This is a genomic window from Vibrio agarivorans (assembly GCF_030409635.1).
Classification (GTDB): Bacteria; Pseudomonadota; Gammaproteobacteria; order Enterobacterales; family Vibrionaceae; genus Vibrio; species Vibrio agarivorans.
Genome location: NZ_JAUFQF010000004.1, coordinates 1,436,195 through 1,493,865, shown reverse-complemented (window position 1 = coordinate 1,493,865; position 57,671 = coordinate 1,436,195). Strand labels below are relative to the sequence as shown.

Here is a 57,671-nt window from a genome sequence, read left to right as displayed (position 1 = left end):
AAGAACCAATCTGGCGGCTGGCATTCAACGCTCGATTAAAACCATCATAGCCAGTGCGTTTTCCGCCCACCATAGCTCGAATCTCACCGGTTTGACGATCAACAGCAATCGCTGCGCCCTCGAGTCCTGCACCTGAGACGCGCTCGAGATCCGGGACTTTTTGTGTAATCGCCCTTTCTAACTTCGATTGAGAGACAGGATCTAATGAGGTAAATACTTTAAGACCGACGCCGGAACGGAATGCGCTACCAACTTTGTCCGACAGCTCTCGATTCACTTGTTGGAAATAAGCAGGCTGACGACTGGCAATGCGCGGGTTATCTTGAATATCGAGCCCACGGCTGGCCGCTTCATTAAACTCACTCGCCGTCAGCAACTCATTTTGCATCATCAGGCGTAGCACCAAGTCTCTACGCTCTTTTGCTCGTTGAGGGTGACGTATCGGGTTGTAATACGAAGGGCCTTTCACCATACCGACCAATAGTGCTAGCTGATCAATCCTCAACTCTTGGATCGGCTGACCAAAATAGAGTCTGGAAGCCAAGCCAAAACCATGAATCGCTTGCCCTGCGCTATGACCTAAATACACCTCATTGAGGTAGGCCTCAAGAATACGATCCTTGTCGTAGCGATAATCCAACAAGATCGCGATATAGGCTTCACGCACCTTACGCCACAGCGTTCGGTCACTGGACAAGAATAGGTTTTTAGCTAGCTGCTGCGTTAAGGTACTGCCCCCTTGCACTGTGCGCCCTGCCTTGATGTTCACCACCATAGCCCGGGCTATCGCAACAGGAGAAACGCCATCATGCTGGTAGAAGTTACGATCTTCGGTAACTAACAGGGCATCAACCATGATTTCAGGAAATTGATCGCGCTTGAGAAACAGGCGATGCTCACCCACGTTCTTTTCAAGCATGCCGAGCATTTTAGGGTCAATACGCAGATAGCCAAGGTCCCCACCACGATCGAGGGATTGAATACGATTAAGTTGACCATCCCCAAAATGAAGCATCACACGGCGATCACCCTCTGCACCATCCGTAAACTCAAAAGGTCGGCGTATTAACTCAATACGCGTCGATGATGATGAGTATTCACCGGGATATTTGGGCTGTGAGACTTTACGGTAGTTGAGCACATCAAGCTCGTTACGAACCTCTTGAATAGTGATGTCTTGGCCAGGCGTGAGAGTTAAGATTCGCGCATACACCACCGTTGGGAGATCAAACAGCTGCCCATCAAACTTCTGTCTCACCACGGTATCGAGATAGATCCCGACCACGACCAAAACAGCCAACAATGCCAACCCACATTTCCAAGTCAAAGACCAAAATCGTTTGATCCAGCTAGGTTTGTTAGCCGCCCCTTTGCCACCGCTCGTTTTTCGTTTAGCAGGCGCGCGCTTTTTTGCACTCGCCTTCTTCGTGGTAGACGCGCGTTTAGTTGCTGGCTTCTTTGCCGCCGGTTTCCTGGTTGGTTTTTTCTGTTCTGTCATGATCTTGTTCTTTATTTTCCGAGCTGGCGTTTGGTTTTGGTTGTCGCTTGATGCTGAGCGGGATCATCCGGCCAAACGTGCTTCGGGTAGCGTCCCTTCATCTCTTTTTGTACTTCACGGTACGAACCAGACCAAAAACCTGCGAGATCTTTCGTCACCTGCAGTGGGCGTTGAGCAGGCGATAACAATTCAATCACCACCGCCACTTTACCCAACGCAACTGTCGGCGATTGTGGCTCACCAAACATCTCTTGCAGTCGTACCGACAGCATTGGCTCCTTACCTTGCTGATAGTGTAAGCGCTGCGAGCGCCCCGTTGGCAATGTCAGCCCTTTAGGCACCCATTTATCAAGATGTTGATTCAAAGGCCACCCCAAACGAGCTAGTAGCGCCTGCGAAACATCGACTCGACTCAACTGCTTCACACTATTCACTTCATTAAGGTAGGGTAATAACCAGCTCTCAATGTCATCCGTGAGTGATTGTTTATCCATCAATGGCCAAGATTGCTCTGGCAGCCAATCAATAGCGCACAGAATTCTCTGGTAGAGCTGCTGTGCTGGCTCATCCCAATGCAAGATATCTAGCCCTTTACGTTGCACGTAGCTAAGCAGCGCTTGAGCCATTTGACTTTGGTCGGGCTCCGGTAGGGCCTCTCTCGCAATCACTAACTGACCAATCTTTATCTGTTTTTCAGCCAGCAAGCGCCCTTTCGAGTCGCTCCAGTCCACTTGCTCTCGCTGTTCAAATAACATTGGCGCATTTTGCTGTAAGGATTCAATATCTAGCGCACAAGCGGCTTGAATCACGCTCGGTTTACCCAAAGAGCGCAATACATCAATGGCTACGAGATAATCTTGGTGCTGAAACAGCGATTGGTCATAGACTTGCGCGCCATGACCATTCGCAAGGCGAAAATCTTGCGTCAGTTTTGAGCGGCGTTGAGCTATGCGATCAGGATAGCCAAGCGCGAGAACTTCACCGATACTCTCCTCAGCAATAAGCTTTATATCCACTTGCATCTTGAACTTACGTGCTAAGCCATCAATACGCTTGCGCACCAGCGCTTGACGATCATGCCGTCCTGATTGCAATCGGTGCAATGAGTATGCTAAATCCGTGACATTACGCTCTAGCTCTTCAATCAGTGCCGCCGCCACTATCGCTGCGGTTAGGTGTTTCGCTCCTAAGCGCTCAGATTGTAATAGCATGCTCGCCAAACGAGGCTCTAAACCCAATTGATAGGCACTTTTTCCCATGGTGGTTAAACGATGAGATGCATCTATCAAGCCTAAGGAACACAGTAGGCCAAAAGCTTGATTCATCGCCGCCGCCGGCGGTAAATCTAGCCACTGAAGATCTGCGGCGTCTTGTGTCCCCCAGTTGAGTAACTCCATCGCTAAAGGAGCAAGATCAGAGTGCAGAATATCTGGACTTGCCACCATAGGCTGCTGGTTGAGTTGCGATTCCGAGTAGAGGCGCAGACATAAGCCCGCCTCTAGGCGTCCTGCTCGACCACTGCGCTGCTGCGCCGAAGATTGCGCAATCCTTTGCTGCTCAAGACGTGTCATTCCGGTGGATAAGTCAAAACGAGCCACTCGCTCGAACCCAGAGTCCACCACCATGCGGATGCCTTCAATCGTCAGCGAGGTCTCAGCTATATTGGTGGCCAAGACTACTTTTCGCCGACCATTTTGACAGGGAGCAATCGCCGCTTGCTGCTGCTTAAAGTCCAGCGCGCCATGCAATGGAAATACGTCGATATTCTCATCGAGCGGCAGCCCATCTCTCAACAAACCCTCGACTTGCTTAATGGCGGCAACACCAGGCAGAAATGCCAAAAGAGATCCACTTTGGGTTGCCATAAGATGCTGAATTTGCGCACTCATCACCGCGGGAAGGCGTTCATTTTGTGATAAGGGGCGGTAGCTGTGGTCGACCGGGTATTGCCGACCTTGTGATTCAATATACTCCGCCTCTGGCAACAGCAGCTTCAGCGCTTGGTCATCCAATGTCGCTGACATCACCACCAGCGTTAAGTCATCACGCAGAGCCGCTTGTATCTCAAGACTCAACGCTAATGCCGTGTCAGCGTGAAGACTGCGTTCGTGAAACTCATCAAACAGAATAATATCCACATCCGTCAGCTCAGGATCAGACTGGATCATGCGGGTCAAAATCCCTTCGGTCACTATCTCGAGTTTTGTGCTGCTACTCGACTTACTCTCACCTTTGATTCGATAGCCCACACGATGCCCCACAGCTTCACCACATTGCTGGGCAATATAGTGAGCAATGCTTTTCGCTGCTAATCGACGAGGCTCAAGCATAATGATCTTGCCACTGCCTTGATGCTGCTCGAGGAGTTTTAACGGGAAGTAAGTGGATTTACCTGCGCCTGGCGCGGCTTTTAAGATCACTTGAGCGTGCTTTTCAACCGCTTGAAGTAGCTGAGGTAAAACCTGATTGATGGGTAGTTGTGACAAGTCACGAGTCCTGTGATGTAATGCTTTGCCAACATTCTAACGCCAAGCAAGCATATCCCCAAGCAACCATATCCCGAAAAAGCTTAACGGTCGCTTGATGATATCGAACAAAAACAATCAGCAACTTGGCCTCAATACGACTAAGCTCAATAGATTATGAAATTTGACCCAAAACTCGAATCAGCCACCTTGATAAAGCGCTACAAGCGTTTTCTCGCCAACATCACCCTGCCTGATGGCTCTATGCGTACGATACACTGTGCGAACACTGGGGCAATGACAGGGTGTGCCGATGAGGGTGACACCATCTGGTTCTCAACCTCAGACAACCCGAAGCGAAAATATCCAAATAGTTGGGAGCTAACACAAAAGCCCAATGGCAATGTCATTGCGATTAACACCATTCGCGCCAACCAACTGGCGGTTGAAGCGATAAACAATGGCGTCATTACTGAGCTGCAAGGTTATGAGACACTGCGAACAGAAGTAAAATATGGTCAAGAGAGTAGTAAAATTGACATATTACTCGAAGATAATCAGCGCCCTTCGTGCTATATCGAGGTCAAGAGTGTCACACTGCTCGACAGTGAACAGAACGGTCAAGGTTACTTCCCTGATGCCGTCACCACTCGTGGGCAAAAACACCTTCGAGAGCTTATTGAGGTCGCAAATTCAGGCCAAAGGGCAGTATTGTTGTTCACTATTTTGCATTCAGGTATTGAAAAAGTGTCTGCTGCCCACCATATAGACGCGAAATATGACCTTTTATTGAAACAAGCACAAGCCGCAGGCGTAGAAGTACTGTGCTACAAAGCACAACTTTCACCGCAGACGATTCAGTTACAAAAGGCAATAGAATTTATTAATTCTGAGCATTAAAAATGCTGCCGTGTTCACATTGATAAACTCTTTGTCAGGGAACGTTTGCCACACTTGTTGCTTTCTGCTATAGATACCCGCCTTATAACAACTGTAGGAAACAGTTGTCTAGGTGTTATTAGGAGATGCTGTATGCCAGAATCTAAGAAAAAAGCGCTAGGCATCCTAGCTATTGCTGGAGTTGAGCCGTACCAAGAAAAAGCAGGTGAAGAGTATATGTCACCTGAGCAGTTGGCTCACTTTGAAGTAATTTTGAAAGCTTGGCGCGACCAGTTACGTCATGAAGTTGACCGCACTGTTCACCACATGCAGGACGAAGCAGCAAACTTCCCAGATCCTGTTGACCGTGCTTCTCAGGAAGAAGAGTTCAGTCTTGAGCTTCGCAACCGAGATCGCGAACGTCGTCTAATCAAGAAAATTGAGAAGACACTCAACAAAATCGAAGAAGATGATTTCGGTTTCTGTGAGTCTTGCGGCATTGAGATCGGCATTCGCCGTCTTGAAGCACGCCCAACGGCTGATCTTTGTATCGACTGTAAAACACTTGCAGAGATCAAAGAGCGTCAAATGCAAGGTTAATCTTGCCTTTGTCAACGTCCATGAGGGAGCTTAGGCTCCCTTTTGTTGTTTTTGAACGCTAGGATAATTTGCAGATAACCATGACACAGTATATTGGTCGTTTCGCCCCCTCTCCGTCTGGCCCGCTCCACTTTGGCTCACTGATGGCTGCGCTGGGCAGTTACTTTCAAGCCAAGTCACAGCAAGGCCAGTGGCTGGTAAGAATAGAAGATCTCGACCCACCAAGAGAACAACTTGGTGCGGCAGACTCGATACTGCGAACGCTCGAGAACTATCAACTCCATTGGGATGGCAACGTGGTTTATCAAAGCCATCGCCATGACCTTTACCAGACGCAAATTGAACTGTGGTTATCAAGTGGTGAAGCTTACTATTGCCAATGTACACGCAAACAAATCAAAGCCATGGGTGGCTTTTACAACGGCCACTGCAAGCCACTTAACCACCAAGACCCAGCGGGGTGCGCAGTCCGTCTGCATATTGATCAACCTGTGACAGAGTTTACTGACCTTAAACATGGTCAAATTACGCTGCCGCAAGCATTGGCAGAAGAAGATTTTATCATCAAGCGCCGTGATGGCTTATACGCCTACAACCTAGCGGTCGTCCTTGATGATATCGACCAAGGCGTTACCGAAGTGGTTCGTGGTGCCGACCTGATTGAGCCTACGGGTCGACAAATGTCACTGTATCATCAATTAAAACAGCCGACCGTCAGCTATCTACACCTGCCGCTCGCCCTCGATGAAAATGGCAACAAACTGTCGAAACAAAACCACGCACCGGCGATTGATGAGCTTGATACACAAGCAACATTATTACGCGCAATGCACTGTTTGGGCTTTGCCATTGAACCGTCACTCAAGGATGGGACGATAGAAGAAATCATCCAATGGGGCGTTCAACATTGGACGATCTCACAGCTTCCAGAATCGACAGAAATCACACCAAGATTCTCAAATGGCTCGGTCTAGGCTATTATTAGCCGCAAATTGCGTGCTCAAGCGAATACGAGAGCACTAAAACGAATACAAAAATATCGAAACTTCATGAACATAAACGACCAAACATCGATGATATATCCAGAGCTGTCGCTAAATATTCTTGCTCGCGAGCAACACAATATTTCGCGCAAACAGATCAGTGATAACGCGCTTAAAGTCCTTTACCGACTAAATGGGGCTGGCTTTCAGGCCTTTCTCGTTGGTGGTGGCGTTCGCGATCTCCTGCTTGGCGGTCAACCTAAAGACTTCGATATTGCGACTAACGCAACGCCAGAGCAGATCAAAGGCCTGTTTAGAAACTGCCGCTTGATTGGCCGTCGTTTCCGTCTCGCCCATATCATGTTCGGCCGTGACATTATTGAAGTAGCCACTTTCCGTGGCCACCATCAAGAGACCACCAAAAACGTCTCACAAAAATCAGATGCAGGCCTATTGTTGCGTGACAATGTCTACGGCACTATCGACCAAGACGCAGAGCGTCGCGACTTCTCTATCAATGCGATGTACTACAGCATTGAAGACTACAGTATTCACGACTACGCTGGCGGTGTTGACGACTTAGAAGACAAACTGATTCGCCTGATTGGTGACCCTGAGACGCGTTACCGCGAAGACCCTGTGCGCATGCTGCGTGCTGTACGCTTTGCTGTGAAACTGGACTTCGACATCGAAGAAGACACTGCCGAGCCTATCGAGCACCTTGCTCCGCTACTGCGTGATATTCCCGCTGCGCGCCTGTATGAAGAGTCGTTAAAGATGCTGCAATCGGGCTATGGTCTTGAAACCTATCACCTGATGCGTGAATACAACCTATTCCAACAGCTCTTCCCTCGTGTTGCGGAGTTCTTCACTGAAGACTATGAATCACCGACTGAGCAAATGCTGGACCTTGCCTTAGATTCAACAGACCAGCGTCATGACGAAGGTAAGCGTATCAACCCTGCATTCATGTTTGCTGCTATCTTATGGTATCCAGTAAAGGCCCTAGCTGATCACTTCATGCAGTCACGTAAAATGACCGAATATGATGCGATCATGGAAGCCGGAAATGTCGTGCTTGATGAGCAAGTTCGTAGCACAGCTATTCCTCGACGTCATACCGCAACCATTCGTGAAATCTGGCAGTTACAACTGCGTCTACCTCGCAGAACAGGCAAGCGCGCCTTCCGCCTAATGGAGCTCAACAAGTTCCGTGCCGGCTTTGATTTCCTAGAGATGCGTGGCGAGATTGAACAAGGTGAAACGAAAGAGCTTGCAGAGTGGTGGTCAACCTTCCAAAATGCTGGCCGCAACATGCGCCAAGCGATGGTCGCAGATTTAGATGACACGAGCGGAAAGTCACCACGCCGCCGCAGAAGTCGCAGTAACCGACCAAAGAAGAGCAAGCCTAAGTCATGATCACTGTCTACATAGCGATTGGCAGTAACATGGCTACGCCAGTTGAACAAGCTCAACTGGCAATTGAAGCATTAAAGACTCTGCCAAAGTCACGCTTTATTGCTTGCTCCCAGCTTTACAGCAGTACTCCAATGGGTCCACAAGACCAACCGGATTACATCAATGCTGTGGCTGAAATTGAAACTGAATTAACGCCGATTGAACTACTCGATTGCACCCAAGCGATTGAGTTAGAGCAAGGGCGTGTCCGTAAAGAAGAGCGCTGGGGCCCGAGAACCCTCGACCTAGACCTCATCCTCTACGGCAATGAGGTGATAGACTCTGAGCGCCTGACCATTCCACACTATGGAATGAAAGTGAGAGAATTTGTCCTCTACCCGCTTGCAGAGATCGCACCAAATTTAACGCTCCCTGATGGGACTGAGCTCCAAGACCTCATTCAGAAGGTCGACAAAAATGGGCTCGACGTTTGGCAATCATAGCCAAATCCTAGTAAGGAAAAATCATGAAAAAAATCAATATCAACGACCTTATGAAGTGGAAACACGAAGGCCGTAAATTTGCTAGTTCAACTGCTTATGACGCTAGCTTTGCCCAACTTTTTGAAAGCCAAGAGATGCCTGTTCTGCTTGTAGGCGATTCTCTGGGTATGGTTCTACAGGGTAAAAACGATACGTTGCCAGTGACTGTAGACGATATCGCGTACCACACGCGCTGTGTACGTGCTGGCAGCCCAAGTAGCCTACTGATGGCTGATATGCCATTCATGAGCTACGCCACGCCTGAGCAAGCTTGTGAGAGCGCAGGGCAACTCATGCGTGCTGGTGCAAACATGGTTAAGCTCGAAGGCGGTGACTGGCTTGTTGATACCGTAAAAATGCTCACTGAACGCGCGGTACCTGTGTGTGCTCATTTAGGTCTTACACCTCAGTCAGTCAACATCTTTGGCGGCTACAAAGTTCAAGGTCGTGAGCAAGACAAGGCAGACCGTATGGTACGTGATGCATTAGCACTGCAAGAAGCAGGCGCACAAATTGTGTTACTTGAGTGTGTGCCAGCGGATCTCGCTACACGCATCACAGAAGTATTGGATGTTCCTGTTATCGGTATTGGTGCCGGTAATGGCACAGATGGTCAAATTCTCGTTATGCACGATATGTTTGGAATTTCAGCCAATTATATGCCGAAGTTCTCAAAGAACTACCTTGCAGAGACTGGCGATATGCGTAAAGCCGTTGCAAAATACATCGAAGAAGTGGAAGCAGGAAGCTTCCCTGATGCCGCGCATACCATAGCCTAGAGGAATCAGCATGCAATCATTTGATGATATTGCGTTACTACGTGAGCAAATCAAGCTCTATAAGCGTGAAGGTCGTAAAGTCGCTTTTGTTCCAACGATGGGCAACTTGCACGAAGGTCATTTAACTCTCGTTCGTAAAGCACGCGAGCACGCGGATGTCGTTGTAGTCAGCATCTTTGTTAACCCGATGCAGTTTGATCGTGCTGATGACTTGGCCAACTACCCGCGCACTATGGACGCTGACCTAGAAAAACTCTCAGCTGAAGCCGTCGACATAGTGTTTACACCAACGCCAGAGATGATGTATCCACAGGGTCTAGACTCGCATACTTCAGTTGAAGTTCCTGGCCTGTCAAATATCTTAGAAGGCGCTTCACGCCCAGGTCATTTCCGTGGTGTTGCCACGGTTGTAACAAAGCTGTTCAACATTGTTCAGCCTGATGTGGCTTGCTTTGGTAAGAAAGATTTTCAGCAACTTGCGGTGATCCGTAAGATGGTTGAAGACCTAGCAATGGACATCAAGATTGTTGGTGTCGCGACCGTTCGTGAAATGGATGGGTTAGCGATGAGTTCTCGCAATAACCTACTTACCATCGATGAGCGTCAACGCGCGCCAGTCTTGGCTCGTACTATGCGCTGGATCAGCAGTGCTATTCGTGGTGGTCGTGATGATTACGCCTCAGTGATTGAGGATGCGAACGATCAGCTACGTGCTGCGGGTCTAAACCCAGACGAAATCTTTATTCGCGACTCACGTACGCTTCAAGCGATCACGCCAGAGTCTAAGCAAGCGGTAATTCTGATGTCGGCTTTTCTTGGCAATGTGCGTTTGATTGATAATCAAACCCTTGATCTCGCGACAGAGAAAGAAGAGCCTGCTGCTGAAGAGAGTAACTCTGAAGCCAACTAAATGGCATGCTTGAACACAGTAAATACAGAAAGGGTCAGCACTTGCTGACCCTTCTTATATCTGCCTGACAACGCTTAACTACGCAAGCCAATACCTTTACTCACAAGGTGGTGAGCAATCGCATACAGCACGACAACAAAGATACTTAGCACACCAAAAGAGGTAACGATACCCACATCAGATACACCTAAGAAGCCGTATCGGAACGCGTTGACCATATACACAATCGGGTTGATCTTAGACACCCCTTGCCAAAAGTCTGGCAGTAAGCTGATTGAGTAAAACACACCACCGAGGTAAGTCAGAGGGGTTAGCACAAAGGTTGGAATAATCGAAATATCATCAAAGGTCTTTGCGAAAACGGCGTTAATCAAGCCTCCAAGAGAAAAGACTACCGAGGTCATAAAGACGGTCGCAACGATGATCCCCCAATGTTCAACCTGCAGATCAACAAACAACAGTGACACTGCGGTAACAATGGTTCCCACCAATAGACCACGAGTCACGCCTCCCATCACAAAGCCTGCGATAATCACGTAGTTCGGCACCGGGGCAACCAACAGTTCCTCAATGTTTTTCTGGAATTTTGCGCTGAAAAATGAAGAAGCCACATTCGAGTACGAGTTAGTGATCACTGACATCATGATCAAGCCTGGCACGATGTACTCCATGTAGCTAAAGCCACCCATTTCACCAATACGCGATCCGATCAGGCTGCCGAAGATGATGAAGTAGAGCGTCATGGTGATCGCAGGCGGTACTAGGGTTTGCACCCAAATACGGGTAAAGCGGTTTATCTCTTTGGTCAAAAGACTCTTAAATGCGGTCCAGTAGAGTTGATACATGTTCGCCTTATCCTCGTTTCGCTGGTTGAGATTGCTCACGCACGATGGTGACAAACAGCTCTTCCAAGCGGTTCGCTTTATTGCGCATCGATAGTACCTTGACACCCTGCTCTGTAAGCTGGGTAAAGATGGCATTGAGACCCTGAGTTTTCTCGATTTCAATTTCTAGCGAGCCATTGCTAAACATTTGACGGCTCACTCCAGTCAGTGTGGGCTTTGGTGATCCCTCTTCCAAATCAAGGATGAAGGTCTCAACTTTCAATTTGCCCAAAAGTGACTTCATGCTCGTGTTCTCAATCAGCTCACCACGATTGATGATGCCGATATTACGACACAGCATTTCTGCTTCTTCTAGGTAATGGGTCGTCAAGATGATCGTGATGCCTTGCTCACGGTTGATCTCTTGTAAAAACTCCCACATCGAGCGGCGCAACTCGATATCAACACCAGCTGTAGGCTCATCTAGGATCAGCAGCTTAGGCTCATGCATCAGTGCTCGTGCAATCATCAAGCGGCGTTTCATACCGCCAGACAAGTTACGTGCACGTTCATTACGCTTTTCCCAAAGATCAAGTTTGGTTAAATACTTCTCTGCACGCTCTTTAGCAAGACTGCGCGATACACCGTAATAACCCGCCTGCTGCAGCACAATCTGCTCAACGGTTTCAAATTGGTTGAAGTTAAATTCTTGAGGCACAAGCCCTAAGTTTTGTTTCGCTAGCTCTAAGTCACTGTCGATATCAAAGCCAAACACTTTTACCTGGCCTGAAGTCTTATTTACAAGAGAAGACACCACACCAATAGAGGTAGATTTACCTGCGCCATTTGGCCCAAGTAGCGCATAAAAGTCGCCTTTTTCGACGCTTAAACTGATGCCTTTTAGCGCTTCAAAGCCGCCGGCATAAGTCTTACGCAAGTTTTCTATTTCTAACGCATACATAATTTTTTTCGTCTTTGGTTAAATCGCAAGTCGACCAGCTGCCCATTAATGGTAAAGGGCAACCGTTTTCAATGGCACGTAGTCTAGCGCTGAACATCAGTGACTACAATTGATTATTCCATACTTATCGAAATGAATAGTGCAAACAAAAACTCATGCACAAGGCATGAGCTTTAAGATTGAATGAGTGCAAACCGTTAAGCGGTCAGTGGTTCGCCTGTATCTTGTTCGTGTGACACACTTTCAACAGCGGCATTGAGCGCATGAGAGCGGAAACTAAAGGTATTCTCATCAGGGACAAGATCCAATACATGAAACTTTTCTAGCTGTTGCTTGGTAGCTTCATTAGGGCATAGCAGGTACACCTGACATTTGGCATCAAGCGCATCTTTAATGGCATTTTCTAGGGCTAAACCCACAGTAACGTCAATCATCGGCACATCAGTGAGATCTAGAATCATTGCTTGATAGTCTGCAATACTGCTGTGTTGACGCGAGATCGCTTTCGAAACACTAAAGATCATTGGCCCTGATAAATAGAAGAACAGAACCTTACCATTCGCTTTATCTAGGATCGCCTTTTCACTGTCGGTCAATGGAACATCATCTTCATCAGCATCACTGATCGCTTTCACTTGGCGTGCTTGTTCACGGCTTAGGCGTTCAATAATAATGATGTTGGAGATAAAAACACCCAGGCCAACAGCAACAATCAAGTCAACAAACACCGTCAGCATCATCACACCATACATCACGGCCATGCCCGGAAAGCTGACTTTGTGAGCGCGTTGGATAAAACTCCAATCCAGGATATTAAAGCCGACATAGACCGCAATGCCGGCCAGTACCGCCATTGGAATCGGCTCAGTTAAACCACCGGCCACAAGCACAACCAAAGCCAACACTAGGGCGCGCGCAACGCCAGACAAAGGAGAGCGAGCTCCGACTTGGATATTCGTCACCGTCCCCATTGTTGCACCCGCCCCTGGCAATGCACCGAACAAACCCGAAATCATGTTGGCTAGGCCTTGCCCACGCAGCTCTTTGTCCGAGTCGTGCTCTTTACGCGTCAACGAGTCACCAATAACGGCAGTTAATAACGTATCGATGCAGCCTAACGTGCCAAGCACCAGCGCATCAATCACCATCTCGGTGAGCATTGCAGGATTGATATGGGGGATAACAAGAGAAGGAAGACCTGCCGGAATTTCACCAATACGGCGAATACTATCAGTGTCAAAAAGCATCACGGAAAGGAGTGTCACAGCAACCAGAGCCACCAATTGAGCCGGTACATACTTGCGATACTGTTTAGGAAAAAGAAACAGAATCGCTAGGGTCAATAGCCCAAGAAACAGCTCGCTAAACTTGAGGTTTTCAATGATGTCAGGCAGCGCAGAGAGTGTACCTAAAACGCCTCCTGCTGGCGCAGCATGACCCATAAGAGGCGAGAGCTGCAAGATAATCAGTATCACACCGATACCTGACATAAACCCAGATATCACACTGTAAGGCATCAAGGTGACATATTTACCGAGCTTTAACGTGCCAAGTAAGATCTGAAACGCCCCTGCCATCATGACCACGGTAAAGGTCATCGCCATGCCTGATTCTGGATATTTGGCCATCATACTAGTGAGTACTGCCGTCATAATCACCGTCATCGGGCCGGTAGGCTCTGAGATTAGAGTATTTGAACCACCAAAGAGTGAAGCAAACAAGCCTACGAGAATCGCCCCCCAAAGACCGGCTTCTGCGCCAGCTCCAGACGCAACACCAAAAGCGAGGGCTAGTGGCAGAGAGATGATGGCGGTTGTGACCCCACCAAAGAGATCACCTTTTAGGTTGATATCATTAAAACGACTTCCAAACACGTTACAGCTCCATCTATATCAACATTTTTCAAAGGGTTATAAGACCTTCTATTTGCGACAAGGATATTCCGATAAATGTAACAAAACATCAATAACGGAAAGTAAGGTTGCTAGGAAGGTTAGTTATAACCACTCAGCCCAGTACTGATAAGACGTCAGAGGAGTAAAACGCAAACGATTAAATGAGGAAGCGTTATTCAACATAGGGTATAGTGTGGACAGATTTTTGTTAGGGGTAGAGAAGCAAGATGCCTGAAATTAAACAGTTATTCGAGAACAACTCAAAGTGGTCTGAGTCATTAAAAGCAGAAACACCGGAGTACTTTGCCAAGCTAGAAGAAGGACAAAGCCCGGGTTTTCTATGGATTGGTTGTTCAGATAGTCGTGTACCCGCAGAGCGTTTGACGGGGTTGTACTCTGGTGAGCTGTTTGTACACCGAAATGTGGCAAACCAAGTGATCCACACCGACTTAAACTGCCTTTCGGTGGTGCAATACGCGGTCGACGTACTCAAGGTGAAACACATTATTGTCTGTGGTCACTACGGCTGTGGTGGCGTCAATGCTGCGATTGATAACCCACAACTGGGTCTTATCAACAACTGGTTACTGCATATTCGTGATCTTTACTTGAAACATCGCAACCTGCTTGAAAAGCTGCCACGCGAACAGTGGGGCGACAAGCTGTGTGAAATCAACGTTGCTGAACAAGTTTACAATTTGGGTAACTCTACGGTACTGCAATCTGCTTGGGAGCGTGGTCAAGAGATTGAAATTCACGGTGTCGTTTATGGTATCGGTGATGGTGTGCTGCAAGATCTCGGTGTCCGCTGCGATAACCGCGAAACTCTCGAGTCAAATTACCCAGTCGCAATGGATAAAATCCTCAACTCAGGGATTTTGAAATAACGCACTGTGACACAAAGCATGCGCAAAATTGAAACATGCGAAAAAATTAAAAAAGGAAGGCTTATAATGGCCTTCCTTTTTTATGGTTTGCAGATTGTCTTATCTAGAGTTTTCTTCTCAGCAGCATAATCGCAACTAGAAGGAACACTAAACTTGGTGCGACTGCCCCCAAAGCAGGAGGGAAACCATAAACCAGACTCAATGGACCAAAGAACTCACTAGAAATATAGAACGTAAAGCCCGCGATCACACCCGACAAGATACGTGCGCCCATGGTGACACTTCTCAACGGACCAAAGATAAACGACAACGCCATCAGCATCATGACCGCAATCGAAAACGGCTGGGTCACTTTACGCCATAACGCCAGTTCATAGCGTGAGGCGTCTTGCTCAGAGGCTTTCAAGAAACTGACGTAATCCCAAAGCCCGCTCAATGACAATTCTTCTGGTTTAACCGTCACCACGGCGAGTTTGTCTGGCTCGAGTGCGGTTTGCCAGCGGTAGCCAGGCAGCACATCTTTAGATATTTCAGCTCCTTGGCTATCAAAGCTCGTGATATGAGCGCCTTGCATCTGCCAAATATTATCTTGCGCAAAAATCGCTTCTTCCGTGGTGATGACCTGTTTCAGCTCTCGGTCTTGGTCAAAGCGCCAGATATTTACGCCATACAGGCGGTCATCATCCACTTTAGCGATGAAAATAAAATCGTTAGTATCACGTGCCCACACCCCGGTACGCACTGACAGAATCTGACCGCCTGAGGTTGAGATAGCGCGTAGATCACGGGCCATTTTTTGCGCTTGAGGTGCGCCCCACTCCCCGAGAAGCATAACAATAACCATCAAGGGCAGAGCCGTTTTCAATACCGACATACCGATATCAAGCTTGGAGAACCCCGCCGCTTGCATCACCACAAGCTCAGAGCTAGAAGCTAACATCCCCAAACCAATCAGCGCGCCAAGCAAAGCCGCCATCGGGAAGAACATTTCGACATCACGCGGAATACTCAGCAACACAAACAGCAATGCCTGCAGTAAATCATAACTGCCCTGCCCCACTTTACGAAGCTGCTCAACATATTTAATGATGCCGGACAAACCCACAAACGTGGCCAGTACTAGAGAAGAGGTCGCAATAATGGTGCGACCGATATACCAGTCTAATAACTTAAACACGGGCTTTAGCTATCCTTTTCTGTCTGAGTTTGTCTTTGAATTTACGTACTTGAATGCTATCCAAGCTATTGGCACCAATCGCCGTAAACAGCAAGGCGATATTGATCGGCCACATGCCAATGATGGTTGGAATCGTGCCATCTTCTAGTGCTGATTTTGTTGCACTAATCGAAAGGAAGTAAGCAAGATAAATTAATATTGCTGGCCCCATCTTAGCAAAGCGCCCCTGACGAGGGTTAACCGCAGACAAAGGCACAACCAACATAGTGAGCAATGGAATACACACCACCAACGAGATACGCCATTGCAGTTCAGCTTGTGCTCGGCGATCTTCCATCTTGGCCAGTTGCAGTGTTGGAATCGCTTCCCAGTCTCGGCCTTTGCGCTTGACCTCACGCTGACCAATCACCCCTTCATACTGTTCAAAGTTGGTAATTCGATAATCAACACGCGTAGGTAAACCTTCATAACGCGTTCCATCAAACATTTTGATCACTTGACGACCATCACTAGTCTCTTGCACAACACCCGACTTAGAAAACATCACACTAGGAAGCAGCGAATCACGCGGCTGCAACTGAGCAACGAAAACACTATCAAGCTGCTTACCCTTGATGTCATCGATGAATACCACTGAGGAGCCATCAGGCGTGCGTTGGAAGTGACCGGTTTTCAAAAGCTCTACGCTGTTTTCAGACGCAAACTCTTCGAGCAGCTGCGCTTCTTTGTCTTGAGCCCAAGGAGCAAGATAGAAGGCATTAAATGCCGCAACTGTGCCAGTGATAATGGCGAGGTAAAGTGACGCTCGCACCAAAAACTTATTACCAATGCCCGTTGCGTTCATTACGGTGATTTCACTTTCGGCGTATAGGCGACCATAAGTAAGCAAAATACCGATAAACAAACTGAGCGGCAGCATCAAAAGGCCCATTGCTGGCATGTTCAAACCAACAATAGACATGATCATTCGCGCTGGAATGTCACCGTCAGAGGCATCAGCCAAAACTCGGATGAATTTTTGGCTTAAAAACACTAAAAAAAGGACAAAGAAGATAGCAAATTGGCTCTTCAATGTTTCCCGGATCAAATATCGAACAATAATCACGCCGAAATTACCTATACAAAACTTGTTTTTTTGGTCGAATAACTATAATTTCTCGTTGAACCTTTTAATTTTATCTATTTTGTCTAACTGTGAGATACAAGGTTAACGTCGCCAAAGCAAGTACGATGGTGAGGAATATCTCTATTATCTAACATTTAGCACTATTTGTCTTTAGGATGTAGGAGTACGCATGGAGTTCAGTGTAAAAAGTGGCAGTCCGGAGAAGCAACGCAGCGCGTGTATCGTCGTTGGCGTCTTTGAACCACGCCGACTATCTCCAGTTGCAGAGCAACTTGATAAAATCAGTGATGGCTACATTAGTTCACTACTACGTCGCGGTGATCTAGAAGGAAAACCTGGCCAGATGCTGCTTTTGCATCAAGTACCAGGCGTGCTCTCAGAGCGTGTTCTTCTTGTTGGCTGTGGCAAAGAGCGTGAGCTTGGCGAGCGTCAATACAAAGAAATTATCCAAAAAACCATCAGCACGCTAAACGAAACAGGCTCAATGGAAGCGGTTTGCTTCCTGACAGAATTGCACGTTAAAGGCCGCGATACCTACTGGAAAGTACGTCAAGCGGTAGAAGCAACGAAAGATGGCCTATACACCTTTGACCAATTTAAGAGCAATAAGCCAGAGACTCGTCGTCCACTGCGCAAGCTGGTTTTCAACGTACCGACTCGTCGCGAGCTGAACCTAGGCGAAAAAGCGATTGCTCATGGTCTCGCGATTGCATCGGGTGTCAAAGCGTCAAAAGACCTTGGCAACATGCCGCCAAACATTGCTAACCCTGCCTACCTAGCTTCTCAAGCTCGCCGCCTAGCGGATGACTACGACACCGTTACAACAAAAATCATCGGTGAGCAGGAGATGGAAAAGCTGGGTATGACGTCATACCTTGCCGTTGGTCGTGGCTCTAAAAATGAGTCGATGATGTCTATCATGGAATACAAGGGCAACCCTGATTCAGAAGCCAAACCGATTGTTCTTATCGGTAAAGGCCTAACCTTCGATTCAGGCGGCATCTCACTCAAGCCAGGTGAAGGCATGGATGAGATGAAATACGACATGTGTGGCGCAGCATCAGTATTCGGTGCAATGAAAGCACTGGCGAAACTGAACTTGCCTATCAACGTCATTGGTATTCTTGCCGGTTGTGAGAACATGCCTGGCAGCAATGCTTACCGTCCTGGCGACATCCTTACAACCATGTCTGGCCAAACCGTTGAAGTATTAAATACGGATGCTGAAGGTCGTTTGGTGTTGTGTGATGCACTCACTTATGTAGAACGCTTTGAACCTGACTGTGTCGTTGATGTCGCGACTCTGACTGGCGCGTGTGTAATTGCACTTGGTCACCACATCAGTGGCGTACTGTCGAACCATAACCCACTTGCCCATGAGCTAGTGAACGCATCTGAGCAAGCAAGCGATCGTGCATGGCGTCTACCGATGGCAGACGAATACCACGAGCAACTAAAGAGCCCGTTTGCTGACATGCAAAATATTGGTGGTCGCCCTGCGGGCACTATCACTGCGGGTTGTTTCCTGTCTAAGTTTGCCAAAAAGTACAACTGGGCACACATCGACAGCGCAGGTACGGCATGGAAATCGGGGGCTGCTAAAGGCTCAACAGGTCGCCCTGTCTCAATGCTTGTCCAATTCCTGCTTAACCGCAGTGGCCAAGAAACAGAAGAGTAAAATTCTGATTATCAAAAGGGCCGCAAGGCCCTTTTTTCGTATCAAGGAGTCAACACTCTCGTTATGCCAAACGCCACTTTCTACCTTGCCCAAGAAGGCAGCCCACAAGCGACAGTGACAGGGCTTATCAAGTACACGGTTTTTCTTGCACAGCATTTTGCCAAACAAGGTGCTAAGGTCTATATCAACGCGAATGATAAAGATCAGGCTGAAACCATTGCTGAAGCCTTATGGCAAGTCGAGCCTAGTGACTTTATTGGCCATAACTTAGTTGGTGAAGGGCCCAAATATGGCACCAGTATCGAAATCGGTCATCATGGGGTTAAGCCTCTATGGAACCGCCAACTGGTAATTAATTTGGCCGAAAATAACACAACCTTTGCGAACAAGTTTAACGAAGTGGTAGACTTCGTGCCTTGCGAAGAAAAAGCCAAGCAACAAGCGCGAGAAAGATATAAAATCTACCGTCAAGCTGGCTATCAGCTACAGACTATCGCAATCGAAAACGGTTAACGTAGCTAAACCGCAACCAAATATAGACAGGTCAATCCTTATAGATAAGGCGATCTTCCGTAAGATCCCTCACTTATAAAGATTGACTAAGCATTAACCATCAACGTATCCATTTTAAGAGCGCTATGGAAAAGACATACAACCCAACTTCAATTGAACAAGCTCTATACCAAGCTTGGGAAGAAAAAGGCTACTTTAAGCCACACGGTGACACGACGAAAGAATCATACAGCATCATGATCCCGCCACCGAACGTCACTGGTAGCCTACACATGGGCCACGCGTTCCAAGACACCATCATGGATACACTTATCCGTGCTGAACGTATGAAGGGTAAAAATACCCTTTGGCAGGTAGGTACTGACCATGCGGGTATCGCAACGCAAATGGTTGTTGAGCGTAAGATCGCAGCAGAAGAAGGCAAAACGAAACACGATTACGGTCGTGATGCCTTCATCGACAAAATCTGGGAATGGAAGAACGAGTCTGGTGGCACAATCACTAAACAGCTTCGTCGCCTAGGTGCATCGGTAGACTGGGACCGTGAGCGTTTCACAATGGATGACGGCCTATCTAACGCCGTTCAAGAAGTGTTTGTTCGTCTATACGAAGAAGACCTAATCTACCGTGGTAAACGTCTAGTAAACTGGGATCCTAAGCTGCACACAGCTATCTCTGATCTTGAAGTTGAAAACAAAGACAAGAAAGGCCACATGTGGCACTTCCGCTACCCTCTAGCTGATGGCGTTAAGACAGCAGAAGGTAAAGACTACATCGTAGTTGCAACAACTCGTCCGGAAACCATGCTTGGTGATACGGGCGTTGCAGTTAACCCAGAAGATCCACGCTACAAAGATCTCATCGGTAAAGAAATCCTACTTCCTCTTGTTGATCGTCGCATCCCTATCGTAGGTGATGAGCACGCTGACATGGAGAAAGGTACAGGTTGTGTGAAGATCACCCCTGCACACGACTTTAACGACTACGAAGTTGGTAAGCGTTGTAAGCTACCAATGATCAACATCCTGACCTTCGATGCCAACATCCGTAACGAAGCAGAAGTATTCTGCACTAACGGCGAAGCAAGCGACGTTTACGCAACTGACCTACCTGAAGAATTCCAAGGTATGGAGCGTTTTGCCGCTCGTAAAGCAATCGTTGCGAAATTCGAAGAGCTCGGCCTGCTAGACGAAATCAAAGATCACGACCTAACGGTACCTTACGGCGACCGTGGTGGCGTGGTTATCGAACCAATGCTTACGGACCAATGGTACGTGCGCGCTGCACCTCTTGCAGAGCCTGCTGTTAAAGCGGTTGAAGATGGTGACATCCAATTCGTTCCTAAACAGTACGAGAACATGTACTTCTCTTGGATGCGTGATATTCAAGATTGGTGTATCTCTCGTCAACTTTGGTGGGGTCACCGTATCCCAGCATGGTACGATAACGACGGCAACGTATATGTAGGCCGTACTGAAGAAGAAGTACGTGCAAACAACAACCTTGCACCTGTTGTTGTTCTTCGCCAAGACGACGACGTACTAGATACATGGTTCTCTTCTGCACTATGGACGTTCGGCACGCAAGGCTGGCCAGAGCAAACTGAAGACCTGAAGACATTCCACCCTTCAGACGTTCTAGTAACAGGCTTCGACATCATCTTCTTCTGGGTTGCGCGTATGATCATGATGACCATGCACTTCAACAAAGATGAAAACGGTAAAGCACAAGTACCATTCAAAACAGTTTACGTAACGGGTCTTATCCGTGACGAGAACGGCGACAAGATGTCTAAGTCTAAGGGTAACGTTCTTGACCCTATCGACATGATTGATGGTATCGACCTTGAGTCTCTAGTAGAGAAGCGTTGTGGCAACATGATGCAGCCTCAACTAGCGAAGAAGATCGAGAAGAACACACGTAAGACGTTTGAAAACGGTATCGAACCATACGGTACAGATGCACTGCGTTTCACTCTTGCTGCGATGGCTTCTACTGGTCGTGACATCAACTGGGACATGAAGCGTCTTGAGGGTTACCGTAACTTCTGTAACAAGCTATGGAACGCAAGCCGTTACGTGCTGATGAACACAGAAGAGCACGACTGTGGCATGTCACTGTCTGCAGAAGAGCGCGCAAACCTTGAGTTCTCTCTAGCGGATAAGTGGATTGAATCTCAGTTTGAGCTAGCAGCGAAAGAGTTTAACGCTCACCTAGACAACTACCGTCTAGACATGGCAGCGAACACGCTTTACGAATTCATCTGGAACCAATTCTGTGACTGGTACTTAGAGCTGACTAAACCGGTTCTATGGAAAGGCACTGAAGCGCAGCAAGTTGCAACTCGCCACATGCTGATTACTGTTCTAGAGAAGACGCTACGTCTTGCTCACCCTGTTCTCCCTTACATCACTGAATCAATCTGGCAGAGCGTTAAGCCGCTAGTAGACGGTGTTGAGGGCGAGACAATCATGACGCAAGCGCTTCCTCAGTTTAACGAAGAGAACTTCAACGCTGAGATCGTAGAAGACATCGAGTGGGTTAAGACGTTCATCACTGCTATCCGTAACCTGCGTGCGGAATACGACATTGCACCTAGCAAAGGCCTAGAAGTAATGATCAAGGTAGCAGACGAGAAAGATGCAGCGCGTATCGAAGCAAACAAGGTAGTTCTAAACTCTCTTGCCAAGCTAGATAGCTTGACGGTTCTTGCTCAAGATGCAGAGACGCCTGCGTGTGCAACTAAGCTGGTTGGCAAATCTGAGCTAATGATCCCAATGGCGGGTCTGATCGACAAAGACGCAGAACTTGCTCGCCTTGATAAAGAAGTGAAGAAAACTCACGGCGAAATCAAGCGTATAGAAGGCAAGCTAGGTAACGAAGGCTTCGTTGCCAAAGCACCTGAAGCGGTTATTGCAAAAGAGCGTGAGAAGCTAGTCGGTTACCAAGAGACCCTAGCGAAGCTAGAAGAGCAGAAAGCGACAATTGCTGCTTTATAAGCAAGTCACGATTCATTGTGAATAGCAAAGCCCACCGTTTGGTGGGCTTTCTTTTATCACTTTACTGCTTAGTCGAAGCGAGAGGTTTTTTATCAACTCTCGACTTACCACTTTAGACTTACAATGGAATCACTTTACCGATGTAAGGTAGGTGACGGTACTTCTGAGCGTAGTCGATACCCACACCCACAACAAACTCATCAGGGATAGAGAAACCAATCCAATCTACTGGAACATCAACTTCACGGCGTGATGGCTTATCAAGTAGCGTACAAATACGAATCGACTTCGGCTCACGTAGAGACAGGATCTCTTTTACTTTGTTTAGCGTGTTGCCCGTATCGATAATGTCTTCCACTAGCAGTACATCCTTACCTTTGATGTCATCATCCAGATCCTTCAGGATTTTTACATCACGAGAACTTTCCATTGAGTTGCCGTAGCTCGATGCCGTCATGAAATCAACTTGGTGTGTCAGGTTGATGGCACGTGCCAAATCAGCCATAAACACAAATGAGCCGCGCAAAAGGCCTACAAGAACAAGATCTTCGCTGCCTTGGTATTGCTCAGTAATCTCTTTACCAAGAGTGCGAATGCGTTCCTGAACCGCTTGCTCAGAAATCATAATCTCTACTTTATGCTTCATAATCATCTCATTATCTGAAAATTCGGCGCTATTCTACCACCGAGTGCCGCATGACAATAGGTGAAGGCACGTCCAAACCCTCATTCTTTATTTACACCCCCGTCATGTGCAAAATTTGAACTGATACTAGGTTTATATTAATCAACTGTGCCTAATATTGACCCAAGCAATATGCATCAGTACACTGAAGCATCATTATTATAAAAATCAATTGAGTAACTAAGGGGAATACCCCCGTTTACTCTAGTCACAAACGTGCATTGGAATAAACAGACAACCTAGAGTTGTCACAACAAACCCAATCAATGTACGCCAACGTTACTTAGGCAAGGAACTTAATATGGACTCACCTACTCAAAAACAAGATGTAGGCTTAACGGACAAACCTAAATCTAGACCGAGAACTCGGTTATCGCCACAAAAACGCCGCGAACAGTTAATGGAAATTGCGATGGAAGTGTTTGCTTGCCGCGGTATCGGACGTGGTGGACACGCTGATATTGCTGAAATAGCAAATGTTTCTGTTGCAACCGTATTCAACTACTTTCCAACTCGAGAAGACTTAGTTGATGATGTGCTGCAATTTGTTGAGCGAAAATACTCAAACTTCTTATCTGACAGCATTGACCTCGATAAGCATGCAAAAGAGAACCTCAAGTGCATTACTGATGCGATCATCCAGATGGTTCAAGAAGATTGCAGCTGGATCAAGGTCTGGTTTGAATGGAGCGCATCGACACGCAGTGATGTGTGGCCGCTCTTCCTATCAAGCAACCAAACTAACCTCAAGCTGCTTCAACACATGTTTAAAGTAGCAATGGAGCGTGATGAAATTTGCGATGAGCATGATGCTAACCACATTGCTTCACTTTTCCATGGCATCTTGTACTCACTCTTTATTCAAGGCAACCGTATTGAAAAATCTGATGAGCTCAATGCCCTCGCTGATAGCTATCTAAATATGCTGTGCATCTACAAACAAGAGCAGTAACTTATACATACTCTGCTTATAGCAAAAACGACAAAGCCGCTTCATTTGAAGCGGCTTTATATTATCTATGGAGTGAGTGTAAACACTCACTCCACTTGTCAGAAAGATTACTTTCTTTTCACTGCTTTCTTGTTTGGAAGGTCAGTGATTGAGCCTTCAAATACTTCAGCGGCTAAGCCAACTGATTCGTGCAATGTTGGGTGAGCGTGGATAGTCAGAGCAATATCTTCCGCATCACAACCCATCTCGATAGCTAGGCCGATTTCACCAAGTAGTTCACCACCGTTAGTACCCACGATAGCACCACCAATTACACGGTGAGATTCTTTGTCGAAAATGAGCTTAGTCATACCGTCTGCACAGTCAGACGCAATCGCACGACCAGACGCAGCCCAAGGGAATGTCGCTACTTCGTAGTTAATGCCTTCCGCTTTCGCTTCTTTCTCTGTCTTACCAACCCAAGCAACTTCTGGCTCAGTGTAAGCGATTGAAGGGATTACTTTCGGGTCAAAGTAGTGTTTCTTGCCAGAGATAACCTCTGCCGCCACGTGACCTTCATGAACACCTTTGTGAGCAAGCATTGGTTGGCCAACGATATCACCGATAGCGAAGATATGAGGTACGTTAGTACGCATCTGCTTATCAACATTAATGAAACCGCGCTCGTCGATTTCTAGACCTGCTTTTTCACCGTCAATAAGCTGACCATTTGGCACACGACCGATAGCAACGAGAACCGCATCGTAACGCTCCGCTTCTGCTGGCGCTTTCTTGCCTTCCATTGAAACGTAGATACCATCTTCTTTCGCTTCAACTGCTGTCACTTTCGTTTCTAGCATTAGGTTAAACTTGTCTTTGATACGCTTGGTGTAAACCTTAACGATATCTTTGTCTGCTGCAGGGATAACCTGATCAAACATCTCAACAACGTCTACCTGAGAACCTAGTGAGTGGTAAACCGTACCCATCTCTAGGCCGATAATACCGCCACCCATAATAAGCAGTTTGCCAGGAACTTCATTAAGCTCTAGGGCATCAGTAGAATCCCAAATACGTGGGTCTTCATGTGGGATAAATGGCAGTTTAATTGGGCGAGAGCCCGCTGCGATAATCGCATTGTCAAAGTTAACAACCGTTGTTTCACCTTCGCCTTCTACAGCGATTGAGTTAGGACCAGTAAATTTACCGTAGCCGTTAACAACCGTCACTTTACGTTGCTTAGCCATACCAGAAAGGCCGCCCGTTAGCTGGTTAACGACTTTCTCTTTCCAGATACGGATTTTATTGATATCCGTTTCAGGCTTACCAAATACAACACCGTGGTCAGCCATCGCTTTTGCTTCTTCGATCACTTTTGATACGTGAAGCAGAGCTTTTGATGGGATACAACCCACGTTTAGACAAACACCACCTAGTGTGCTGTAGCGCTCAACTAGAACCGTTTCCAAACCTAGGTCGGCACAACGGAATGCAGCTGAGTAACCAGCAGGACCCGAACCTAGTACAACAACTTGGGCTTTAATTTCTTTGCTCATTTTGACCTCTTGTAGTCATTATCCCTAACAGGCTAATTGAGGATTGATTGTTTTCTTTCGCGTTTTTCAACGTTTTCAGACCGACCAACAGTTTACAGAGATGTTAACGGTGTGAAAAGTAAATCAATTTAGCCTGTGAGCCAGACGACAATTCATTGAGTAAATGTCATCTTCTTATAATTTAATAGAGGCGACTACTGCCGCCTCTCGAAGTTTTCGTCGATTATAGAACCAGACGACGAATGTCTGATAGTGCACTATTTAGGAACGTAATGAAACGCGCACCTTCAGCACCGTCAATCACACGGTGATCGTATGAAAGAGACAATGGAAGCTGTAGACGTGGTTCGAACTCTTTACCGTTCCACACCGGCTTCATCTCTGACTTAGACACACCTAGGATACCAACTTCGGGTGCATTTACGATTGGTGTAAATGCCGTACCACCGATGCCACCAAGGCTAGAGATTGTGAAACAACCGCCTTGCATGTCTGCTGCAGTTAGCTTGCCAGCACGTGCTTTCTTAGACACAGCCATTAGCTCTTCAGATAGCTCGTAGATGCCTTTCTTGTTCACATCTTTGAATACAGGAACAACTAGACCATTTGGCGTATCTACTGCGATACCTACGTTTACGTACTTCTTAAGAATGATGCTTTCGCCATCTTCAGAAAGAGAAGAGTTAAACGCTGGGAACGCTTCTAGCGCTTTAGCGACAGCTTTCATGATGAACACAAGAGGAGTGATCTTCATACCAGTGTCTTTCTTCGCTTCGATTGCATTCTGCTCTTTACGGAATGCTTCTAGCTCAGTGATGTCAGCGTTATCCCACTGTGTAACGTGAGGGATCATTACCCAGTTACGGTGTAGGTTTGCACCAGAGATCTTCTTGATCTTAGAAAGCTTCTGAACTTCAGTTTCGCCGAACTTGCTGAAGTCAACTTTTGGCCAAGGCAGTAGACCAAGAGCAGAGCCATCGCCTTTGCCAGATGCGGCTGCACCTGCGCCAGCTTCAAGACGCTTAAGTGCATCTTTAACGTAAGCTTGAACGTCTTCTTTCAGTACGCGGCTCTTACGACCTGTACCTTTAACCTTAGATAGGTTAACGCCAAATTCACGGGCTAAACGACGTACTACTGGAGACGCGTGAGCGTATTCGTGATTCTCTTGGAAGTCATTCGCTGCAGGTGCCGCTTCAGCTTTTGCTGCTGGGGCAGGTGTTGGAGCTGCTGCCGAAGGAGCCGCTGCTGCAACTGGAGCTGCAGGAGCTGAACCAACTACTTCGCCTTCCGTTGTAGAGAAAATCATGATTAGAGAGCCTGTCGTTACTGAATCGCCTTCAGCAATCTTGATCTCTTTAACCGTACCTGCAAATGGTGCTGGTACTTCCATAGAAGCTTTGTCGCCCTCAACAGTAATGAGAGATTGCTCTTCTTCTACTGTATCGCCGACCTTAACCATGATCTCAGTAACTTCTACTTCGTCACCGCCGATGTCTGGAACGTTCACTTCTTTATTAGCCGCTGCCGCTGGAGCCGCCGCAGGTGCTGCTGGTGCTTCAGCAACTGGAGCTGGTGCAACTGCGCCAGAACCCGCCACAGGAGAACCTGCGACCTCAAATACCATCACAAGAGAGCCAGTCGTTACTGAATCGCCTTCAGCAATCTTGATCTCTTTAACCGTACCTGCAAATGGTGCTGGTACTTCCATAGAAGCCTTGTCGCCTTCAACCGTTAGAAGAGACTGCTCTTCTTCGATTGAATCGCCAACGTTAACCATGATTTCAGTAACTTCTACTTCGTCACCACCGATATCTGGAACGTGTACTTCTTTAAGTTCTGCTGCCGCTGCTGGTGCAGGAGCTGCCGCTGGAGCTGCTTCAGGAGCAGGTGCCGCAGCACCCGCCTCTTCGCTCTCGAAAATCATGATAAGAGAACCAGTAGTAACCGAATCGCCTTCCGCTACTTTGATTTCTTTAACAATACCTGCTTGAGACGCCGGAACTTCCATAGAAGCTTTGTCGCCTTCAACCGTGATCAGAGACTGTTCTTCTTCAACCTTGTCGCCAACGCTTACAAGAATCTCAGTAACTTCAACCTCATCCGCACCAATGTCAGGTACATTAATTTCGATTGCCATTGCTTATTTACCTTCTAGTTAAGCGCTGTATTAAGCGTATTGTGGGTTTGTTTTTTCAGTATCGATGTTGAACTTAGCAATTGCTTCAGCAACTACTGATTTCTCAACATCACCACGTTTAGCCAGCTCAGTTAGCGCTGCAACAACTACGTAGCCTGCGTTAACTTCAAAGTGACGACGTAGATTCTCACGGCTGTCAGAACGACCGAAGCCATCAGTACCCAGTACTTTGTAAGACTCTGTTGGCATGAACGCACGTACTTGCTCAGCGTAGTTCTTCATGTAGTCCGTCGCAGCGATCGCTGGTTCGTTACCTAGAACAGTCGTGATGTAAGGTACTTTTGCTTCTGCTTCTGGGTGAAGCATGTTGTAACGCTCTGCGTCTTGACCGTCACGAGTTAGCTCGTTGAAAGACGTTACAGAGAATACATCAGATGCTACGCCGTACTCTTCGCTTAGGATAGTCGCTGCTTTGCGTACTTCGTTCATGATAGTACCAGAGCTCATTAGCTGAACTTTACCCTTCGTGCCTGCATGAGTTTCTAGCTTGTAGATACCCTTACGGATGCCTTCTTCAGCGCCTTCCGGCATTGCTGGCATTGCGTAGTTTTCGTTCATTACTGTTAGGTAGTAGTAAACGTTCTCTTGCTCAGGACCGTACATGCGACGGATACCGTCTTGCATGATTACCGCTAGCTCGTAAGCAAACGTTGGGTCGTAAGAGATACAGTTAGGGATAGTGTTCGCTTGGATGTGCGAGTGACCATCTTCGTGCTGTAGACCTTCACCGTTCAGCGTTGTACGACCAGCTGTAGCACCTAGTAGGAAGCCACGAGCTTGTTGGTCACCTGCTAGCCATGCCATGTCACCAATACGTTGGAAACCGAACATTGAGTAGTAGATGTAGAATGGGATCATTGGCAGGTCGTTTGTGCTGTATGAAGTTGCAGCAGCAACCCATGAAGCCATAGAACCTAGCTCGTTGATACCTTCTTGAAGAACTTGACCAGATGTCGCTTCTTTGTAGTAAGAAACGATACCTTTATCTTCTGGCGTGTACTCTTGACCGTGTGGGTTGTAGATACCAACCTGACGGAATAAACCTTCCATACCGAACGTACGTGCTTCATCACAGATGATTGGAACGATGTTCTTACCAATGTTCTTGTTCTTAAGAAGGATGTTCAACGTACGAACGTATGCCATAGTCGTTGATATTTCACGCTTCTGTGCACCAAGTAGAGGAGCGAACTCTTCTAGCTCAGGAACTTTGAACTCTTGAGTGAAGTTTGGAAGACGAGCAGGCGTGTAACCGTGTAGAGCGTTACGACGTGCGTGTAGGTATTCGTATTCAGCAGAACCTTCTTCCAGTTTTAGGTAAGGAAGTTCAGCGACTTTCTCATCAGAAAGGATGTCTTGTAGGCCTAGACGGTCACGTAGGTATTGTACGTGAGTCATGTCCATCTTCTTAACACCGTGTGCGATGTTCTTACCTTCTGCAGCTTCACCCATGCCGTAACCTTTAACAGTCTTAGCTAGGATTACAGTCGGCTTACCACCTGTCTCTTTTGCATTGTTGAATGCAGCGAACAGTTTAGAAGAATCGTGACCACCACGCTTCAGCTCGAAGATTTGGTCGTCAGTCATGTCTGCAACTAGTGCAGCTGTTTCTGGGTACTTACCAAAGAAGTGCTCACGTACGTAGGCGCCATCTTTAGATTTGAATGTTTGGTAGTCACCGTCGATAGTTTCGTTCATTAGTTGAAGAAGCTTACCAGTGGTGTCTTTAGCTAGTAGAGAATCCCAGTTGCTACCCCAGATAACTTTAACAACGTTCCAACCCGCACCTTTGAATAGGCCTTCAAGTTCTTGAATGATGCTACCGTTACCCATTACCGGGCCGTCTAGACGCTGTAGGTTACAGTTGATTAGGAAACATAGGTTGTCTAGCTTCTCACGCGCAGCGAAAGAGATAGCACCACGTGATTCTGGCTCATCCATCTCACCGTCGCCTAGGAAAGCGTATACACGTTGAGCAGAAGTATCTTTAAGGCCACGGCCGTTTAGGTACTTAAGGAAACGTGCTTGGTAAATAGCAGAGATAGGACCAAGACCCATAGATACTGTTGGGAACTGCCAGAACTCAGGCATCAGTTTAGGGTGTGGGTATGAAGGAACACCTTTACCGTCTACTTCTTGACGGAAGTTGTCTAGCTGCTCTTCAGTTAGACGGCCTTCAACGAACGCACGAGAGTAGATACCTGGTGAGATGTGACCTTGGTAGTAAACTAGATCGCCACCGTCCGTCTCGTTTGGAGCACGGAAGAAGTGGTTGAAACAAACTTCGTAGAACGCTGCAGCTGACTGGTAAGAAGCCATGTGACCACCTAGGTCTAGGTCTTTCTTAGAAGCACGCAATACGATCATGATTGCGTTCCAGCGAATAATCGAACGAATACGACGCTCAAGAGTTACGTCACCAGGGTAAGCTGGTTCTTGTGCAGCTGGAATGGTGTTGATGTAGTTTGTGTTGATACCCGTTGGCATATCAACACCATCTAGACGTGCTTTTTCTAGAACTGTTTCTAGTAAGAACTGGGCACGTTCTACACCTTCTTCACGTACAACTGACTCAAGAGCTTCTAACCAATCCTGAGTTTCCGGTGCATCTACGTCATGCTTCATGTCAGACATGGCGATCTATCCTTTTGTTGGTTTGATCTACTTAAACTTGTGAAGAGCCGAGTTACGACTCATTACCACGTTGAATCCTTCTCAAGGAGCGCTCGCGACGAGTCTCTTCTCGAGTTAAATCCAATAGAGTTTCTTCGATATAAGCCAAGTGTGAATGTGACATCTCGCGCGCCTTTTCAGGCTGACCCGACACAATCGCCTTCACAATATTGGCTCGGTGTTTACTTACTTTCTCAACCACTTCAGAGCGGCGATGTAATAGTTCTAAATTCTGTACAATATTCTGCTCTAGCAATGGCGCTAGGCTTCGAACCACATGCAATAACACAACATTGTGAGCGGCTTCAGTCAGCGCAATCAAAAATTGCATAACCGCTGACGATTCCGCGCGAATATCTCCGCGCAACTGCTCTTGTTCAATCACGACTTGGCACTGTTCAATGCGTTTAAAATCTTCTTGTGTGCCTCGTAAGGCGGCAAAGTAGGCTGCGATGCCTTCCATTGCGTGTCGTGTTTCTAGTAGATCAAGTTGTGTTTCTGGGTGATTCGCAAGCAAATCGAGAAGGGGGTTTGAAAAGCTCTTCCCTATCGATTCACTAACAAATGTTCCTCCGCCTTGACGGCGGATAAGAAGCTGCTTTGCTTCTAAACGTTGAATTGCTTCTCGTACTGAAGGTCGAGAAACATCGAACTGCTTCGCCAGTTCGCGCTCAGCGGGTAGTCGTTCCCCTGGCGCTAACGTCCCTTCTACAATCAGCCTTTCGAGCTCCTGCTCAATCACATCGGAGAGCTTTGGCTGTCGAATCCTTTGATAAGCCATTATTCAACTTCTTTATGTTGCCATCAGGGTTAATTGGTATTACCAATTTCAACTGACGCAAAAATTAGCATAGACGAAATATCCCTGTCTAGAGAAAAGTTGATTTAAATCATAGAAAGACCACCGCAGACACAGTGCGTTAACATTTTATCAAAAGAAAAGCACAAAAGTAGGTCAGACCAATTAAAGAAATATTAAATGGGATTTTCTGGGCTAGAAAATCCACTGGTTGGATGTGTTAAACAAGATGATGTGAATAGAGAAGGAGATGGAAAGTATTCACACACAAGCAATCTCATGTGTGAATATACAAACGAAATTAGTGAATGAATAGATTTGTCATACAAATGAACCAACAGAGTGTGCTAGCGATCACACTGCCTACCCCTAAGGGGATAGAGGTTCAAGGTGTTCCACCATCAATTGCAGCGATGAGTTGCCACGAAATTCATTAATGTCGAGGCGATAAGCTAATTTGACCTTTTTTACCGAAGCATCAGGCCATCGGCGTAAATCAACATTAAAGGCGATACCATCCAACATAATGTTGGTTGGGTGTCCTTTAAACAGGGGCTCAACCATTAACTTGAGGTGCTTCTCCCCGACTAACTTTTGATGCAGCACTTTGAACTCACCATCGAACATCGGCTCTGGGAAGGCTTGTCCCCAAGGGCCACCACCACGAAGAAGCTCCGCAGTCTGCATAGAGAACTCTTCAGGCTTTAATTCGCCGTCAGATAAAAGAATGCCCTTCAAAGCCTCTTCATCAATATCTTGCTTAACCGCTTCGTCAAATAGTTGAGCAAATTTCTCAAAATGCTTTTCTTCAATAGTCAGTCCAGCCGCCATAGCATGACCGCCAAACTTCAAAATAAGTCCTGGGTTTTGTGTATCAATACGATCCAGTGTGTCACGCATGTGCAGCCCCGGAATCGAGCGGCATGAGCCCTTAATCGTGCCTTCACCACCATCTGCAAAAGCAATCACCGGGCGGTGAAACTGCTCTTTGATACGCGAGGCAAGGATACCAATAACCCCTTGATGCCAATCGCGCTGGAAGAGCACTAAACCGTGGGGTAATTGACTATCTTCACCAAACTGGAGTCGCTCACAAAACGCCATCGCCTCTTGCTTCATGCCCGCTTCAATCTCTTTGCGGGTTTGATTGAGGCCATCGAGTTCATTTGCCATTCGACGCGCAGCATGGATGTTGTTACACATCAAAAGTTCGACACCAAACGACATATCATCCAAGCGACCCGCTGCATTAATACGCGGCCCAAGAGCAAAACCAAAATCTGTTGCGACCAAACGGCTGGCATCACGTTTGGCGACTTCAATTAAAGCTTGTATACCCGGCCTCGCAAGCCCAGCTCGAATACGCTGCAGCCCTTGATGCACAAGAATACGGTTATTATCATCCAGTGGCACGACATCGGCTACCGTGCCGAGTGCCACAAGATCTATCAACTCCATCAGCTTAGGTTCAGCGACACCTTGCTGGGCAAACCACCCTTGCTGACGCATGTGAACACACAGCGCCATCATTAAGTAGAAGGCAACACCCACTCCCGCTAACGCTTTTGATGGGAAGGCACACTCTTCCAAATTAGGATTAACCATCGCATCAACGTTGGGTAAAACATGCCCCGGTAAGTGATGGTCAGTCACTAACACCTGTAATCCTTTTTCTTTGGCATAACGCACGCCATCGATAGAGGAGACGCCATTGTCGACTGTCATGATCACTTCAGCATCAAGCTCAAGGACTTGATCCACCACCTCGGGGCTAAGACCATAGCCGTCTTCAAAGCGGTTTGGTACCAGATAATCCACGTTGCTTGAACCTAGCATACGCAGTGCCAACACAGAAAGAGCTGAGCTAGTCGCGCCATCGGCATCAAAATCGCCGACAACGATAATGCGCTTGTTGTCACGAATAGCAGCAAACAACAGTTCTACGGCACGTTCTATGCCGTGAAGTTCGCGAAAAGAGTGCAAGCCTTTGGCTGTTTTAATTAATTGCTGATCCGAGGTGATGCCGCGTGACAGATACAATCGGCGTAACAAAGGATCTAAACTTTCAGGCAGACGTGTTATGTCGACATCCGGGCGACGCTGAATCTCTATCATGATGGCGTGTTTTTTCCCGCTTTACTGTTTATCTAATTGCTTAATCAGGGCCTCTGGTGGCATGTAACCACTGATCAACTCACCACTCTCTGTAAACAGTGCAGGTGTACCAGAAATGCCCAGCTTACGACCCAATGCAAAGCTTTGCTGAACGGTATCTAAACACTGCTCAAACTGGTCATTACGCTCTGGGAATTGGCGATTAACCTTGCCATTGTGCATCGCTGCCTGTTGATCATCGGCACACCAAATCTGTGCCATTTGCTCTGCTACTGGGCCTTGAGGGCCTTGGCGCGGGTAAGCAAGGTAACGAACAGTGATACCGCGTTTATTGTACTCACCCATATCATTGTGCAGTTTGACACAGTAACCACAGGTGATATCAGTAAAGATGGTCAAGACATGCTTTTCGTCATCAGCCTTAAACTCAATCATTGAATCGGTATATTGAGCAATCAGCTCAGCATTTTTCGGTTGCTGGCGCTTGGCGAGGATATCTTCAACATTGCCGTCACCATCAAAGCCATACAAGGTACCAGCAATGAAGTGTTCGCCATCGAGCGAGCTAAACAGCACACCGCTTGATGTTTGCACCTCTAATAAACCTGGGATGTCTGCAGGAACAATATCAGAAACCTGCAAACGAAGAGCCGTAAACTTTTGGATTAGCGCTGCTTTATCAAATGAATCAGAGATCATCATTTTTTCGGCCGCTGGCGCCGCTGGAGCTGAAACACTCTCCTCTGCGTTGCATGCAACAACAAATAGAGAAGCTGAGAGTAATGAAACTGGGCGTAAAAAACGCATAGTGTCTTCCTATAACATTGAAAAATTGATTGTCATTACGCGCGAGGATGGTGCTCACTGTGGATCTGTCTAAGACGTTCCGTCGCGACGTGTGTATATATTTGTGTGGTTGATAAGTCACTGTGACCCAACAACATCTGTACCACACGCAAGTCTGCCCCATAATTTAATAGATGCGTTGCAAAGGCGTGGCGCAGAACGTGAGGCGAGAGTTTATCTGTGTCGATTTGCGCTCTCACCGCATAGTGTTTAATACGATGCCAGAACGTCTGTCGGGTCATCTGCTTGGCACGCCGGCTGGGGAATACCACATCCGACGTTTGTTCCCCTAACAAATCAGACCGACCATTCGCTATAAAAGTTTCAATCCAATCTACCGCATTTTCACCCATAGGGACCAAACGCTCTTTGCCACCTTTACCCACAACGCGAACTACACCTTGACGCAAGCTGATGTTCTCCATTGTCAGGCTCACTAACTCAGTAACACGCAGACCCGTTGCGTACAGCAGCTCAAGCATAGCTTTATCGCGCAGCTCTAGAGGGTCATTAGGGTCTGGTGCATCAAGTAGAGCATCGACCTGTTCCTCAGAAAGATCTTTCGGCAACCTAGAGGGCAGTTTAGGACTGACAATCAATGCTGATGGGTCATCACCACGAATTTTTTCTCGATGCAGGTACTGAAACAATCGGCGAATTGCAGAGATCATTCTTGCGCGAGACGACTGTTTGTAATCCTGATCCACCAGCCACGCTTGATAGTCTTGTAGGCCCGATAAGCTAATAAAATCGAGGCGGTAGTTTTGCGCCCCCATCCACTGTAGTAGCTTCATCAGGTCATTACGATAAGACGCGAGGGTATTCTCAGATAAGCCACGCTCCATCCACATTGCATCAAGAAACTGCTCGACGATACCGTGATCTGGACTGGCTAGTTGGGTGGTGTTGTTATTGTCCACTTTTTCTCCAACAAAAAAGCATCTTAACCTTACTCTTGGCCACAGGTTAAGCGAGAGTCTGTTTGAATGCCATAAAAATGTATGCTTATATGCTGTCAGATAGAAACAACGCGAAAGTAAATAATGAAAATTGGTTTGTTTTACGGCTCAACAACTTGTTATACCGAAATGGCAGCAGAAAAGATGCGCGCAATTATCGGTGATGAACTGATCACACTACACAATGTAAAAGAAACACCGTTGTCGCAAATGAACGGCTATGATTTGCTTATACTCGGAATTTCAACTTGGGATTTCGGTGAAATCCAAGAGGACTGGAGTGCATTATGGGAGCAAATCGGTGGCGTGTCGCTAAAGGGCAAAACCGTCGCGTTATTCGGCTTAGGCGATCAAGAAGGCTATGGCGAATGGTTCCTCGATGCGATGGGCCTGCTCCACGACGAGATTAAAACCACCGGCGCAAACATCATCGGTTACTGGCCCAACCAAGGCTATGAGTTTGAAGCCTCAAAAGCCCTGACTGAAGATGGCTCTCAATTTGTTGGACTGGCACTGGATGAAGACTCTCAATACGAACTGAGTGATGAACGTATTGCAGGGTGGGTTGAGCAGGTGTTGACGGAGTATTCGGAGTCTCTATAGCCAAAACAAGAATACAGATTTCAGAGTACAGAGAAAGCCCCCCCTTCTGTATTCTGTATTCTGTATTCTGTATTCTGTATTCTGTATTCTAGCTTTCCACAATTAAGCGACGAAACTTCCCCCATTCAAACACCAACCCCGGATCGCTCTTCCTCATCGGCGCGATATATTGATGCCCAGTCAGTCGTTGTATCGTCATTTTAGGGTAACGCTGCATTAACTGTTTTGTCACTTGCGCTAAAGCCTGATATTGCGCTTCGGTGTAGGCAGTATTATCCGTGCCTTCAAGCTCGATACCGATGGAATAGTCATTGCATTTATCGCGTCCTGCGAAAGAGGACACGCCTGCATGCCACGCTCGGTCTTGAAAAGAGACGAACTGCACCACCTCCCCATCACGACGGATAAGGCAATGTGCAGAAACTTGCAACGCTGCGATATGGGCAAAAAACGGATGTTCTTGCGCGCACAGTTTGCCAGTAAAGAATTGCTCGATGTAAGGCGTACCAAACTTCCCAGGTGGTAAACTGATGTTGTGCACTACCAACAGCGAGATGTCCTCTTTATCTTCGCGTTGATTAAAGTGCGGAGACGGGACATGCCTTGCTGCGCTATACCAACCGTTTTGATCAATCATTCTTTTGCTCTAATTCCAACTGCTTTGGGTTGAGTTTACCCCGAGCATGTATTTTTCGGTATTTTTGAGCTGAATTTTTTGTCCGCTAGGCGTATCATTTGCGCCATCTTCTGTTACCAATAAGATTTGCGATGAAAAACACACACAACAGCCAAGAGCGTCTTGATTACCTTAAGCAGCAACTTCCTCAAGAGATCACCCGAGCAGTCGCAGATACCCTGCGCGAAGATTTAGGTGGTACGCTTGACGCTTCAGTGGACATTACCGCAACTCTTATTCCGGCAGACGCAATCAATACCGCGACCATCATCACCCGAGAGCATGGCGTGTTCTGTGGTCAAGCGTGGGCTGATGAAGTCTTTAAACAGCTCGGTGGCGAGGTGACCATTGAATGGCACGTGCAAGATGGCGATAAAGTAGAGCCAAACCAAACCCTGTGCACACTGACAGGTCCAGCACGCGCGCTGCTTACTGGCGAGCGCAATGCAATGAACTTCATTCAAACACTTTCAGGCTGTGCAACGACTGTTGCTGAATATGCCTCCAAACTAGAGGGCACAGATTGCCGCCTGCTAGATACGCGTAAAACCATCCCGGGCCTACGCAGCGCGTTAAAATATGCTGTCGCTTGCGGCGGCGGCTACAATCACCGTATCGGTGTATTTGATGCTTACCTCATCAAAGAAAACCACATCATTGCCTGTGGCGGCATCACCCAAGCGATCACGACCGCGAAAGAGCTTAACCCTGGTAAACCTGTTGAAGTTGAGACTGAAAGCATTGAAGAGCTACAACAAGCGATTGAAGCTGGCGCTGACATTATCATGTTAGACAACTTCACCACCGATATGATGCGTGAAGCTGTCGCTATCAATGCTGGCCGCGCAGCCCTAGAAAACTCTGGCAATGTAACACTAGAAACGATTCGTGAATTCGCTGAAACAGGCGTAGATTACATCTCGGTTGGTGCGCTAACCAAGCACTTAAAAGCGATGGACCTTTCTATGCGTTTTAAATAATCGCGTAACGTGAAACGTGGATAGATGAGAAAGCTGGCTGATTTGCCGGCTTTTTTGGTTTTTGGGGAATACAGAATACAGAATACAGAATACAGAATACAGAATACAGAATACAGATAGGCTGCCTTTAAAACGAATACTGTCAAGTACCGCCGATTCAGCCTTCTCTAAATTGATAGTTTTTTTGAATCTCAAGCCGCACACCTTCTGTACTCTGAAATCTGTATTCCGCTCTTCACCTACTCCCCTTTTTTGATCTCACTCGAATCTTCCCATTCACCATTTTCTCATTTACATCAATTTTTTGCGTCTCACTCGCGCAACACATCAACTCCGATACTCACACTTTGGCTGTGATTTTATTCTGCTAGCACTTTCGCGAATACAGATGGAGATGAAAATGAAGCGAACTAAACAGAAAGGTTTTACGTTGATTGAGTTGATGATTGTGGTGGCGATTATTGGGGTGCTGTCGGCTATAGCTATTCCTGCTTATCAAAATTACGTAAAAAAGTCTGAAGCAGCTACTGGCTTAGCTACAGCAAAATCTTTGGTAACAAATGTGGATATGTTTATTCAGGAAAAAGGCAGTTTTCCCACAAATGATTCAACTGGCTTTACGGCAGTAGGAGCCTCTACAACAATGAATAAACTAGGTACACTATCCTTTGAATCAATTAGTGGCGCCAACGGGACAATTAAATTTCAATTCAATTCTAATTCTTCAATTGAAACCGCTTTTGTCTCCTTAGCAAAAGCAAATAGCGGATGGAGTTGCAGCTTCACAACTAACAACAAGTTAGAAGCTAATGAAATACCAAAAGCATGTAAACCTTAACCAAATGACCAACCTCCCCTCAATCCTGCGCCAAGCTAGCCTAATCAGCTTGGCGCAAGAGCAACAGGTGATCGAGCATATTGGAAGCCAGGGTGTTACTGCACCACAGGCAATGCTCGATCTTCACCTGTTTGAACCCAATGAGCTGACGGATCACCTAAGTCAGATTTTTGGGTTATCAGAAGTTGCGTTAACACGCTACGATTACCTTCCCCTTTGCCAGCAACTTGGGTTGCGTGAGCTGATCACTCGCTATCAGGCTCTACCTATTGTCAGTGATGGTTTTAACTTAACGCTAGCGATTGCCGATCCGACCTGCATCGATGTCGAAGACGAGTTTCGTTTTGCCACAGGCATGCAAGTCGAGCTGGCGCTGGCAGATCATTCTGCCCTCAAAGCCACCATTCGGCGTCTCTATGGGCAATCGCTGGATAAATCAGAAAATCGCAGCAAAGAGATCAGCCAAGATGAACTGGAGCAGCTGGTTGAGCTGAGTGAAGATGAGATTGAGAACATTGAAGATCTCAGCCAAGACGAGTCACCAGTTAGTCGCTTTATCAATCAAATCTTACTTGATGCGGTGCGCAAAGGTGCGTCAGATATTCACTTTGAGCCTTATGAAGAGGCCTATCGAGTGCGCCTGCGCTGCGATGGTATTCTGGTAGAGGTACAAAAACCCTCATCACAGCTCAGTCGGCGCCTCTCTGCTCGCATCAAAATTCTTGCCAAGCTCGATATTGCGGAACGGCGCTTGCCGCAAGATGGACGTATCAAGCTGCGCCTCAACGCCCAGACCGCTATCGACATGCGTGTATCAAGCTTGCCGACATTATGGGGAGAAAAAATCGTACTGCGACTGCTTGATAGTAGCGCGGCTAGCCTAGACATCGACAAACTCGGCTATAACCCCCAGCAAAAACAGCTCTACTTGAACGCACTCAAGAAACCACAAGGTATGATCCTTATGACGGGGCCGACAGGGAGTGGGAAAACCGTCTCACTTTATACCGGCCTAAAAATACTCAATACCCCTGAAGTGAATATTTCCACCGCCGAAGACCCGGTTGAGATCAACCTCGCCGGGATCAATCAGGTTCAAGTGCAACCCAAAATCGGCTTTGGCTTTGCTCAAGCACTGCGATCTTTTCTGCGCCAAGATCCAGACATTGTGATGGTTGGGGAGATCCGCGATCTAGAAACCGCTGAGATCTCGGTCAAAGCCGCACAAACAGGGCACTTAGTTCTGTCTACGCTGCATACTAACTCTGCCGCGGAATCTATCTTTCGCTTAAGCAATATGGGGATAGAGCCGTTTAATTTGGCCTCCTCGCTTAGTCTCATAATCGCCCAGCGTCTTGCTCGGCGATTATGCGCACACTGCAAGCGGCCCCATCAAGACGCTCACACTCTGCACGCGATTGGTGTTACTGAATCGCAGGGTATTTATCAAGCAAACCCCGAAGGCTGCACCGAATGCACATCGGGCTATGCGGGGCGTGTAGGAGTTTATGAGGTGATGGCATTCAATCAAGATCTTATCAACGCACTCCTCAATCGTGCCAGCGTCTCTGAAATTGAATCGATCGCCGTGCGTCACGGCATGAACACACTCAAGCAATCCGGTATCGAAAAACTCCAGCAAGGGGTCACTAGCCTACAAGAGCTCCAACGCGTTTTATATCTCTAGCCCTCGATGCGTCACTCTGAACGCACGGAATTCACTCTGAACACACGGAAGTCGCTCTCAACATACGGAAGTCACAATGAAATCAAATCAACAGCATCAGCTCAAAAACTATCGCTGGCGTGGTATCAACAACAATGGAAAAAAAGTGTCTGGGCAAATACTGGCATTAAGTGAACTAGAGGTACGCGATAAACTCAAAGAGCAGCACATCAACATCAAGAAAGTCAAAAAAGGCAGCGTGTCATTACTGACAAAACTTACCCATCGCGTCAACACCAAAGACATCACCGTGCTCACTCGCCAACTTGCTACCATGTTGACCACTGGCGTGCCCATCGTTCAAGCACTCAAATTGGTTGCTGATAACCACCGCAAAGCCGAAATGAAGTCTATTCTGACCCAGATAAGCAAAGGGGTAGAAGCTGGCACACCGATGTCGAAGGCGATGCGAACGGCGAGCGCCCACTTTGATGCATTGTATGTTGATCTTATCGCTACCGGTGAGCAATCCGGTAATTTGGCTCAGGTATTTGAGCGCCTCGCCACCTACAGAGAAAAAAGTGAGCAACTAAGAGCAAAAGTGATCAAAGCTCTAATCTACCCTTCGATGGTGGTGCTGGTTGCACTGGGTGTCTCTTATCTGATGTTAACAATGGTGATCCCGGAATTTGAATCGATGTTTAAAGGCTTCGGCGCGGAGCTGCCTTGGTTTACCCAACAGGTTCTTTACCTTTCTCATTGGGTGCAGGCATATAGCCTGTGGATTGCCGTCTCCTGCGCGAGCCTGTTTATCGGAATGAAACTGCTAAGGCAAAAGTCCCAAGCAATAAACCTTCACACCAGTCGACTTGGGCTCAAGCTCCCAATCATCGGAGAGGTCTTGAGCAAGGCCTCAATTGCCAAGTTCAGCCGCACACTCGCCACCAGCTTTAGCGCCGGTATTCCGATACTCTCGAGTTTGAAAACGACCGCAAAAACCGCAGGCAACATGCACTATCAAGCGGCCATTGATGACGTTCACCGCGACACTGCCGCCGGAGTCCCAATGTACATTGCAATGCGCAACACCAACGCCTTTCCTGAGATGGTATTGCAAATGGTGATGATTGGCGAAGAGTCTGGCAAGTTGGACGATATGCTCAATAAAGTCGCGTCAATCTACGAGTTCGAGGTGGACAACACCGTCGACAATCTCGGCAAGATACTCGAGCCTCTGATCATCGTCTTTCTTGGGATAGTGGTGGGTGGCCTTGTAGTCGCGATGTATTTGCCGATCTTTAACCTTATGAGTGTGTTAGGATAAGTATTTCCTTGGCTACGTTAGGTGGTGTTAACGCCTAATGAGCTGCAGTGATAACAAGCTCATGAATTCGCTTGTTATGTTTCTCTGAGTTTGAGTGCAAATATGGATGTGTTTATCTATTACCCGTGGTTATTTGTCGCCTTTGCTACGGTTTTCGGTCTGATTGTCGGCAGTTTCTTAAACGTGGTTATCTACCGCCTGCCAAAAATGATGGAGCTCGATTGGCGTAAAGAGTGCGCAGAGTACTTTCCTGAATACAATATTCCCAAGCCAACCGAAACGCTGACACTCAGCAAACCAAACTCAAGCTGCCAGAACTGCAAAACGCCAATCCGTATTATTGATAATATTCCAGTTATTAGTTGGTTGTTGCTGCGTGGGCGCTGCCATAAATGCCAGAGTAAGATCAGCCCACGCTATCCGCTGATTGAATTGGCCACCGCACTATTGTGTTACTTAGTTGCAAGCCACTTTGGATTTAGTGGTTACGCCATTGCCTTGCTGTTCTTTACCTTTACCTTAGTTGCAGCCACGTTTATCGACCTCGATACTATGCTACTCCCAGACCAACTGACCTTGCCTTTGATGTGGGGAGGGATTGCTCTTGCACTATTTGAGTTCAGTCCTGTGAGCCTACAAGATAGCGTTGTGGGCGCAATGGCCGGCTACCTCTCTCTTTGGAGTGTCTACTGGGGCTTCAAGCTGCTCACTGGCAAAGAAGGCATGGGCTACGGTGACTTTAAACTGCTCGCAGCCCTTGGAGCATGGCTAGGATGGCAAGCTCTGCCTATGATCATTCTGCTCTCCTCTGTCGTTGGACTGGTTTTCGGTTTGATTCAATTGCGACTGCAGAAGCAAGGAATAGAGAAAGCGTTCCCATTTGGCCCTTATTTAGCCATCGCGGGCTGGATAGCAATGCTGTGGGGCGAACACATCTTATCTGTCTACTGGTCTTACGTTTTAGGTTAATCACATGCCATATGTTGTAGGTTTAACAGGCGGTATCGCTAGCGGTAAAACGACGGTTGCCGATCTCTTTCATCAACACTTCAATATCGACATCGTTGATGCTGACATCATTGCTCGGCAAGTCGTTGAGCCCAACACCGCAGGGCTAGGTGCCATTGTTGAGAAGTTTGGCACTGACATTTTACTCCCAGATGGCACTCTGGACAGGCGTCAGCTTCGAGAGCGTATTTTTGCCGCCCCGCATGACAAGCAGTGGCTAAACGAAACCCTACACCCATTAATTCGCGCAGAAATGGCGCATCAAGTGGCGCAGTCTCAATCAAGCTATGTTCTTTTAGTCGTGCCTTTACTGGTAGAAGGCGGTCTGCAATCTATGACCGATTGTGTACTGGTTGTGGATGTTGATGAAGAGACTCAACTTAGTCGAACGATGGAAAGGGATAAGGTCTCCCGTGAACAAGCACTTAACATTGTCAACTCTCAGGCAAATCGACAAGAAAGACTAGCTATTGCAGACGAGATCATTAAAAATAATAGTAATACTGACAGTTTATTACCGCAGATCGAGGCGTTACACGCAAAGTTTGTGGCATCGAGTAAAAACCGCCAACAAGGAACGTTGTAGACACGGTTTAATAAGGCAGATTGAATGAGCGTAACCAAGTTTGAACACCCACTAAATGAGAAGACACGCATTTACTTGCGAGTGGAATCCCTGCTCAACACGTTAACCTCATCATCCAGTTTCGAGATTCGAGATCATCATCTGCTTTTCTTTCGCTCGCTGTTTGATCTGCTTGAGATCTTCGACCAGATTCAACTAAAAAGTGAATTGGCGAAAGACTTGGAAAAACAACGTCTCACCTACAAAAGCTGGTTAAACATCGAAGGCGTCAACCAAGAGATGCTAGGCAAGATCTTAGGTGATATTGATTTAGTACACTCTGCTTTGTTATCTGCGGAACGCTTTGGTCATTCACTCAAAGAAGATCGCTTCTTGAGCACCATTCGTCAACGCTTTAACCTACCTGGTGGGGCTTGCTGTTTTGATCTACCCGCTCTGCATCACTGGCTACACTCAAGTAGCGATGAAAAACAAGCTGATGTGCAACGCTGGTTAGGGAGCTTACAGCCTCTCAAAGAGGCGCTAAATCTATGGCTAAAACTCACGCGTGAAACCGGCCAGTTCCGCAACCAGCAAGCTAACAATGGCTTCTTTCAAAGCGATGCCGAAGAAGCGAATATTTTACGCCTCACGATTCCATTGCACTACGGTGCCTACCCAATGATTTCAGGCCACAAAAACCGCTTTGCAATTAAGTTTCTCGACTTCCGTACTGGCCAGGCCATCAATCAAAACATTGCGTTCGAGCTTGCCGTTTGCAACTAAACTGAATTCATCACCCTATATCTTCAAAGAGCTTAGTATGACCAAGAAAACCACCATTGTTCCGTGCCCACAATGCGGCCAAGATGTTGAATGGGGCGAGCAAAGCCCATACCGCCCGTTTTGTAGCAAGCAATGCCAAATGATCGACTTTGGTGAATGGGCCGACGAAGAAAACAGCATTCCCGGTGCGCCAGATATGTCAGATGCCGATGGTTGGTCGGAGGATCAGTACTAGAGGGAGGTTGAAGGTTGAAGGTTGAAGGTTGAAATCATCTTTCATTTTCATGCGAATAACACCATTAGAACTGCAATATTAGCCACTCACATATTCTGTATTTAAAATACATATTCCTTATCGCATAAAAAAACGGAGGCCTGATGGCCTCCGTTTTTATGAGAACGCTATAAATAGCATTACTTCTTAGCAAGTTTCTCTTTGATACGAGCTGACTTACCAGAACGCTCACGTAGGTAGTACAACTTGGCACGACGTACTGCACCACGGCGTTTAACTTCAATGCTATCAACCATTGGAGAGTGAGTTTGGAACGTACGCTCAACACCTTCACCGTTCGAGATTTTACGAACTGTGAATGCTGAGTGAAGGCCACGGTTACGAATAGCGATTACAACGCCTTCGAACGCCTGTAGACGCTCACGGTCACCTTCTTTAACTTTAACTTGAACTACTACAGTGTCACCAGGTGCGAATGTAGGTAGGTCTTGCTTCATTTGCTCTTGCTCAAGAGCTTTGATGATGTTACTCATTTTCTTTAATTCCTAGAATAAACTGATACTAATTTAAATAGGTTACTGACTGCTTTGCTGAGAACGATACTCTTTGATGAACTCAACCAGCAGTTGTTCCTGTTCGTCAGTCAGAGCTAGGTTTTCCAGGAGCTCTGGTCTTCTTAGCCAAGTACGGCCTAACGACTGCTTGAGTCGCCAGCGACGAATGTCCTTATGGTTTCCAGACTTAAGTACCGCAGGTACGTCTTGTCCATCTAACACTTCAGGACGTGTGTAGTGAGGGCAATCCAGTAAACCATTCGCAAAAGAGTCTTCTTCTGCTGACGCGAAGTCTCCCAGTACGTCCGGTACAAACCTTGATACTGAATCAATCAACGTCATGGCTGGAATCTCACCACCCGTCATCACAAAATCACCAATTGACCATTCTTCGTCAACCTCAGATTGAATGATGCGTTCATCTACCCCTTCATAGCGACCACAAATAAGAAGCAAGTTCTTGTTTGTAGCCAACTCTTCAACTCCTTGCTGGTCGAGCTTACGACCTTGAGGAGAAAGGTAAATGACTTTCGTCTTACCCGGTGCGGCCTGTTTTGCTGCATGAATGGCATCGCGCAAAGGCTGTACCATCATCAACATACCCGGTCCACCACCGTAAGGTCTATCATCAACAGTGCGATGCTTATCGTGAGTGAAATCGCGAGGATTCCATGTCTCAATCGATAAGAGACCTTTTTTAACCGCTTGACCTGTTACTCCATAGTCAGTAACACTGCGGAACATTTCAGGAAACAGGCTAATTACGCCAACCCACATGCTCTATCGCCTTATTACTTGGAGCTAGAATCCAGGATCCCAGTCAACTTCGATCCGTTGAGCTGCGCGATCAACTTTAATGATCACTTGCTCTTCAAGGAACGGGATTAATCGTTCCTTTTGTCCGAAAGCATCTTTCAGATTCGCTTTTACAACCAGAACATCATTCGAGCCCGTTTCTAGGATGTCTGAAACGACACCTAGGTCGTAACCTTTTGTGGTTACTACTTGCATACCGAACAATTCACGCCAGTAGAATTCATCTTCTGACAGCTCAGGAAGTACCGCGGGGTCAATAGCAATTTCAAAGTTCGTCATTAGATGCGCGTCTTCACGAATATCTAGACCTTCCAGCTTAGCCACCATACCTTTGTTATGGCGCTTCCAGCTTTCTACTTTGTACTCAACCCACTCACCCTTTTGTTTAATAAACCAAGGGCTGTAATCGAAAATACTTTCAGATTCATCTGTGAAAGAGAAAACTTTAAGCCAGCCACGAATGCCATAGGTAGCACCAAACTTGCCTACAACAATTTTTTCGTCTTGCTTGCTCATTGTTTCTTTACCTTCCATCGATTTTAAGCTGTTCAATTAAGCCGCTTTTTGAGCGTCTTTAACTAGCTTAGCAACGCGGTCAGAAAGAGATGCGCCTTGACCAACCCAGTGGTTAACGCGATCTAGGTCTAGACGTAGACCTTCTTCTTGACCTTTAGCAGTTGGGTTGAAGAAACCAACTTTCTCGATGAAACGGCCAGTTGCTGCGTTACGGCTGTCCGCAACTACGATTTGATAGAATGGACGCTTCTTAGCGCCGTGACGTGCCAAACGAATGGTTACCATGTCGTCCTCTTTGCTTTTTCAAAAATAAAATTAACCCCAAAAACCGCTCTTTAAAAAACAGTATGGGGTCTCGTGCCAAAATAAAGCTCCGGAATTTTACTCTTATTCCAGATCAATGCAAGGTGTTTAGCTATTTTTTCACCAACATAAAACCAGAGTTTAGTTTGTGACCTAGCTAACACCTTGAAAATAAATATGCTGAAAGGTTTATGGTTGGATTAGCGACCAAATGGATTGAAGCCGCCGCCTCCGCCCATACCACCCATTCCGCCCATCATGCCTTGCATGTTGCGCATCATGCCTTTCATGCCACCCTTCTGCATTTTCTTCATCATCTTCTGCATCTGAGTGAACTGCTTGAGCAGTTTGTTCACGTCTTGCACCTGCGTGCCTGAGCCCGCAGCAATACGCTTCTTACGTGAACCCTTGATAAGCTCTGGACGTTGACGCTCTTTCATCGTCATAGAGTTAATGATGGCTTCCATCTGCTTAAACATCTTGTCATCGACTTGATCTTTGACGTTATCAGGTAGGTTCCCCATACCCGGCAACTTATCCATCATGCCCATCATGCCGCCCATGTTTTGCATCTGGCCAAGCTGCTCACGGAAGTCTTCAAGGTCAAAGCCTTTCTTCTCTTTGAACTTCTTCGCCAGTTTCTCTGCTTTTTCTTGGTCGACATTCTTTTGCAGGTCTTCAATCAGTGACAGTACGTCACCCATGCCAAGAATACGTGAAGCGATACGATCTGGATGGAACGGTTCTAGTGCGTCAGTTTTTTCACCCACACCCAAGAACTTGATTGGCTTGCCAGTAATGTGACGAACAGAAAGCGCAGCACCGCCACGCGCATCACCATCAACCTTGGTCAGGATAACACCGGTCAGTGGTAGCGTATCGCCGAAGGCTTTTGCTGTGTTTGCCGCATCTTGACCCGTCATTGCATCAACAACGAAGAGCGTTTCTACCGGAGTGATAGCTTGGTGAAGATCTTTGATCTCCGCCATCATCTCTTCATCAACCGCAAGACGACCCGCAGTATCGACAAGTAGCACGTCATAGAATTTCTTCTTCGCATGGTCGATAGCAGCGTTAGCGATATCAATCGGCTTTTGGTCAGCTGACGAAGGGAAGAAATCAACACCAATATCACCCGCTAGGGTTTCAAGCTGTTTGATTGCCGCTGGACGGTAAACGTCAGCAGAAACAACCAGAACTTTCTTCTTATCACGCTCTTTAAGAAGCTTAGACAGCTTGCCGACACTGGTGGTTTTACCCGCACCCTGTAGGCCCGCCATGAGGATAACTGCAGGTGGCTGAGCTGCGAGATTGAGTTCCTCATTCGACTCACCCATCACCGCTTCTAGCTCACGCTGAACGATCTTAATGAACTCTTGGCCAGGAGTCAGAGATTTAGAAACCTCTACACCTACCGCGCCTTCTTTTACACGCTTGATGAAATCGCGTACCACTGGCAATGCGACATCAGCCTCAAGCAACGCCATACGCACTTCGCGCAGGGTTTCTTTAATATTGTCTTCGGTCAGTCGACCTTTGCCGCTGATGTTTTTCAGCGTCTTGGATAAACGATCCGTTAAATTATCAAACATCTTTCTCTCTTCGCTTTTGTGCGATCATTACTATGAGTATACCTTAGCCAACCTCGGCTTCACACCCTTGCGACCGGATCGGTGTCTAAATCACTCAATAATCAGCAAGATTGCTGATAGCCCCAAAGAGGGATGCACGTTATACTACTGACATTCAAGTAAGAATACGCTTTGCGGTTCTAACCAAGACGCTCAGAGAATACTCTAGAATAATGGACCAAATCATCGCTCTTGCTGCAGCTCTTTTTTACGCTGCTGCCATCGCCACCATCATTCCCGGACTGATCCAACAAACGGGAATCCGCTCAAAAGCAGTGTTTATCAGCGCTGTATCTGCTTTGGTGCTTCACGGATGGCTATTGAGTGACTTGATTCTCGATGGTTCTGGGCAAAACCTTCGTATCCTAAACGTCGCTTCCCTAATCAGTTTCATTGTTACCTTTGCACTGAGCCTTTCAATGCTTAAGATTCGAGTGTGGTTCTTGCTACCCGTAGCTTATGGGTTTGCCATTATCAATCTGCTCGCTTCAGCCTTCTTGCCCGGCTCTTTTATTACCCACCTAGAGCATGCGCCAAGTTTGTTAATTCATATTTCTTTAGCTTTGTTCGCCTATTCTACGCTGACAATTGGGGCCTTATATGCCCTTCAGCTAGCGTGGCTGGATCAAAAGCTGAAGAAAAAGAAAGCACTCGCGATTAACCCTAACCTGCCTCCTTTGATGTTAGTTGAGCGACAGCTGTTTAAGATCATTACGGTGGGCACCGTTTTACTGACTCTGACACTAATGACAGGGTATGGGTTTGTCTATGACATGTTCGCTCAAGGCAAAGCTCACAAAGCTGTTCTCTCGTTTATCGCTTGGATTGTCTATGTTGTGCTGTTATGGGGACATTACCGCCAAGGCTGGCGTGGTAAGAAAATCACTTGGTTTGCTCTCGCTGGTGCCGCCCTTCTCACTCTTGCTTATTTTGGTAGCCGCTTTGTAAAAGAGATCATCCTCACTTAACAGGATGACAATCGAAACTTGACACTCTGGGAAGAGTTGGACATAAATTAACCAAAACTGTAATTAAGGACACCTAACACATTGGACGACATATCGACTGGCATTTTGTTCGCCATACTCGCCGCCCTAATTGTTATATCAGGATACTTTTCAGGTTCAGAGACAGGGATGATGTCTCTCAACCGCTACCGCCTTAGGCACTTAGCAAAGTCAGGCCATAAAGGAGCAAAACGTGTAGAGAAGCTTCTTAGTCGCCCCGATCGCCTTATCGGTCTTATCTTGATCGGTAACAACCTTGTCAATATTCTTGCTTCAGCTATCGCTACTGTTATTGGCCTTCGACTCTATGGTGATGTCGGCGTTGCCATTGCGACAGGTTTGCTCACACTAGTTGTATTGGTTTTTGCCGAAGTCACACCTAAAACAATCGCGGCGATTCACCCAGAGCGCGTCTCGTACGCAAGCAGCATTTTACTTTCTCTACTGATGAAGCTGCTCTCGCCGCTGGTCATTTTGGTGAACTTTATTACCAACGGGTTTATTCGCCTGCTTGGCTTCAATGCGTCACACACGGTTGAGGACCACCTCAGCACTGAGGAGTTGCGAACGGTCGTCGCAGAAGCGGGCAGCATGATCCCACGCCGCCACCAAGACATGTTGGTATCGATTCTTGACCTTGAGCACGTGACGGTAAATGACTTGATGATCCCACGTAATGAAATTACGGGTATCGATATCAATGACGACTGGAAGTCTATCGTACGTCAGCTGACTCACTCACCACATGGTCGAATCGTACTGTATCGTGATCAGATTGATGAAGTGGTTGGTATGCTAAGCCTGCGTCAAGCCTATCGCTTAATGCTAGAAAAAAATGAGTTCAACAAAGAGACTTTACTCCGCTCAGCGGATGAAATCTACTTTATCCCTGAAGCAACACCACTCAATGTTCAGCTACTCAAGTTCCAGCGCAACAAAGAGCGTATTGGCCTGATTGTGGATGAGTATGGTGACATCGTGGGTCTTATCACCTTAGAAGACATTCTCGAAGAAATTGTGGGGGAGTTTACCACCTCGATAGCCCCTAGCCTTTCTGATGAGATCACCCCGCAGCAAGATGGTAGCTTTGTGATTGAAGGTAGTGCGAATATTCGTGACATCAACAAAGGTCTTAAGTGGACTCTACCTACTGATGGTCCTCGCACGTTGAATGGGCTTATTCTCGAGCATTTAGAAGATATTCCGCAAAGCCAGGTGAGTGTACGCGTCTCAGGCATGCTGATGGAAATCATCGAAGTTGATGAAAACAAGATAAAGTTGGTAAAGGTTTACCCACCCAAAACACAAAAGAAAGCCTCTTAGTCAAACTGAGCGTGGGTCGAGTAAAACCCCATTATAAAAAGGGCGTGTCATTATTTATGACACGCCCTTATTCTGTTTGACTTTCTTCTATTCGAATGTCTTCAATTCAAGATGGCGAAGATTAGTCAACCTTCAACTCTTGGAGCATCGACTCTGGTAGTGCCAACTCATCATTCTTATTCACACTGATACCAGCATCAAGAATTGCTGTTGCAATAGCTTTTGCGTCATCTAGTGAATGCATCGCTGCAGTACCACACTGATATTCGTTCAGCTCAGGGATCTTGTTTTGGCTTTCTACCTTCAACACATCCTGCATTGATGCTGTCCACGCAGCAGCAACATCTGCCTCAGTTGGCGTGCCGATTAAGCTCATGTAGAAGCCAGTGCGGCATCCCATTGGAGAGATATCAATAATCTCTACTGAATCACCATTAAGGTGCGCACGCATAAAGCCCGCGTAGAGGTGCTCTAGAGTATGGATCCCTTTTTCCGATAGGATATCTTTGTTCGGAGCTGTAAAGCGCAAGTCAAAAACGGTAATCGTATCACCCTTTGGCGTTTGCATGGTTTTCGCAACACGCACAGCTGGCGCATTCATGCGAGTGTGGTCAACGGTAAAACTATCTAGTAAAGGCATCCTGTTTCTCTCACTAATCTATTGTTTGTTCGTTTAGAAAAACCACCAGCGGCGGCCTCTCTCTAATTCATCTCGGCACTGCTTGAGTTGCCATCCATAGTCTTTGGCTTGTTGCTCAACATTGCGCGCAACCTTGATCAGCCAAGGTTTAGAGCTATAGGTTTTTCGCTTATAACCACCCCGGCCTTCATGATAGGCAAGGTATTGATTATATGGGTCCCATAATGACACACCGAGCTGACGGCGTGTCTCACTCGTGTACCAACCAATAAACATCATCGAGTCGCCATAGTTGGTACGAGAACCACCGTGTTTGGTCGCAGATTGAAAGTCAGACCAAGCAGGGTCTTGAGCCTGAGCGTAACCATAAGCTGTGCTAGAGCGCCCCCATGGGATAAAACCTAAAATGTACTTCTTAGGCGGTCTTGCATCATGACGAAAACTACTCTCTTGCTTCATAAACGCCATAGCAACGTTTATCGGGGTCCCCCACTTCTCTTCCATTTTCACTGCATCTTTATACCAACTCGAGTGTTCGCGAAAGATCTCACAGATATTATTTTGATTTGAAGGTGGTGGCGTCGCACATCCTGCTAAAACAGTAAGTGCGACTACGCTAAGTAATCCCTTACTCGCAGTGGTTCGTTTCATCCCTAACCTTTTATTTTAAATAGTCAAAGTACTGATTAAGATACTCATCAAATGTTAAGGTGTCTTGATTTTCCGTCTGCTTTTGTGCACTGATCGAGCGTTCAACTTCCGCTTCCATCTCTTGCTGCGAATAGAACTGATAGTTATGGCTCAAGTGGGTCTGCTTAAACCCTTTGCCAAGCTCTTTACCTACCGCACCAATACCGCCAGCTTGCTTGGTCTTCTCAAGTAACTGACCCGAGATAGTAAGCTCTGGGTTATCAATCCACTGAGACAACTTGTCACACACTTTCTGGTATTCGGTACCGCCCTGCGCATTGTCCATTTGCACAGCAATTTGGCGTAACTCTACAAAGACTCGCTTAGCCCACTCTTGTAGCGTTAGAACCTCACCTTGGCAGCCAATAGTCAGCTCAAGACCCACTTTACGACCATCAGTAATAACCTTGTTCCAGTTCTCTCGCCAACACGTCAACTCACAGTCGTCCATAGGGTCAGAGTCTGTTAACGCTGTCCAAGTTAGGAACAGGTCAAGGAAACGAACCTGATCTTCATCGATGCCGACAGGGCTAAACGGGTTAACGTCCAATGAACGTACTTCTATGTACTCGACCCCACCACGCTCTAGAGCTTCTGACGGTTTCTCACCACTACGTGCCACTCGCTTTGGACGAATAGGTGCATAAAGCTCGTTTTCAATTTGCAGCACATTACTGTTCAGCTGACGGTATTCACCATCCACTTTGACTCCGATTTCAGCAAACTCTTCCGATGGCGTTTTTATCGCTTTGTTTAAGCCTTCAAGGTACTGCTCTAGGCTATTAAAACCAATACGCAATACACTCTGTGCGCTGTTGGTATAACCCAAATCGCTCAGACGTAATGACGTTGCGTTTGGTAAGAATAGAGTTTCACCGATATTTTCAAACGGCAGCTTGGTGTCACGCCCCTGAATAAATGAAGAGCACAACGCTGGCGACGCACCAAAGAAGTAAGGAATTAACCAGCCAAATCGGTAGTAGTTACGAATCACGCCAAAGTACGCCTCTGACTTGCTCACTTCACGCTCTTGTTCACTCTGCTCACCATAAAGAGCATCCCAAAACGTTTCAGGGAATGAGAAGTTAAAGTGCACACCCGAAATGATCTGCATCAAGCTGCCATAGCGGCGCTTCAAGCCTTCACGATACAAGGTTTTCATACGTCCAGAGTTAGAGGTGCCATATTGTGCCAACTCGATGTTGTCTTCGCTGGAAACAAAGCATGGCATCGATAGAGGCCACATTGACTCGTCATTCAACTTGGTTTGTGTGAAATGATGAACGTCTTTTAGCTGAGCCATCAGATCATCAACCGAATGGCTTACAGGAGTAATAAACTCCAACAACGACTCTGCAAAGTCAGTCGTGATCCACTGATTTGAATAGGCAGAACCGAGTGATGAGGGATGAGAGCTTTGTGCTAAAGATCCATCTTCCTGATAGCGCAGGGTTTCGCGCTCGACACCTCGAGTGTAGTCATTGAATACTTGGGTGTGCTGGGTGATTCGCTCCAAGCGGGCAACAAAATTAGTCAAAACACAATCACTTATTGTTGGGTTTGCGCCTTTATATCGAAATACAGATATAGAGATAAGGCAGCAATCGGGACGAGCCTTCCCACCATGTAGATATAAGGCATAGTAGAGAAGGCATAATTGTTTTGTATATTGGTATTTTAGTGGAGTATTTCAAGCTCGACTACGGGAATATTTAGTGCTTCTAGCTGAGGCTTAAGATTTTCAGCATCTCCAACCACAATGATCTGGTAGTCACTTGGGGTAAACCACTTCTTAGCTAGGGCATTTAATTCATCCTTGCTGACGGTGCTGACAATCTCATTGCGCTGCTTAAGATAATCTTCATCAAGACCGTAGATCAAAATTGAGCTGAGCAACCCTGCCTTTTGCGAAGGTGTTTCATACTTCAAAGCATCCTGCTGACCTACGGCTAAACGCATAAACTCAAGCTCTTGATCTGTCATGCCATTTTCACTGTAGTTTGCTAGCTCCTTTTGCATTTCAACTAGAGAAGGAATCGTCGTGTCTGCTCGAACTTGCGCATTGAAGACCACGGCTCCCACTTCCCGGTTTGCCGCAAAATACCCACTCGCACCATAGGTATAGCCTTTGTCTTCACGTAAGTTCTGATTAAGGCGGCTGTTAAAGTTCCCCGCCAAGTTAAAGTTCGCTAAAGATGTGCGATAGACCTCTCCAGTCGCATCAAAAGGTAGCCCCTGACGCACAAAACGGACAATACTTTGTGGCGCGTTCGGCTTATCAACTAAATAAATCGTTTGCTCACCTAACTTAGGCAGCACTTCAGGTTGAATCAGTGGTGAAGCCTCTCCCTGCCATTCACGTAAAAAGCTCAATTGAGAACGTACTTCACGAGCGCTCAGATCCGAAACCACAACCGCTTGCGTGCCATGCGGTGTGTAGTGTGTTGTAAAGAACTGTTTTACATCATCCAACGTTAGGCGCTCGATCGACTCAAGCGTGCCATCATTAGAGCGTGCAAAAATCGAGTCTCCATACAGCACTTGGCGTGTTGCTTGTGAGGCTAGCCAAGTAGGTTTTTGTTGCTGATACACCACTCCCTCAATCATTTGCTGCTTGAGGCGGTCAAAATCATCCTGCTCTAGCGCAGGTGTGAACAGTACCTCTTTGACAATATTCAGTGTTGGCTCTAAGTTTGCCGTCAGAGCAGAAACCGTCACCACGGTTGAGTAACTTGCTGAAGAGACTGAGATTGAACTACCGAGCTTATCAAGTTCGGCCTTGAGCTCTTCAAGACTGCGGTCTTGGCTGCCCTCTTGAACTAACGAAGCGGTCAAGCTCGCTAACCCTTCTTTGCCACGCGCCACCTGGCGCTCACCTGCAGGAATATAAAGCTGGATCGCGGTTGTTGGCGTCTCCTTGTTAGCTGTACCCAATACTTCTATGCCGTTATTAAAATAGAAGTCATATAGATCCGGAAGTTGTGCTGTCACCCCTTCTGACACCTCAGGCATCACACTGCGATCAAAGTTGTCCTCAACGGTGCGATAATCTAAGGTGCTTGCATCAACCTTGGTATACTCCGGCAACGTTCGTGGTGGCGTGGTAAATGTCGCTTGTTTAACCGCCTTATCAGTTTGACCTCTAGGCACAACACTCAATGCAACGTAAGGCTTGTTCGCGATAAATGATTGATAAGCTTGGTCAACGCCTTGTTTATTAGCCGCACGAATCTTTTCTAGCTCGCTCTGAATTCGGTCTGGCTGCTGATAGAAGGTTTCATTGGATGCAAGCTGAGAGACTTTACCGCGAACACTTTGCAGCGCAAATACAGCGCTTGCTTCAGCTTGACCTGTGATTTGCTCTAAGCGCTCTTCTGCTACCCCTTTATCAGCAAAGTCATCCATCACCTGCATGACTTCAGAATAAAGCTCATCAAGCTGACCTTGCTCACCCGATGCTCCCATCGCGTAGACATAGAAGGTACAGGCAAGTTCACCACAATCATGAAATGCACCCGCATCAACGGCTTTACGCGTTTTGACGAGCTTCTGATACAGCTCACTGTTGGCTCCACTACCTAGCGCGCTAGCGAGCATATCGAGGTTCACCTGCTGCTCTGAGCCTCGATATTCGGTTGACCAACCGAGCACTAACATCGGCTGCTGGATACGGTCTTCTAAGGTAATGAAACGCTTCTCTTCAAGCGTAACTGGCTGCTTTGGTGCAGCTTGTACCTCTGGCCCTTGCGGAATCGAACCAAAGTACTTATTGATCCACTCTAAGGTCTTCTGACTATCGATATCACCACCAATGGTGATCACTGCGTTATTGGGGCCATACCATCGCAAGAAAAAGGCTTTAAGGTCATTGACATCAACACGGTCTAAATCTTCAACATAGCCGATGGTTTGCCACGAATATGGGTGACCTTCTGGGTAAAGCGCCTCACCCATGCGTTCCCAAATAAGGCCATAAGGTCGGTTGTCATAATTTTGCGCGCGCTCGTTTTTGACGGTATCGCGTTGAATTTCAAACTTGCGCTGCGACACCGCCTCTAGCAAGAACCCCATACGATCAGCTTCCAACCATAAGATCTTTTCTAGCTGATTGGACGGTACTGTTTGGTAATAGTTTGTGCGGTCACGGTTTGTCGTCCCGTTTAGGGAACCTCCGGCCTCCGTCACAATGCGGAAATGCTCTTGATCACCCACATGCTGACTCCCTTGGAACATCATATGCTCAAAGAAATGTGCGAAGCCTGACTTACCGACCTCTTCACGAGCGGATCCCACGTGATATGTAACATCGACATGCACTAGTGGGTCTGAATTATCCGGTGATAACACAACGGTTAAGCCATTATTAAGGCGATATTTTGCATAAGGGATTTTAATATCTTTACCATCAGTAGAAGGCAGAGACTCCTCCACTAAGGTTATTCCTCCCGGTAGAGAAGACGTTGGTATTGCTACCTTCTCAGTTTGGCTGCACCCAAGCAAAGCCGTGGCAGACACTAAACCCACCAACATGGTGTGTTTCTTAAAAACTCGCATCGTTTCCCCTTAGAAAAAACCGTAAAAAAGTGCGGTGAGAACACAATAACGTGCTGCTTTACCGATTAGGACTAAAAGCGTGGATAACCAAAAGTTCATCCTCAACCAACCAGCAGCGAGACACAAAGGATCGCCAATCACTGGTAGCCAGCTAAAAAGCAGCGACCAATATCCATATTTTTTTAAATAAGCTATGGCTTTATGACCATGTTTTTCAGACTCAGTTCGATTTGGGATCCAAAGCCCGATCAGATAGTTTGTCATACCGCCTAAGGTATTACCGATAGTGGCAACGATAATGATCCAAGTCGGTGAATAAGTTCCAAGAGATAAGGTCGCAATCAAACTAGCCTCAGAGCCACCGGGTAATAAGGTCGCACTCAAAAAGCCGGTAATAAATAACACCCAAAGTGCCGAATCAGAGAACCAAAGAGCAACCTCTGAAAATAAAGTAGAGAAGAAATCAGTCATTCGCGAAATAAAAGTGCCAAAGTGTGGGGGGAAAAGCAAAAAAAGGGGTGCATTTCAGCACCCCTTGGAATATATCGTAAAACCATCACGCTGTACGGTTTGTTTACGAAGTTTGACAATTTACTGATATTTCTTCACTTATTGGTCAATGTATGACACTAACCAACGCTTGTATTAACCAACTTTACCCAACAAGCGCAAGAAGAATACCAGCGGCTACCGCTGAGCCTAGAACCCCTGCAACGTTTGGTCCCATCGCATGCATCAACAAGAAGTTTTGCGGGTTAGCATCTAAGCCCACCTTGTTCACTACTCGCGCTGCCATTGGTACAGCAGAAACCCCTGCCGCACCAATCAATGGGTTGATGTCTTCTTTCGACAACTTGTTGAGCAATTTTGCCATTAGGACACCCGCAGCGGTACCAATACTGAATGCAACCGCACCTAGGGCAAGAATACCCAACGTTTCTAGGTTCAAGAACTGCTCTGCTTGTAGCTTCGAGCCAACCCCCAGTCCCAAGAAGATCGTTACAATGTTGATCAACTCGTTTTGCGCTGTTTTTGATAAACGATCCACAACCCCCGCTTCACGCATCAGGTTCCCCAAACAGAACATACCGACAAGTGGCGTAGCTGATGGCAGGAACAGAATTGTCATAACCAACACCGCCATAGGGAACAAGATCTTCTCACCCTTGCTCACATGACGTAGTTGAGCCATTTTGATCTTACGCTCTTCCTCATTAGTCAGCGCTTTCATAATCGGTGGCTGAATGATCGGAACCAGAGCCATATAGCTGTATGCCGCAACCGCGATAGCACCGAGAAGATCTGGAGAGAGCTTACTGGCCAAGAAGATCGCTGTTGGCCCGTCTGCACCACCAATAATTGCAATCGACGAGGCATCTTGCATGGAAAACTCCATACCCGGCACATAGTTGAGTAAGATTGCCCCGAACAGAGTAGCAAAGATCCCGAACTGTGCTGCCGCCCCTAACCACAAGGTTTTCGGATTCGCGATCAGCGCGCCAAAATCCGTCATCGCGCCGACACCCATAAAGATCAACAGCGGGAAAACCCCAGACTCAATACCGATGTAATAGACGTAGTAGAGCAAGCCGCCCGGTTCGGTAAATCCCGCATTTGGAATATTCGCTAACACCGCGCCAAAACCAATCGGCAGTAGCAGTAGTGGCTCAAAACCTTTACGGATAGCAAGAAACAGCAGCGTACAGCCGACTAAGATCATGCATATCTGACCAAACTCAAAGTTGGCTATCCCTGTCCTAGACCAGAGAATCAATAATCCTTCCATGATTCTCCCTTACGATAAACTAAGCAAAGGAGCGCCGACAGTTACCGAATCGCCTTCTTTTACATGGAGATCTTGCACTACGCCACCTCGCGCCGCACGGACCTCTGTTTCCATCTTCATCGCCTCCAGGATCAGCAGTACATCACCCTCGGCCACTTGTGCACCCGCCTGAACATTCACTTTAAAAATGTTACCTGCCAATGGTGCTGGCACAGCCTCGGCATTCGCTGCTGGTTGTGCTGCAGGAGCGGCGGCTGGTGCGCTTGCGGTCGATGGAGCAACAGACGTCAAC

At 47.0% G+C, this 57,671-nt stretch carries 50 protein-coding genes and 1 pseudogene (2 of these 51 running past the window's edge); 23 read left to right on the top strand and 28 right to left on the bottom strand.

Annotated elements, in window-relative coordinates:
- Both mrcB and hrpB read right to left on the bottom strand, forming a co-directional pair.
- Positions 1-1,513 carry the 5' portion of a penicillin-binding protein 1B gene (gene mrcB / locus QWZ05_RS15475; RefSeq protein ID WP_390216782.1) on the bottom strand. Its footprint begins 905 nt before the window's first position, so 1,513 of the gene's 2,418 nt are visible here — the first part of the coding sequence; the start codon lies at positions 1,511-1,513; its stop codon lies off the left edge, out of view.
- On the bottom strand, positions 1,510-3,984 hold the full coding sequence (gene hrpB / locus QWZ05_RS15470) for an ATP-dependent helicase HrpB (protein WP_290299295.1): 2,475 nt from the start codon (positions 3,982-3,984) through the stop codon (positions 1,510-1,512). Before hrpB ends, mrcB begins: the two co-directional genes overlap by 4 nt.
- Positions 3,985-4,140: 156 nt before the next feature.
- Between hrpB and sfsA the strand changes: the two genes are divergently transcribed.
- From sfsA to panC, 7 genes are all read left to right on the top strand, one after another.
- Positions 4,141-4,863, top strand: a complete 723-nt coding sequence (gene sfsA, locus QWZ05_RS15465) for a DNA/RNA nuclease SfsA (protein WP_290299293.1) — start codon at positions 4,141-4,143, stop codon at positions 4,861-4,863.
- Between the two features lie 132 nt (positions 4,864-4,995).
- The gene (dksA, locus tag QWZ05_RS15460; protein ID WP_264877928.1) at positions 4,996-5,442 is read left to right on the top strand and encodes an RNA polymerase-binding protein DksA; all 447 of its coding nucleotides are present in this window, start codon (positions 4,996-4,998) and stop codon (positions 5,440-5,442) included.
- A gap of 80 nt (positions 5,443-5,522) precedes the next feature.
- Entirely contained in the window at positions 5,523-6,416 is an 894-nt protein-coding gene (gluQRS, locus tag QWZ05_RS15455; protein WP_264877927.1) for a tRNA glutamyl-Q(34) synthetase GluQRS, read from the top strand.
- A gap of 75 nt (positions 6,417-6,491) precedes the next feature.
- Entirely contained in the window at positions 6,492-7,844 is a 1,353-nt protein-coding gene (gene pcnB, locus QWZ05_RS15450) for a polynucleotide adenylyltransferase PcnB (RefSeq protein ID WP_289960550.1), read from the top strand.
- Positions 7,841-8,326: a 2-amino-4-hydroxy-6-hydroxymethyldihydropteridine diphosphokinase gene (gene folK, locus QWZ05_RS15445; RefSeq protein WP_290299290.1), complete on the top strand. Its 486-nt coding sequence runs from the start codon at positions 7,841-7,843 to the stop codon at positions 8,324-8,326. Before pcnB ends, folK begins: the two co-directional genes overlap by 4 nt.
- Before the next feature lie 23 nt (positions 8,327-8,349).
- Positions 8,350-9,144 carry a 3-methyl-2-oxobutanoate hydroxymethyltransferase gene (panB, locus tag QWZ05_RS15440; RefSeq protein ID WP_290299288.1) on the top strand — a complete coding sequence of 265 codons (795 nt, stop codon included), beginning with the start codon at positions 8,350-8,352 and terminating at the stop codon, positions 9,142-9,144.
- Positions 9,145-9,154: 10 nt separating this feature from the next.
- The gene (panC, locus tag QWZ05_RS15435; protein ID WP_290299286.1) at positions 9,155-10,054 is read left to right on the top strand and encodes a pantoate--beta-alanine ligase; all 900 of its coding nucleotides are present in this window, start codon (positions 9,155-9,157) and stop codon (positions 10,052-10,054) included.
- Between the two features lie 74 nt (positions 10,055-10,128).
- Here panC and QWZ05_RS15430 read toward each other — a convergent pair whose 3' ends face one another.
- From QWZ05_RS15430 to QWZ05_RS15420, 3 genes are all read right to left on the bottom strand, one after another.
- A complete protein-coding gene (locus tag QWZ05_RS15430; protein ID WP_289960548.1) occupies positions 10,129-10,899 on the bottom strand; it encodes an ABC transporter permease in 771 nt (256 codons plus the stop codon).
- Positions 10,900-10,906: 7 nt separating this feature from the next.
- Positions 10,907-11,839, bottom strand: coding sequence for an ABC transporter ATP-binding protein (locus QWZ05_RS15425; protein WP_290299284.1), 933 nt, complete (start codon positions 11,837-11,839; stop codon positions 10,907-10,909).
- Between the two features lie 197 nt (positions 11,840-12,036).
- Positions 12,037-13,713 (bottom strand): SulP family inorganic anion transporter, encoded by a 1,677-nt coding sequence (locus tag QWZ05_RS15420; protein ID WP_290299283.1) that lies wholly within the window; start codon positions 13,711-13,713, stop codon positions 12,037-12,039.
- Between the two features lie 248 nt (positions 13,714-13,961).
- Between QWZ05_RS15420 and can the strand changes: the two genes are divergently transcribed.
- Entirely contained in the window at positions 13,962-14,621 is a 660-nt protein-coding gene (gene can / locus QWZ05_RS15415) for a carbonate dehydratase (protein ID WP_264877919.1), read from the top strand.
- Between the two features lie 103 nt (positions 14,622-14,724).
- Here the strand turns inward: can and lptG are convergent, their stop codons facing one another.
- Positions 14,725-15,798, bottom strand: a complete 1,074-nt coding sequence (lptG, locus tag QWZ05_RS15410) for an LPS export ABC transporter permease LptG (RefSeq protein ID WP_264877918.1) — start codon at positions 15,796-15,798, stop codon at positions 14,725-14,727.
- Positions 15,791-16,903, bottom strand: coding sequence for an LPS export ABC transporter permease LptF (gene lptF, locus QWZ05_RS15405; RefSeq protein ID WP_264877917.1), 1,113 nt, complete (start codon positions 16,901-16,903; stop codon positions 15,791-15,793). The genes lptG and lptF overlap by 8 nt, the downstream gene beginning before the upstream one ends.
- A gap of 190 nt (positions 16,904-17,093) precedes the next feature.
- On the opposite strand from lptF, the gene pepA reads away from it, so the two are divergent.
- The 3 genes from pepA (at position 17,094) to QWZ05_RS15390 (ending at position 22,114) form a co-directional block, all read left to right on the top strand.
- Positions 17,094-18,602: a leucyl aminopeptidase gene (gene pepA / locus QWZ05_RS15400; protein ID WP_264877916.1), complete on the top strand. Its 1,509-nt coding sequence runs from the start codon at positions 17,094-17,096 to the stop codon at positions 18,600-18,602.
- 63 nt (positions 18,603-18,665) lie between these two features.
- Entirely contained in the window at positions 18,666-19,115 is a 450-nt protein-coding gene (locus tag QWZ05_RS15395) for a DNA polymerase III subunit chi (protein WP_264877915.1), read from the top strand.
- A gap of 125 nt (positions 19,116-19,240) precedes the next feature.
- Positions 19,241-22,114: a valine--tRNA ligase gene (locus tag QWZ05_RS15390; protein ID WP_264877914.1), complete on the top strand. Its 2,874-nt coding sequence runs from the start codon at positions 19,241-19,243 to the stop codon at positions 22,112-22,114.
- A gap of 118 nt (positions 22,115-22,232) precedes the next feature.
- Here QWZ05_RS15390 and hpt read toward each other — a convergent pair whose 3' ends face one another.
- Positions 22,233-22,760: a hypoxanthine phosphoribosyltransferase gene (gene hpt / locus QWZ05_RS15385; protein ID WP_290299276.1), complete on the bottom strand. Its 528-nt coding sequence runs from the start codon at positions 22,758-22,760 to the stop codon at positions 22,233-22,235.
- 340 nt (positions 22,761-23,100) lie between these two features.
- Between hpt and QWZ05_RS15380 the strand changes: the two genes are divergently transcribed.
- Positions 23,101-23,751, top strand: a complete 651-nt coding sequence (locus QWZ05_RS15380) for a LuxR/HapR/OpaR family quorum-sensing transcriptional regulator (RefSeq protein WP_290299273.1) — start codon at positions 23,101-23,103, stop codon at positions 23,749-23,751.
- A gap of 107 nt (positions 23,752-23,858) precedes the next feature.
- Here QWZ05_RS15380 and lpdA read toward each other — a convergent pair whose 3' ends face one another.
- The 7 genes from lpdA to xerD all read right to left on the bottom strand — a co-directional run bounded on the left by lpdA (position 23,859) and on the right by xerD (position 34,839).
- The gene (gene lpdA / locus QWZ05_RS15375; RefSeq protein ID WP_264877911.1) at positions 23,859-25,286 is read right to left on the bottom strand and encodes a dihydrolipoyl dehydrogenase; all 1,428 of its coding nucleotides are present in this window, start codon (positions 25,284-25,286) and stop codon (positions 23,859-23,861) included.
- A gap of 223 nt (positions 25,287-25,509) precedes the next feature.
- Positions 25,510-27,426 carry a pyruvate dehydrogenase complex dihydrolipoyllysine-residue acetyltransferase gene (gene aceF, locus QWZ05_RS15370; protein WP_290299265.1) on the bottom strand — a complete coding sequence of 639 codons (1,917 nt, stop codon included), beginning with the start codon at positions 27,424-27,426 and terminating at the stop codon, positions 25,510-25,512.
- Positions 27,427-27,456: 30 nt separating this feature from the next.
- Positions 27,457-30,120, bottom strand: coding sequence for a pyruvate dehydrogenase (acetyl-transferring), homodimeric type (gene aceE, locus QWZ05_RS15365; RefSeq protein ID WP_290299263.1), 2,664 nt, complete (start codon positions 30,118-30,120; stop codon positions 27,457-27,459).
- 52 nt (positions 30,121-30,172) lie between these two features.
- On the bottom strand, positions 30,173-30,940 hold the full coding sequence (gene pdhR, locus QWZ05_RS15360) for a pyruvate dehydrogenase complex transcriptional repressor PdhR (protein ID WP_264877908.1): 768 nt from the start codon (positions 30,938-30,940) through the stop codon (positions 30,173-30,175).
- A gap of 387 nt (positions 30,941-31,327) precedes the next feature.
- On the bottom strand, positions 31,328-33,073 hold the full coding sequence (gene recJ / locus QWZ05_RS15355; RefSeq protein ID WP_290299261.1) for a single-stranded-DNA-specific exonuclease RecJ: 1,746 nt from the start codon (positions 33,071-33,073) through the stop codon (positions 31,328-31,330).
- A gap of 21 nt (positions 33,074-33,094) precedes the next feature.
- Positions 33,095-33,880 carry a thioredoxin fold domain-containing protein gene (locus QWZ05_RS15350; RefSeq protein ID WP_290299260.1) on the bottom strand — a complete coding sequence of 262 codons (786 nt, stop codon included), beginning with the start codon at positions 33,878-33,880 and terminating at the stop codon, positions 33,095-33,097.
- Positions 33,881-33,915: 35 nt separating this feature from the next.
- A complete protein-coding gene (gene xerD / locus QWZ05_RS15345) occupies positions 33,916-34,839 on the bottom strand; it encodes a site-specific tyrosine recombinase XerD (RefSeq protein WP_264877905.1) in 924 nt (307 codons plus the stop codon).
- 123 nt (positions 34,840-34,962) lie between these two features.
- Between xerD and fldB the strand changes: the two genes are divergently transcribed.
- On the top strand, positions 34,963-35,481 hold the full coding sequence (gene fldB / locus QWZ05_RS15340) for a flavodoxin FldB (RefSeq protein WP_290299258.1): 519 nt from the start codon (positions 34,963-34,965) through the stop codon (positions 35,479-35,481).
- A gap of 88 nt (positions 35,482-35,569) precedes the next feature.
- Here the strand turns inward: fldB and ampD are convergent, their stop codons facing one another.
- The gene (ampD, locus tag QWZ05_RS15335; protein WP_290299256.1) at positions 35,570-36,118 is read right to left on the bottom strand and encodes a 1,6-anhydro-N-acetylmuramyl-L-alanine amidase AmpD; all 549 of its coding nucleotides are present in this window, start codon (positions 36,116-36,118) and stop codon (positions 35,570-35,572) included.
- A gap of 131 nt (positions 36,119-36,249) precedes the next feature.
- Between ampD and nadC the strand changes: the two genes are divergently transcribed.
- The 8 genes from nadC to yacG all read left to right on the top strand — a co-directional run bounded on the left by nadC (position 36,250) and on the right by yacG (position 43,559).
- Positions 36,250-37,137 (top strand): carboxylating nicotinate-nucleotide diphosphorylase, encoded by an 888-nt coding sequence (gene nadC, locus QWZ05_RS15330; protein WP_264877902.1) that lies wholly within the window; start codon positions 36,250-36,252, stop codon positions 37,135-37,137.
- 400 nt (positions 37,138-37,537) lie between these two features.
- Positions 37,538-37,975: a pilin gene (locus QWZ05_RS15325; protein WP_353958894.1), complete on the top strand. Its 438-nt coding sequence runs from the start codon at positions 37,538-37,540 to the stop codon at positions 37,973-37,975.
- A gap of 4 nt (positions 37,976-37,979) precedes the next feature.
- Positions 37,980-39,662 carry a type IV-A pilus assembly ATPase PilB gene (gene pilB, locus QWZ05_RS15320; protein WP_290300809.1) on the top strand — a complete coding sequence of 561 codons (1,683 nt, stop codon included), beginning with the start codon at positions 37,980-37,982 and terminating at the stop codon, positions 39,660-39,662.
- Positions 39,663-39,738: 76 nt separating this feature from the next.
- Complete coding sequence (locus QWZ05_RS15315; protein WP_290299252.1) at positions 39,739-40,965, top strand: type II secretion system F family protein; 1,227 nt, start codon at positions 39,739-39,741, stop codon at positions 40,963-40,965.
- 102 nt (positions 40,966-41,067) lie between these two features.
- A complete protein-coding gene (locus tag QWZ05_RS15310; protein WP_290299250.1) occupies positions 41,068-41,934 on the top strand; it encodes a prepilin peptidase in 867 nt (288 codons plus the stop codon).
- A gap of 4 nt (positions 41,935-41,938) precedes the next feature.
- On the top strand, positions 41,939-42,559 hold the full coding sequence (gene coaE / locus QWZ05_RS15305) for a dephospho-CoA kinase (RefSeq protein ID WP_264877897.1): 621 nt from the start codon (positions 41,939-41,941) through the stop codon (positions 42,557-42,559).
- A gap of 24 nt (positions 42,560-42,583) precedes the next feature.
- Positions 42,584-43,324 carry a cell division protein ZapD gene (gene zapD, locus QWZ05_RS15300; protein ID WP_264877896.1) on the top strand — a complete coding sequence of 247 codons (741 nt, stop codon included), beginning with the start codon at positions 42,584-42,586 and terminating at the stop codon, positions 43,322-43,324.
- Between the two features lie 37 nt (positions 43,325-43,361).
- Positions 43,362-43,559: a DNA gyrase inhibitor YacG gene (yacG, locus tag QWZ05_RS15295; RefSeq protein ID WP_264877895.1), complete on the top strand. Its 198-nt coding sequence runs from the start codon at positions 43,362-43,364 to the stop codon at positions 43,557-43,559.
- 179 nt (positions 43,560-43,738) lie between these two features.
- Here the strand turns inward: yacG and rplS are convergent, their stop codons facing one another.
- The 5 genes from rplS to ffh all read right to left on the bottom strand — a co-directional run bounded on the left by rplS (position 43,739) and on the right by ffh (position 47,340).
- Positions 43,739-44,092, bottom strand: a complete 354-nt coding sequence (rplS, locus tag QWZ05_RS15290) for a 50S ribosomal protein L19 (protein WP_164649137.1) — start codon at positions 44,090-44,092, stop codon at positions 43,739-43,741.
- 42 nt (positions 44,093-44,134) lie between these two features.
- Entirely contained in the window at positions 44,135-44,890 is a 756-nt protein-coding gene (gene trmD, locus QWZ05_RS15285; protein ID WP_264877894.1) for a tRNA (guanosine(37)-N1)-methyltransferase TrmD, read from the bottom strand.
- Positions 44,891-44,914: 24 nt separating this feature from the next.
- Positions 44,915-45,445 (bottom strand): ribosome maturation factor RimM, encoded by a 531-nt coding sequence (gene rimM / locus QWZ05_RS15280; RefSeq protein WP_264877893.1) that lies wholly within the window; start codon positions 45,443-45,445, stop codon positions 44,915-44,917.
- Positions 45,446-45,481: 36 nt separating this feature from the next.
- Positions 45,482-45,730, bottom strand: a complete 249-nt coding sequence (rpsP, locus tag QWZ05_RS15275) for a 30S ribosomal protein S16 (protein ID WP_005438039.1) — start codon at positions 45,728-45,730, stop codon at positions 45,482-45,484.
- 218 nt (positions 45,731-45,948) lie between these two features.
- Positions 45,949-47,340, bottom strand: coding sequence for a signal recognition particle protein (gene ffh, locus QWZ05_RS15270; protein ID WP_264877892.1), 1,392 nt, complete (start codon positions 47,338-47,340; stop codon positions 45,949-45,951).
- 212 nt (positions 47,341-47,552) lie between these two features.
- Here ffh and QWZ05_RS15265 point away from each other — a divergent pair, with 212 nt between their 5' ends.
- Complete coding sequence (locus QWZ05_RS15265) at positions 47,553-48,347, top strand: cytochrome C assembly family protein (RefSeq protein ID WP_290299244.1); 795 nt, start codon at positions 47,553-47,555, stop codon at positions 48,345-48,347.
- Between the two features lie 81 nt (positions 48,348-48,428).
- Positions 48,429-49,709, top strand: coding sequence for an HlyC/CorC family transporter (locus QWZ05_RS15260; RefSeq protein ID WP_264877890.1), 1,281 nt, complete (start codon positions 48,429-48,431; stop codon positions 49,707-49,709).
- Between the two features lie 121 nt (positions 49,710-49,830).
- Here the strand turns inward: QWZ05_RS15260 and luxS are convergent, their stop codons facing one another.
- From luxS to oadA, 7 genes and pseudogenes are all read right to left on the bottom strand, one after another.
- Complete coding sequence (gene luxS, locus QWZ05_RS15255; RefSeq protein ID WP_264877889.1) at positions 49,831-50,349, bottom strand: S-ribosylhomocysteine lyase; 519 nt, start codon at positions 50,347-50,349, stop codon at positions 49,831-49,833.
- A 33-nt stretch (positions 50,350-50,382) separates the two neighbouring features.
- Positions 50,383-51,000 (bottom strand): transglycosylase SLT domain-containing protein, encoded by a 618-nt coding sequence (locus QWZ05_RS15250; RefSeq protein ID WP_264877888.1) that lies wholly within the window; start codon positions 50,998-51,000, stop codon positions 50,383-50,385.
- A gap of 10 nt (positions 51,001-51,010) precedes the next feature.
- Positions 51,011-52,576: a glutamate--cysteine ligase gene (gene gshA / locus QWZ05_RS15245; protein ID WP_290299242.1), complete on the bottom strand. Its 1,566-nt coding sequence runs from the start codon at positions 52,574-52,576 to the stop codon at positions 51,011-51,013.
- 140 nt (positions 52,577-52,716) lie between these two features.
- Entirely contained in the window at positions 52,717-55,569 is a 2,853-nt protein-coding gene (locus QWZ05_RS15240; RefSeq protein ID WP_290300807.1) for a M16 family metallopeptidase, read from the bottom strand.
- Positions 55,570-55,602: 33 nt separating this feature from the next.
- Complete coding sequence (locus QWZ05_RS15235; protein WP_290299241.1) at positions 55,603-56,064, bottom strand: YqaA family protein; 462 nt, start codon at positions 56,062-56,064, stop codon at positions 55,603-55,605.
- Between the two features lie 184 nt (positions 56,065-56,248).
- Positions 56,249-57,379, bottom strand: a complete 1,131-nt coding sequence (locus tag QWZ05_RS15230) for a sodium ion-translocating decarboxylase subunit beta (protein WP_264877885.1) — start codon at positions 57,377-57,379, stop codon at positions 56,249-56,251.
- A 9-nt stretch (positions 57,380-57,388) separates the two neighbouring features.
- A pseudogene (gene oadA / locus QWZ05_RS15225) lies at positions 57,389-57,671 on the bottom strand (sodium-extruding oxaloacetate decarboxylase subunit alpha) (it continues 1,494 nt past the right edge of the window).

Coding starts and splice junctions, on each gene's coding strand:
- luxS (WP_264877889.1), bottom strand. CDS start 50,349: ATGCCTTTACTAGATAGTTTTACCGTTGACCACACTCGCATGAATGCG.
- rpsP (WP_005438039.1), bottom strand. CDS start 45,730: ATGGTAACCATTCGTTTGGCACGTCACGGCGCTAAGAAGCGTCCATTC.
- QWZ05_RS15395 (WP_264877915.1), top strand. CDS start 18,666: ATGCCAAACGCCACTTTCTACCTTGCCCAAGAAGGCAGCCCACAAGCG.
- QWZ05_RS15265 (WP_290299244.1), top strand. CDS start 47,553: ATGGACCAAATCATCGCTCTTGCTGCAGCTCTTTTTTACGCTGCTGCC.
- pdhR (WP_264877908.1), bottom strand. CDS start 30,940: ATGGCTTATCAAAGGATTCGACAGCCAAAGCTCTCCGATGTGATTGAG.
- coaE (WP_264877897.1), top strand. CDS start 41,939: ATGCCATATGTTGTAGGTTTAACAGGCGGTATCGCTAGCGGTAAAACG.
- panB (WP_290299288.1), top strand. CDS start 8,350: ATGAAAAAAATCAATATCAACGACCTTATGAAGTGGAAACACGAAGGC.
- QWZ05_RS15380 (WP_290299273.1), top strand. CDS start 23,101: ATGGACTCACCTACTCAAAAACAAGATGTAGGCTTAACGGACAAACCT.
- QWZ05_RS15390 (WP_264877914.1), top strand. CDS start 19,241: ATGGAAAAGACATACAACCCAACTTCAATTGAACAAGCTCTATACCAA.
- folK (WP_290299290.1), top strand. CDS start 7,841: ATGATCACTGTCTACATAGCGATTGGCAGTAACATGGCTACGCCAGTT.
- QWZ05_RS15325 (WP_353958894.1), top strand. CDS start 37,538: ATGAAGCGAACTAAACAGAAAGGTTTTACGTTGATTGAGTTGATGATT.
- aceE (WP_290299263.1), bottom strand. CDS start 30,120: ATGTCTGACATGAAGCATGACGTAGATGCACCGGAAACTCAGGATTGG.
- gluQRS (WP_264877927.1), top strand. CDS start 5,523: ATGACACAGTATATTGGTCGTTTCGCCCCCTCTCCGTCTGGCCCGCTC.
- QWZ05_RS15230 (WP_264877885.1), bottom strand. CDS start 57,379: ATGGAAGGATTATTGATTCTCTGGTCTAGGACAGGGATAGCCAACTTT.
- nadC (WP_264877902.1), top strand. CDS start 36,250: ATGAAAAACACACACAACAGCCAAGAGCGTCTTGATTACCTTAAGCAG.
- zapD (WP_264877896.1), top strand. CDS start 42,584: ATGAGCGTAACCAAGTTTGAACACCCACTAAATGAGAAGACACGCATT.
- dksA (WP_264877928.1), top strand. CDS start 4,996: ATGCCAGAATCTAAGAAAAAAGCGCTAGGCATCCTAGCTATTGCTGGA.
- pepA (WP_264877916.1), top strand. CDS start 17,094: ATGGAGTTCAGTGTAAAAAGTGGCAGTCCGGAGAAGCAACGCAGCGCG.
- lpdA (WP_264877911.1), bottom strand. CDS start 25,286: ATGAGCAAAGAAATTAAAGCCCAAGTTGTTGTACTAGGTTCGGGTCCT.
- recJ (WP_290299261.1), bottom strand. CDS start 33,073: ATGATAGAGATTCAGCGTCGCCCGGATGTCGACATAACACGTCTGCCT.
- rimM (WP_264877893.1), bottom strand. CDS start 45,445: ATGAGCAAGCAAGACGAAAAAATTGTTGTAGGCAAGTTTGGTGCTACC.
- pilB (WP_290300809.1), top strand. CDS start 37,980: ATGACCAACCTCCCCTCAATCCTGCGCCAAGCTAGCCTAATCAGCTTG.
- QWZ05_RS15235 (WP_290299241.1), bottom strand. CDS start 56,064: ATGACTGATTTCTTCTCTACTTTATTTTCAGAGGTTGCTCTTTGGTTC.
- pcnB (WP_289960550.1), top strand. CDS start 6,492: ATGAACATAAACGACCAAACATCGATGATATATCCAGAGCTGTCGCTA.
- rplS (WP_164649137.1), bottom strand. CDS start 44,092: ATGAGTAACATCATCAAAGCTCTTGAGCAAGAGCAAATGAAGCAAGAC.
- QWZ05_RS15350 (WP_290299260.1), bottom strand. CDS start 33,880: ATGCGTTTTTTACGCCCAGTTTCATTACTCTCAGCTTCTCTATTTGTT.
- panC (WP_290299286.1), top strand. CDS start 9,155: ATGCAATCATTTGATGATATTGCGTTACTACGTGAGCAAATCAAGCTC.
- hpt (WP_290299276.1), bottom strand. CDS start 22,760: ATGAAGCATAAAGTAGAGATTATGATTTCTGAGCAAGCGGTTCAGGAA.
- yacG (WP_264877895.1), top strand. CDS start 43,362: ATGACCAAGAAAACCACCATTGTTCCGTGCCCACAATGCGGCCAAGAT.
- can (WP_264877919.1), top strand. CDS start 13,962: ATGCCTGAAATTAAACAGTTATTCGAGAACAACTCAAAGTGGTCTGAG.
- trmD (WP_264877894.1), bottom strand. CDS start 44,890: ATGTGGGTTGGCGTAATTAGCCTGTTTCCTGAAATGTTCCGCAGTGTT.
- QWZ05_RS15425 (WP_290299284.1), bottom strand. CDS start 11,839: ATGTATGCGTTAGAAATAGAAAACTTGCGTAAGACTTATGCCGGCGGC.
- QWZ05_RS15430 (WP_289960548.1), bottom strand. CDS start 10,899: ATGTATCAACTCTACTGGACCGCATTTAAGAGTCTTTTGACCAAAGAG.
- QWZ05_RS15310 (WP_290299250.1), top strand. CDS start 41,068: ATGGATGTGTTTATCTATTACCCGTGGTTATTTGTCGCCTTTGCTACG.
- QWZ05_RS15315 (WP_290299252.1), top strand. CDS start 39,739: ATGAAATCAAATCAACAGCATCAGCTCAAAAACTATCGCTGGCGTGGT.
- QWZ05_RS15240 (WP_290300807.1), bottom strand. CDS start 55,569: ATGTTGGTGGGTTTAGTGTCTGCCACGGCTTTGCTTGGGTGCAGCCAA.
- QWZ05_RS15250 (WP_264877888.1), bottom strand. CDS start 51,000: ATGAAACGAACCACTGCGAGTAAGGGATTACTTAGCGTAGTCGCACTT.
- fldB (WP_290299258.1), top strand. CDS start 34,963: ATGAAAATTGGTTTGTTTTACGGCTCAACAACTTGTTATACCGAAATG.
- aceF (WP_290299265.1), bottom strand. CDS start 27,426: ATGGCAATCGAAATTAATGTACCTGACATTGGTGCGGATGAGGTTGAA.
- ampD (WP_290299256.1), bottom strand. CDS start 36,118: ATGATTGATCAAAACGGTTGGTATAGCGCAGCAAGGCATGTCCCGTCT.
- ffh (WP_264877892.1), bottom strand. CDS start 47,340: ATGTTTGATAATTTAACGGATCGTTTATCCAAGACGCTGAAAAACATC.
- sfsA (WP_290299293.1), top strand. CDS start 4,141: ATGAAATTTGACCCAAAACTCGAATCAGCCACCTTGATAAAGCGCTAC.